Source organism: Dermacoccus sp. Ellin185, from assembly GCF_000152185.1.
GTDB classification, from domain to species: domain Bacteria; phylum Actinomycetota; class Actinomycetes; order Actinomycetales; family Dermatophilaceae; genus Dermacoccus; species Dermacoccus nishinomiyaensis.
Window position 1 is genome coordinate 1 of record NZ_AEIQ01000025.1, and the last position, 54429, is coordinate 54429.

60 protein-coding genes and 2 pseudogenes (1 of these 62 only partly in view) are annotated in these 54429 nt (G+C 68.7%); 37 read left to right on the top strand and 25 right to left on the bottom strand.

All coding sequences use genetic code 11. The features are described from left to right. The first annotated feature begins 234 nt into the window (after window positions 1-234). From HMPREF0321_RS00970 to HMPREF0321_RS16270, 3 genes are all read left to right on the top strand, one after another. Window positions 235-1173, top strand: coding sequence for a hypothetical protein (locus HMPREF0321_RS00970; RefSeq protein WP_006943500.1), 939 nt, complete (start codon window positions 235-237; stop codon window positions 1171-1173). A gap of 545 nt (window positions 1174-1718) precedes the next feature. Beyond that, window positions 1719-1973 carry an NINE protein gene (locus HMPREF0321_RS16265; protein WP_006943521.1) on the top strand — a complete coding sequence of 85 codons (255 nt, stop codon included), beginning with the start codon at window positions 1719-1721 and terminating at the stop codon, window positions 1971-1973. Window positions 1974-2067: 94 nt separating this feature from the next. Next, complete coding sequence (locus HMPREF0321_RS16270) at window positions 2068-2532, top strand: hypothetical protein (protein ID WP_160126161.1); 465 nt, start codon at window positions 2068-2070, stop codon at window positions 2530-2532. 412 nt (window positions 2533-2944) lie between these two features. On the opposite strand, the gene HMPREF0321_RS00985 is transcribed toward HMPREF0321_RS16270, so the two are convergent. Beyond that, the gene (locus tag HMPREF0321_RS00985) at window positions 2945-3310 is read right to left on the bottom strand and encodes a hypothetical protein (protein WP_040014229.1); all 366 of its coding nucleotides are present in this window, start codon (window positions 3308-3310) and stop codon (window positions 2945-2947) included. Between the two features lie 10 nt (window positions 3311-3320). Between HMPREF0321_RS00985 and HMPREF0321_RS00990 the strand changes: the two genes are divergently transcribed. Next, entirely contained in the window at window positions 3321-3686 is a 366-nt protein-coding gene (locus HMPREF0321_RS00990; protein WP_139023510.1) for a hypothetical protein, read from the top strand. A gap of 123 nt (window positions 3687-3809) precedes the next feature. Here HMPREF0321_RS00990 and HMPREF0321_RS00995 read toward each other — a convergent pair whose 3' ends face one another. From HMPREF0321_RS00995 to HMPREF0321_RS16895, 8 genes and pseudogenes are all read right to left on the bottom strand, one after another. Beyond that, a complete protein-coding gene (locus HMPREF0321_RS00995) occupies window positions 3810-4730 on the bottom strand; it encodes an NADP-dependent oxidoreductase (protein ID WP_006943522.1) in 921 nt (306 codons plus the stop codon). A gap of 100 nt (window positions 4731-4830) precedes the next feature. Further along, entirely contained in the window at window positions 4831-6024 is a 1194-nt protein-coding gene (locus HMPREF0321_RS01000; protein WP_254653951.1) for a hypothetical protein, read from the bottom strand. A 363-nt stretch (window positions 6025-6387) separates the two neighbouring features. Further along, window positions 6388-6456, bottom strand: a pseudogene (locus HMPREF0321_RS17305) (zinc-ribbon domain-containing protein); the annotation flags it as partial. A gap of 11 nt (window positions 6457-6467) precedes the next feature. Then, the gene (locus HMPREF0321_RS01005; protein ID WP_139023511.1) at window positions 6468-7832 is read right to left on the bottom strand and encodes an NPCBM/NEW2 domain-containing protein; all 1365 of its coding nucleotides are present in this window, start codon (window positions 7830-7832) and stop codon (window positions 6468-6470) included. A 2-nt stretch (window positions 7833-7834) separates the two neighbouring features. Next, window positions 7835-9097, bottom strand: a complete 1263-nt coding sequence (locus tag HMPREF0321_RS01010) for a hypothetical protein (RefSeq protein ID WP_254653952.1) — start codon at window positions 9095-9097, stop codon at window positions 7835-7837. A gap of 297 nt (window positions 9098-9394) precedes the next feature. Next, window positions 9395-9463, bottom strand: a pseudogene (locus HMPREF0321_RS17310) (zinc-ribbon domain-containing protein); the annotation flags it as partial. 33 nt (window positions 9464-9496) lie between these two features. Further along, window positions 9497-10225: a hypothetical protein gene (locus tag HMPREF0321_RS16275; protein ID WP_217490507.1), complete on the bottom strand. Its 729-nt coding sequence runs from the start codon at window positions 10223-10225 to the stop codon at window positions 9497-9499. A 374-nt stretch (window positions 10226-10599) separates the two neighbouring features. Next, window positions 10600-11139, bottom strand: coding sequence for a hypothetical protein (locus tag HMPREF0321_RS16895; protein WP_254653953.1), 540 nt, complete (start codon window positions 11137-11139; stop codon window positions 10600-10602). A gap of 103 nt (window positions 11140-11242) precedes the next feature. Between HMPREF0321_RS16895 and HMPREF0321_RS16900 the strand changes: the two genes are divergently transcribed. Next, window positions 11243-11608: a hypothetical protein gene (locus HMPREF0321_RS16900; protein ID WP_254653954.1), complete on the top strand. Its 366-nt coding sequence runs from the start codon at window positions 11243-11245 to the stop codon at window positions 11606-11608. Window positions 11609-11616: 8 nt separating this feature from the next. Here HMPREF0321_RS16900 and HMPREF0321_RS17225 read toward each other — a convergent pair whose 3' ends face one another. Then, window positions 11617-12339, bottom strand: a complete 723-nt coding sequence (locus HMPREF0321_RS17225; RefSeq protein WP_006943562.1) for a GTP pyrophosphokinase family protein — start codon at window positions 12337-12339, stop codon at window positions 11617-11619. Window positions 12340-12454: 115 nt separating this feature from the next. Further along, the gene (locus HMPREF0321_RS16280; protein ID WP_156444974.1) at window positions 12455-12616 is read right to left on the bottom strand and encodes a hypothetical protein; all 162 of its coding nucleotides are present in this window, start codon (window positions 12614-12616) and stop codon (window positions 12455-12457) included. Between the two features lie 337 nt (window positions 12617-12953). Between HMPREF0321_RS16280 and HMPREF0321_RS14540 the strand changes: the two genes are divergently transcribed. Together HMPREF0321_RS14540 and HMPREF0321_RS15265 are read left to right on the top strand one after the other, a co-directional pair. Then, window positions 12954-13706 (top strand): DUF2332 family protein, encoded by a 753-nt coding sequence (locus HMPREF0321_RS14540; RefSeq protein ID WP_006943519.1) that lies wholly within the window; start codon window positions 12954-12956, stop codon window positions 13704-13706. After that, entirely contained in the window at window positions 13624-14184 is a 561-nt protein-coding gene (locus HMPREF0321_RS15265; RefSeq protein WP_175282448.1) for a DUF2332 family protein, read from the top strand. The genes HMPREF0321_RS14540 and HMPREF0321_RS15265 overlap by 83 nt, the downstream gene beginning before the upstream one ends. 451 nt (window positions 14185-14635) lie before the next feature. Here the strand turns inward: HMPREF0321_RS15265 and HMPREF0321_RS01040 are convergent, their stop codons facing one another. After that, window positions 14636-15898, bottom strand: coding sequence for an alpha/beta hydrolase (locus tag HMPREF0321_RS01040; RefSeq protein ID WP_254653955.1), 1263 nt, complete (start codon window positions 15896-15898; stop codon window positions 14636-14638). A gap of 167 nt (window positions 15899-16065) precedes the next feature. Between HMPREF0321_RS01040 and HMPREF0321_RS01045 the strand changes: the two genes are divergently transcribed. Continuing rightward, window positions 16066-16485, top strand: coding sequence for an NUDIX domain-containing protein (locus HMPREF0321_RS01045; protein ID WP_040014232.1), 420 nt, complete (start codon window positions 16066-16068; stop codon window positions 16483-16485). A 283-nt stretch (window positions 16486-16768) separates the two neighbouring features. Here the strand turns inward: HMPREF0321_RS01045 and HMPREF0321_RS01050 are convergent, their stop codons facing one another. Then, window positions 16769-17302 (bottom strand): type 1 glutamine amidotransferase domain-containing protein, encoded by a 534-nt coding sequence (locus HMPREF0321_RS01050; protein WP_040014233.1) that lies wholly within the window; start codon window positions 17300-17302, stop codon window positions 16769-16771. A gap of 538 nt (window positions 17303-17840) precedes the next feature. Between HMPREF0321_RS01050 and HMPREF0321_RS01055 the strand changes: the two genes are divergently transcribed. The 4 genes from HMPREF0321_RS01055 (at window position 17841) to HMPREF0321_RS14545 (ending at window position 22199) form a co-directional block, all read left to right on the top strand. Beyond that, window positions 17841-18332, top strand: coding sequence for a hypothetical protein (locus HMPREF0321_RS01055; protein ID WP_006943544.1), 492 nt, complete (start codon window positions 17841-17843; stop codon window positions 18330-18332). Between the two features lie 126 nt (window positions 18333-18458). Next, entirely contained in the window at window positions 18459-19433 is a 975-nt protein-coding gene (locus tag HMPREF0321_RS01060; protein ID WP_006943556.1) for an NAD(P)-dependent oxidoreductase, read from the top strand. Window positions 19434-19612: 179 nt separating this feature from the next. After that, window positions 19613-21103 carry a CoA-acylating methylmalonate-semialdehyde dehydrogenase gene (locus HMPREF0321_RS01065; RefSeq protein ID WP_006943506.1) on the top strand — a complete coding sequence of 497 codons (1491 nt, stop codon included), beginning with the start codon at window positions 19613-19615 and terminating at the stop codon, window positions 21101-21103. Between the two features lie 277 nt (window positions 21104-21380). Next, entirely contained in the window at window positions 21381-22199 is an 819-nt protein-coding gene (locus tag HMPREF0321_RS14545) for a trypsin-like peptidase domain-containing protein (RefSeq protein WP_006943549.1), read from the top strand. Between the two features lie 79 nt (window positions 22200-22278). Here HMPREF0321_RS14545 and HMPREF0321_RS01075 read toward each other — a convergent pair whose 3' ends face one another. Further along, on the bottom strand, window positions 22279-22872 hold the full coding sequence (locus HMPREF0321_RS01075) for a pentapeptide repeat-containing protein (RefSeq protein ID WP_006943564.1): 594 nt from the start codon (window positions 22870-22872) through the stop codon (window positions 22279-22281). A gap of 142 nt (window positions 22873-23014) precedes the next feature. Here HMPREF0321_RS01075 and HMPREF0321_RS01080 point away from each other — a divergent pair, with 142 nt between their 5' ends. The 3 genes from HMPREF0321_RS01080 (at window position 23015) to HMPREF0321_RS01090 (ending at window position 26059) form a co-directional block, all read left to right on the top strand. Further along, entirely contained in the window at window positions 23015-23908 is an 894-nt protein-coding gene (locus tag HMPREF0321_RS01080) for an ABC transporter ATP-binding protein (protein ID WP_006943550.1), read from the top strand. Beyond that, a complete protein-coding gene (locus HMPREF0321_RS01085) occupies window positions 23905-24831 on the top strand; it encodes an ABC transporter permease (protein WP_139023514.1) in 927 nt (308 codons plus the stop codon). Before HMPREF0321_RS01080 ends, HMPREF0321_RS01085 begins: the two co-directional genes overlap by 4 nt. A gap of 205 nt (window positions 24832-25036) precedes the next feature. After that, window positions 25037-26059, top strand: a complete 1023-nt coding sequence (locus tag HMPREF0321_RS01090) for a metallophosphoesterase (protein ID WP_006943531.1) — start codon at window positions 25037-25039, stop codon at window positions 26057-26059. Between the two features lie 113 nt (window positions 26060-26172). On the opposite strand, the gene HMPREF0321_RS01095 is transcribed toward HMPREF0321_RS01090, so the two are convergent. After that, window positions 26173-27051 (bottom strand): threonine/serine dehydratase, encoded by an 879-nt coding sequence (locus HMPREF0321_RS01095; RefSeq protein WP_175282449.1) that lies wholly within the window; start codon window positions 27049-27051, stop codon window positions 26173-26175. On the opposite strand from HMPREF0321_RS01095, the gene HMPREF0321_RS01100 reads away from it, so the two are divergent. The 13 genes from HMPREF0321_RS01100 to HMPREF0321_RS01155 all read left to right on the top strand — a co-directional run bounded on the left by HMPREF0321_RS01100 (window position 27038) and on the right by HMPREF0321_RS01155 (window position 38016). Next, complete coding sequence (locus tag HMPREF0321_RS01100) at window positions 27038-27631, top strand: LysR substrate-binding domain-containing protein (protein ID WP_175282450.1); 594 nt, start codon at window positions 27038-27040, stop codon at window positions 27629-27631. The genes HMPREF0321_RS01095 and HMPREF0321_RS01100 overlap by 14 nt on opposite strands. An 88-nt stretch (window positions 27632-27719) precedes the next feature. Next, on the top strand, window positions 27720-27977 hold the full coding sequence (locus HMPREF0321_RS16285; protein ID WP_160126162.1) for a hypothetical protein: 258 nt from the start codon (window positions 27720-27722) through the stop codon (window positions 27975-27977). Window positions 27978-28139: 162 nt separating this feature from the next. Continuing rightward, complete coding sequence (ahpC, locus tag HMPREF0321_RS01110; RefSeq protein WP_006943499.1) at window positions 28140-28703, top strand: alkyl hydroperoxide reductase subunit C; 564 nt, start codon at window positions 28140-28142, stop codon at window positions 28701-28703. A 575-nt stretch (window positions 28704-29278) separates the two neighbouring features. Beyond that, a complete protein-coding gene (ahpF, locus tag HMPREF0321_RS01115) occupies window positions 29279-30829 on the top strand; it encodes an alkyl hydroperoxide reductase subunit F (RefSeq protein ID WP_006943552.1) in 1551 nt (516 codons plus the stop codon). Window positions 30830-31162: 333 nt separating this feature from the next. Beyond that, complete coding sequence (locus tag HMPREF0321_RS01120; protein ID WP_006943537.1) at window positions 31163-32191, top strand: hypothetical protein; 1029 nt, start codon at window positions 31163-31165, stop codon at window positions 32189-32191. A gap of 62 nt (window positions 32192-32253) precedes the next feature. Further along, on the top strand, window positions 32254-32667 hold the full coding sequence (locus HMPREF0321_RS01125) for a rhodanese-like domain-containing protein (protein ID WP_040014248.1): 414 nt from the start codon (window positions 32254-32256) through the stop codon (window positions 32665-32667). A gap of 77 nt (window positions 32668-32744) precedes the next feature. After that, window positions 32745-34202: an NAD(P)/FAD-dependent oxidoreductase gene (locus tag HMPREF0321_RS01130; RefSeq protein ID WP_006943526.1), complete on the top strand. Its 1458-nt coding sequence runs from the start codon at window positions 32745-32747 to the stop codon at window positions 34200-34202. A gap of 199 nt (window positions 34203-34401) precedes the next feature. Further along, window positions 34402-35931, top strand: coding sequence for an amidase (locus HMPREF0321_RS01135; protein ID WP_254653956.1), 1530 nt, complete (start codon window positions 34402-34404; stop codon window positions 35929-35931). A gap of 14 nt (window positions 35932-35945) precedes the next feature. Continuing rightward, the gene (locus HMPREF0321_RS01140; protein ID WP_217490508.1) at window positions 35946-36308 is read left to right on the top strand and encodes a hypothetical protein; all 363 of its coding nucleotides are present in this window, start codon (window positions 35946-35948) and stop codon (window positions 36306-36308) included. Continuing rightward, the gene (locus HMPREF0321_RS15840) at window positions 36305-36460 is read left to right on the top strand and encodes a lipopolysaccharide assembly protein LapA domain-containing protein (RefSeq protein WP_006943511.1); all 156 of its coding nucleotides are present in this window, start codon (window positions 36305-36307) and stop codon (window positions 36458-36460) included. The genes HMPREF0321_RS01140 and HMPREF0321_RS15840 overlap by 4 nt, the downstream gene beginning before the upstream one ends. Next, entirely contained in the window at window positions 36457-36861 is a 405-nt protein-coding gene (locus tag HMPREF0321_RS01145) for a hypothetical protein (protein ID WP_006943566.1), read from the top strand. Before HMPREF0321_RS15840 ends, HMPREF0321_RS01145 begins: the two co-directional genes overlap by 4 nt. Window positions 36862-36923: 62 nt before the next feature. Continuing rightward, entirely contained in the window at window positions 36924-37118 is a 195-nt protein-coding gene (locus HMPREF0321_RS16290) for a hypothetical protein (protein WP_040014235.1), read from the top strand. A 127-nt stretch (window positions 37119-37245) separates the two neighbouring features. After that, window positions 37246-38016 (top strand): CPBP family intramembrane glutamic endopeptidase, encoded by a 771-nt coding sequence (locus HMPREF0321_RS01155; protein ID WP_006943541.1) that lies wholly within the window; start codon window positions 37246-37248, stop codon window positions 38014-38016. On the opposite strand, the gene HMPREF0321_RS01160 is transcribed toward HMPREF0321_RS01155, so the two are convergent. Together HMPREF0321_RS01160 and HMPREF0321_RS01165 are read right to left on the bottom strand one after the other, a co-directional pair. Next, window positions 38003-39547, bottom strand: a complete 1545-nt coding sequence (locus HMPREF0321_RS01160; RefSeq protein WP_006943557.1) for a bifunctional phosphatase PAP2/diacylglycerol kinase family protein — start codon at window positions 39545-39547, stop codon at window positions 38003-38005. The two genes, HMPREF0321_RS01155 and HMPREF0321_RS01160, sit on opposite strands and share 14 nt — an antisense overlap. A 98-nt stretch (window positions 39548-39645) precedes the next feature. Next, window positions 39646-40182: a hypothetical protein gene (locus tag HMPREF0321_RS01165; protein ID WP_006943515.1), complete on the bottom strand. Its 537-nt coding sequence runs from the start codon at window positions 40180-40182 to the stop codon at window positions 39646-39648. Between the two features lie 63 nt (window positions 40183-40245). Here HMPREF0321_RS01165 and HMPREF0321_RS01170 point away from each other — a divergent pair, with 63 nt between their 5' ends. The 3 genes from HMPREF0321_RS01170 (at window position 40246) to HMPREF0321_RS01180 (ending at window position 42919) form a co-directional block, all read left to right on the top strand. Further along, complete coding sequence (locus tag HMPREF0321_RS01170; protein ID WP_006943532.1) at window positions 40246-40875, top strand: TetR/AcrR family transcriptional regulator; 630 nt, start codon at window positions 40246-40248, stop codon at window positions 40873-40875. Between the two features lie 30 nt (window positions 40876-40905). Then, the gene (locus HMPREF0321_RS01175; RefSeq protein ID WP_006943539.1) at window positions 40906-42396 is read left to right on the top strand and encodes a long-chain fatty acid--CoA ligase; all 1491 of its coding nucleotides are present in this window, start codon (window positions 40906-40908) and stop codon (window positions 42394-42396) included. 88 nt (window positions 42397-42484) lie between these two features. Then, window positions 42485-42919, top strand: a complete 435-nt coding sequence (locus HMPREF0321_RS01180) for a MarR family winged helix-turn-helix transcriptional regulator (RefSeq protein WP_040014252.1) — start codon at window positions 42485-42487, stop codon at window positions 42917-42919. A gap of 151 nt (window positions 42920-43070) precedes the next feature. Here HMPREF0321_RS01180 and ppk2 read toward each other — a convergent pair whose 3' ends face one another. Next, entirely contained in the window at window positions 43071-44102 is a 1032-nt protein-coding gene (gene ppk2 / locus HMPREF0321_RS01185; RefSeq protein WP_006943530.1) for a polyphosphate kinase 2, read from the bottom strand. 252 nt (window positions 44103-44354) lie between these two features. Here ppk2 and HMPREF0321_RS01190 point away from each other — a divergent pair, with 252 nt between their 5' ends. The 4 genes from HMPREF0321_RS01190 to HMPREF0321_RS01205 all read left to right on the top strand — a co-directional run bounded on the left by HMPREF0321_RS01190 (window position 44355) and on the right by HMPREF0321_RS01205 (window position 47974). Continuing rightward, window positions 44355-44612 carry a hypothetical protein gene (locus tag HMPREF0321_RS01190; protein ID WP_006943508.1) on the top strand — a complete coding sequence of 86 codons (258 nt, stop codon included), beginning with the start codon at window positions 44355-44357 and terminating at the stop codon, window positions 44610-44612. A 93-nt stretch (window positions 44613-44705) separates the two neighbouring features. Then, a complete protein-coding gene (locus HMPREF0321_RS01195; protein WP_006943514.1) occupies window positions 44706-45905 on the top strand; it encodes an App1 family protein in 1200 nt (399 codons plus the stop codon). Beyond that, the gene (locus HMPREF0321_RS01200; protein ID WP_006943568.1) at window positions 45898-46761 is read left to right on the top strand and encodes an Fpg/Nei family DNA glycosylase; all 864 of its coding nucleotides are present in this window, start codon (window positions 45898-45900) and stop codon (window positions 46759-46761) included. Before HMPREF0321_RS01195 ends, HMPREF0321_RS01200 begins: the two co-directional genes overlap by 8 nt. 274 nt (window positions 46762-47035) lie before the next feature. Next, complete coding sequence (locus HMPREF0321_RS01205; protein ID WP_082740444.1) at window positions 47036-47974, top strand: M15 family metallopeptidase; 939 nt, start codon at window positions 47036-47038, stop codon at window positions 47972-47974. A 164-nt stretch (window positions 47975-48138) separates the two neighbouring features. On the opposite strand, the gene lepB (HMPREF0321_RS01210) is transcribed toward HMPREF0321_RS01205, so the two are convergent. The 3 genes from lepB (HMPREF0321_RS01210) to HMPREF0321_RS01220 all read right to left on the bottom strand — a co-directional run bounded on the left by lepB (HMPREF0321_RS01210) (window position 48139) and on the right by HMPREF0321_RS01220 (window position 50200). Next, on the bottom strand, window positions 48139-48816 hold the full coding sequence (gene lepB / locus HMPREF0321_RS01210; RefSeq protein WP_160126163.1) for a signal peptidase I: 678 nt from the start codon (window positions 48814-48816) through the stop codon (window positions 48139-48141). 120 nt (window positions 48817-48936) lie between these two features. Continuing rightward, window positions 48937-49878 (bottom strand): signal peptidase I, encoded by a 942-nt coding sequence (lepB, locus tag HMPREF0321_RS01215; RefSeq protein WP_006943518.1) that lies wholly within the window; start codon window positions 49876-49878, stop codon window positions 48937-48939. Between the two features lies 1 nt (window position 49879). Beyond that, window positions 49880-50200 carry a rhodanese-like domain-containing protein gene (locus HMPREF0321_RS01220; RefSeq protein WP_006943527.1) on the bottom strand — a complete coding sequence of 107 codons (321 nt, stop codon included), beginning with the start codon at window positions 50198-50200 and terminating at the stop codon, window positions 49880-49882. 179 nt (window positions 50201-50379) lie between these two features. Here HMPREF0321_RS01220 and HMPREF0321_RS01225 point away from each other — a divergent pair, with 179 nt between their 5' ends. After that, window positions 50380-50835, top strand: a complete 456-nt coding sequence (locus tag HMPREF0321_RS01225; protein WP_131940286.1) for a hypothetical protein — start codon at window positions 50380-50382, stop codon at window positions 50833-50835. A gap of 948 nt (window positions 50836-51783) precedes the next feature. Further along, window positions 51784-52335 carry a hypothetical protein gene (locus HMPREF0321_RS15850; RefSeq protein WP_139023516.1) on the top strand — a complete coding sequence of 184 codons (552 nt, stop codon included), beginning with the start codon at window positions 51784-51786 and terminating at the stop codon, window positions 52333-52335. A gap of 285 nt (window positions 52336-52620) precedes the next feature. Here HMPREF0321_RS15850 and HMPREF0321_RS01230 read toward each other — a convergent pair whose 3' ends face one another. The 4 genes from HMPREF0321_RS01230 to HMPREF0321_RS01245 form a co-directional block, all read right to left on the bottom strand. Beyond that, on the bottom strand, window positions 52621-52839 hold the full coding sequence (locus tag HMPREF0321_RS01230) for a hypothetical protein (RefSeq protein ID WP_006943529.1): 219 nt from the start codon (window positions 52837-52839) through the stop codon (window positions 52621-52623). Between the two features lie 43 nt (window positions 52840-52882). Beyond that, window positions 52883-53446 (bottom strand): rhodanese-like domain-containing protein, encoded by a 564-nt coding sequence (locus tag HMPREF0321_RS01235; protein WP_006943561.1) that lies wholly within the window; start codon window positions 53444-53446, stop codon window positions 52883-52885. 74 nt (window positions 53447-53520) lie between these two features. Beyond that, window positions 53521-54309, bottom strand: a complete 789-nt coding sequence (locus tag HMPREF0321_RS01240; RefSeq protein ID WP_006943505.1) for a sulfite exporter TauE/SafE family protein — start codon at window positions 54307-54309, stop codon at window positions 53521-53523. Between the two features lie 5 nt (window positions 54310-54314). Beyond that, window positions 54315-54429 carry the final stretch of an MBL fold metallo-hydrolase gene (locus HMPREF0321_RS01245; RefSeq protein WP_006943542.1) on the bottom strand. The gene runs 1253 nt beyond the window's last position, so 115 of the gene's 1368 nt are visible here — the last part of the coding sequence; its start codon lies beyond the right edge, outside the window — the gene reads right to left on this strand; its stop codon occupies window positions 54315-54317.

Genomic DNA, 54429 nt, shown 5'->3' on the forward strand with positions numbered 1-54429 from the left:
ACCCTCATTCGTGAAGAGCCATCAAACGTCCGTGGCACGGGAGGAAAACCGCGATGTCCAACTCGAACGACGACCTGAACGAGCAGCCGACGCAGATGGCGTCGGCCGGTTCGCACGAGCAGGCCGGCGAGGGCCAGTCGACCTGGCAGAGCCAGGGTCCAGGGTCAGCAGGGTCAGCACCAGGCAGGCGGGCTCGGCGGGCAGTTCGCTGCCAACGAGGGCGAGACCCGCGCGATGCCGCACAACGCCTCGAACGCGCAGGGCTCGAACGGGTACGGCCAGGCCGCCGGCGGCCCCGGCCAGTACCCGCCGGTTCCCGGCTCCGATCCGCAGGGCGGCACCTACCAGACGTCGGGCGGGCAGCAGGGCTCGAACCCCTCGGGCCAGTACGGCTCGGGTTACGGCTCGGCGCCGCAGAACTCCACGCCCAACGGCCAGGGCGGCCAGTGGAACTCGGCTCCGCAGGGCGCGCCCTACGGCCAGAACGGCCAGGGTCAGCCCGCCCAGCAGAACGGCGGCTACAACTCCTCGCCGCAGGGCTACGCTTCCGGCGCGCAGGCTGGATACGCCAACACCAACCAGCAGGGCGCCGCCTACAACCCCGGCCAGCAGTACAACCAGGGCCAGACGGTGACGCAGAACCAGTACGCGCCCCAGAACGGCGCGACGGCCGACAAGCCCCGCCCCGGCATCGGCAAGACGCTCGGCTGGGGCCTCGTTGCCGCCTCGCTCCTCGCCATCATCGGTGTCTTCGGCACCTGGATGTGGCTGAAGATCGACGCCGGCACGCTCGGCAACTTCAACGCCTCGACGAACGGCATCGGCATGGAGTCGAGCAACATCCCCAACTCCGACTCCGCAGGTGATGACAACAAGGTGACGGACGGCTGGTTCGTCCTCATCCCCGCCATCATCGCCCTGGCTCTCGGCGTGCTGCGGGCGCTCGGCAAGATCCGCAAGCCCGTCATGTGGGCCGGCGCAGCGTTGGGCGGTATCGCCACGGCCGTCGCCGTCTACGACTACTTCGACGTCCGTGACAAGCTGGACGAGGCGAAGCAGGGCGCGAACGGCCTCGCCGGGTTCAGCGCCGGCAGCGGCTGGGGGCTGACGCTGTGCATCATCGCGGGCCTGCTCATGCTCATTACGAGCGTCATCAGCGCCCTGCGCGACTGACGAACACGCGCACCGCAGAGAGGCGCCTCACCCGAACAGGGTGGGGCGCCTCGGGCGTTGTCGGCGAAGATGACGGGCGCTGTGCAACTGTTCCAGCCGCAGCGTCGCCTGTGGACGGTGTCGGCTGTGGATGACGAACGCGCGGCCGGTCGTGGCGTCGCAAGACTGACGTCATGTTTCCCGCACCCGAACCGCAGCCCACGTCGTTGCCGTACCCGCTCCCACCGGCTCACCCGCGCGTAGGCAGCTACGGCCCGCCCATCGACGCACCCCACATGCCCCCGACTCAGAGCTTCGCGCCTGACGCTCGGGGCCACCACGACAGCGGGTGGAACCACGATCAGCCAATGCCCGGCGCCTGGTCTTCGGGCGCATGGTCGTCGGACGCATGGGCCTCAGGGCCGTGGACGCCCGGAACCGTCCCCCCGCAAGCCTGGTCGGCTGGGCCGTGGGCTCCTGGGGAGTGGACCGCGGCGGGGTGGCATCAGGGAAGTTGGCAACCCGGCCCATGGCAACCCCGCGCATGGCCGACGCAGCCCGCATCCGTGCCGCAGCATTCACCGCGCAAGAAGACGACAGCGGGGCTCCTGCAGATCGTCGGTGGCTGGGCGGGCCTTGGCCGGTTCTACGCCGGTGACTCACGCCGCGGCGGCATCCACCTCGCGGTGTTCAGCAGTGGCATCTTCGTGCCCGGCTGCACGATGCTCAGCGTGTTCATGGTCGCCTACGGCGTCATCGACGGCATCCAGATCCTCATCCTCAACGCCCGCGACGACACCGGCCGGTTGTTGAGCGAATGAGGAGGTTGCTGACGACAGCTCAGCGTGCTTCCAGATTTGAGATCAGGGTGCTGACCCGCTCGCGGCGGCCGTCTTCGGAGCCTCGGGGCCTCCGGTGCCGAGCGTATTGGTCGGCTCGGGAGCAGGCGGCGTCGTCGCCGGGGGCTGCGTGGGCGTAGGCGTCGTCGGGGCCTGCGTCGTCGGCGGCGGTGCGGACGTCGTGGTGGGTTTCATCGTCGTGGTGGTCGACGGCGCCGTGGTCGTCGACTTCGTCGTCGGCTTCGTCGACGTCGGCTTCGGTTTGGACGAGGTCGTCTTCGGCTTCGTCGTCGTGCGAGGCGCGCGCGTCGTCGTCGTGCGGGGCGCGCGCGTCGTCGGCGCGGTGCGAGTGGGCGCCGTGGTCGGTGCCACCGTCGTGGCCTCCGCGGTCGGCCGGTTCGACGAGGTCGTCGACGTGCTCGAGGAGGACGACGAACTCGAGCTCGATGAACTCGACGAAACAGACGATGAATTCGACGGCGTGGCCGATGCGCTCGACGCCACCGAGGCCGGGAGCTCGGAGTCGCTGTTGCTGCCGTAGTTCTTCGCGAACATGGTGGCACCGACCAACGCGCCGGCACCGATGATCGACGCCGTCACCACCCCGATGAACGCGCGACGACGAGACCGGTTGGCTTCTTCCTCAGCCAGCAGGTCATCGTGCTCGTCGTCATGCCAGAACGGCTCGTCCTCCACCATCGTCACGAGTCTACGAAGGTGCGACGCCGACGACAAACACGCAGCCGCGAACCTCGTCGGAGGGTGAGTCTGCGGTCCTCGACGTCCGGGACCCGCGCGCGTGCAGGGCACGCGGCCGTGGCGACATCAACGGTGTGTTCGAGCTCTCCGCACCCCTGCGGGGCGAGGATCTCGACACCGAGTCCGACATTCCACCGGGGCGAGCAGTCAGCTCGGTCGTCCAAGCCGCGCGGTCTTCCATGCGGCGCCGGCACTCAGTTCGACGCGAGGTCGCAGATGTTGTACCACCCCTGCAGGTTCGTCTCGTTCTTCTCGAACGACGTGAAGTTCCACGCCACCTTCGTGTACGCGGGCCGCCCGCGGCACGTGCCGAGCTTGGCCGTGATGTACGCCTTCTGCCGCGGCAGGTCGACCATCGAATCGGAGTTCTCGCCGTTCTCGGCGATGCCCGTGGCACGTGCCACCTGGCCGCCCCAGCTGCTCCACACGACGTCCGTCACGAACATCGTGTGGTGCGACGTGATGGCGAACGTCGACGGCTTGACCTTGCCGATGCCATCGGCGATGACCGGGCTGCCCGGCGTGAGAACTTGCTCGCGCCCGAACGTCACACCACTCACGGTGCTCGGCGTGGGATCACCCGGCGCAGGCGGGCGCTCGGAGGTCGCGCTGTACGTCGGCGAACTGCGCGTCGCCGACGCTGACGTCGGCTGCGGCGCCACCGTCGACGACGCAGGCGTCGTGGGGGCAGCGGTGCTCGACGTCGGGGCCGGCGTGGAAGTCGGCGCGCTCGAGGACACCGCCGTCGACGTGGTGGGTTGCGACGAGGTCCATGACGGCGTGGTCGACGCCGAGGTGGACGCCGTCGCCGTGAACGACGACGTGCCCGACGCCGGGTTCGACCCGTCGTCCGACGACGAACAACCCGTCAGGGCTGCGAGGCCGGCGATGAACGTGATGCTGACGATCCCCCGAGTTCTCATGCTTCAACGCTAGGCCGATACCAGGCGGTAGGGGTGCGAAGTGGCCGGGAATTCGGGGTGCGAGATCAGCAGGTTCACCATCGAGCCGACGAGCCCGCCACACGGTCGGCGGAACTCGCCGGCTGGACGAGATGCGTCAGGGGGTGACGACGATCTTGCCGCGCGTGTGGCCCTCGCGGCTCTGGGCGAAGGCGTCAGCGAGTCGCTCGAGCGGGTAGGTGGCGGCGATGTCGACGCGCAGCGCGCCGTCGTCGACGAGTTGCGCGAGCTTCGCGAGGTCGTCGGCGCTCGGGCGCACCCACGCATAGAGCCCGCCATTGAGCGCGACGCTCGGGTCGGCGACCGATACGTGCCGCCCGGCCGGGGTGAGCAGCTGCATCGTCTGCTCCTCGACGTCACCGACGTAGTCGGCGCTCACCGTCACGCCGTCGGGTGCGATGGCGCGCACACGCTCGACCAGGCCGTCACCGTATTCGACGACGTCGTCCGCCCCGAGGCCGCGCACGTACTCGTGGTTGCGCTCGGACGCGGTGCCGATGACACGCGCCCCGATGTGCTTCGCGATCTGCACCGCGTACGACCCGACGCCGCCGGCCGCACCGTGCACGAGCAGCGTGTCGTTGGCGTTGAGGTTGAGACGCGTCAGCGTCTGGTAGGCCGTGAGCCCGGCGAGGGGCAGGGAGGCCGCTTCCTCGAACGTCATCGACGCGGGCTTGCGAGTCGCGGTACGCACCGGGACGGTGACGAGTTCGGCGAACGTGCCGCCGGCCACGACGTCCTTGCGGGCGTACGCCATGATCTCGTCGCCGACGCGGAACTCGGGCGCGTCGAGCCCGACGGCCTCGACGACGCCCGCGACGTCCCAGCCCGGAACGGCGGGGAAGACCGTCATCATGAGCGGGTCGAGCCCGCCCGACATGACCTTCCAGTCGACGGGGTTGACGCTCGCCGCCTTGACGCGCACGAGCACCTCACCGGGGCCGACGCGCGGGGTGTCGAGATCGCGCAGTTCGAGAACACTGTCATCGCCGTAGCGGGAGTACGTCATTGCCTTCATGTTCGGTTCAATGACATGCCGGGCTCGCGTATTCCACGCAGGGAGAGGGCGGCCCGTCACCGGAACCGCCCCCTCATGCGCTCTTGTCAGACCCACGCACTCATGGGCCGAAGTAGGTCAAGGCGTTGCCGCCGCTCGTGACGAACCCGTCGCTGGTGGGGGAGTAGACCAAGGCCGTGGGCGGGGTGGAGCCGCCGTATTCGTCCTTGGGCAGGTCGAGCTTCCACGCCTCGGAGCCGTCGGCGACCTTGTTGCTCACGATCGCACCGTTCGTGGAGTCGAGGCTGACGAGCTGCTGACCTCCCCAGCAGAACTGGGGCTGGCCGTCGAGGGTGCGCGAAGACTTCTCCTTGCCGTCCTTGTCGAGGAACCAAGCCTTGTTGTCCAACGTCGTGAGCACCGTGCTGGACCCGCAGAACGCGGCAGGGTAGGCCTCGCCGGCCCCTGCGGACCAGTCCTCGTCGGTGCCCTCGTCGTTCAACTTGTGCACCTTGCCGCCGGAGACCTCGTACAGCGGCAGCAGCCCTGTGTCAGCCAGCATGGGTGAGGCAAGTGCGCTCGTCTCCTTCTTCATCTTGCCCTCGCCGTCGCGGAAGCGACCGTCTTTCATCGTGATGGGACGCCCCCGATCGTTGCCCAGGACAGCGGACTCCGCCTTGTCGGTCTGCTTGCCCGAGCTGTCGAGCGCGATGCCCTTGCCGTTGGAATCCTGGGCGCCGCGAACGTAGGTGATGCCGTCCAGCGTGAACAGCGGCGCCGCCGCCTGTCCCGACACCACACCGGAATTCGCGGCCATGCTGACGTTGTGCTCGTAGGTCCAGGCCGGCTTGCCGTCGTCGCCGAGGCGCGTCAGAGCGAGACTGGCCGTGTCGGAGCCACTGCTGGAGGCGCCGTCGTCGTCACCCTTCACCAGACCAGAGGCCAGCCACAGCGTGCCCGTCTTCTCCTGGTAGAGACCCTCACCATCCTTGATGGCTCGCTGCTTGGCGATACGGCCGTTCGAATCCATGGTCACGAGCTGCTGCTCAGGTTCTGAGGTGTCCTCCGACGAATCGCGAGGCGGTGAATACAAGCAGGCCCAGCCTCCCTTGTTCACCAGGGGCTGGCACGCGTTGAAGGACCCCTTGACCTGCCACGCCACCTGGCCCGTCGCCTCCTTGACCGCGACGACGGCTTCGTTCGGCACGGTCATGAGGATGAGCCCATTGGTGCCGTAGCTCAACACGGAGACGCCGGACGTGGCGTAGCTGCTGGTGTCGATGCCCGCAGCCCGAACGACGTCCTCACTCTTCAACGACCACTTCTGCTGCGGTGCTTGGTCAGGAGCCTTTCCCTGCAAGCTGAGCAGACTCGCATCGAGAGACGCCGAAGGTGCCGGGCGCATCGAATACGCGATGCCGGCGCCCCCGCCGACCGCGAGCAGGGCGGCCAGAGCGATGAGCGGAGCTTTGGGAATGGGTTTCCTGGGCTGGCGGGCTTCGGTGCCACCCAGTGGTGACGCCCCATGGGACGCCCACGGGGCGGTAAGCGCACTCGGGGCCTGAGGCCGCGGTGCCGCAGCAGCCTCAGCCGGGCCGGCAGATGTGGCCGTCGGCGCCTCGCGCTGATCGCCCGCCGAGGAACCTGTCCCGGCGGAGGCCGCGGCAGCCTCGACGGGGGCGCCGCACTGCATGCAGAAGCGAGTCTCGGGGGCCAGCTGGGCCCCACATCGTGCGCAGAACTTCACGGTTCGCCCTCTCAGCTCGACGAGGCGGGGCTCGAGTAGTTGCCCTTGCCGGGCTCGGCCAGAACGCGCAGATCGCCGAAGTCGAGCTGCGAGCTGTCACCCTTCGTATCCTCGGTACCGCCGCTGACGGATACTTCGATCTCGAGACGCAGAACGTTCGTCACGTCGAGGTCGAGGCTCTTCGGATCGTCACCGAACTTGACGACCTCCTGCCACAGTTGATGGTTGTCACCGCGAATCGTGACCTTGAACTGCTTGGCCTTGTCAGCCGCATCGCTGTCGACGGCGATGTCGCCGCGAAGGCGGCTGTAGGCACGGTTCAGGTTCAGCGCCATCGTCTCGGGCTCATCGTCGTACCCCGACATCGTGCCGCTGAGCATGTGTTCGTAGGTCTTGTTGGGAACCTTCCCCGACGTCTCGTAGAAGGGGTTGGACCCGACGAACAGCTCGCTCGAACTGCTCAGATACGTGACGTTCGCAGGCTGATCGAGCGTCACCTTGACGGTGTCGGGCGTGGACTGGCCGGCTGCCGTCTCCTGGGCGGAGATGACGGCACCACCGTTCATGCCCTCGACCAGATTCGTCTTGGAGGTCTCGAGCTTCACCTTCGAACTGAGCAGCGCCTGCGCCTCGTCGATCGACTTGCCCTTGAGGTCAGGCATCTTGGCGGGCTTGTCCTGCGCGTCGGACGGGGCCGCTGCACCGCTGCCGCCACCCGACGAACCCGCAGCGCTCGGGGACGCGGACGAGGCGGACGACTTCGAGTCGTCACCCTTCATCGAGTTGTAGGCAAAGGCGGCTCCGCCGCCCAGAACGACGACGGCGACGACGGCAGCTGCCATCTTCGCGACGTTGGAGCCGCCTCCCGAGCGGCGCTCGGTCGCGTCGCCCTCCGACAGGTTGACGGGCGTCTCGTCGCGCCGGGGGGCCGAGCGATCATCCGCGCCGTGCGGGTCGGACGAGGTCCACTCCGACGAATCCGCCGAGTTCGGGAAGCTGCGGTCAGCCTCAGACGTCGAGTCATGACCCGAGTCGTGGGTACCCCCGGCGGGCGAGGACGTCGTGAGGGTACGCGTCTCGTCGTCGTGCGACGCGAACGACGGGTACTGCGGCGTCCACGACGAGGAGGGGGACGAGCCGGTCGGAACGGCCTGGGTCTCCTGCTCGCTCTCGTGCTCCCGTGCCTGCGGCGCCGCCGTTTCCTTCTCGGGCTCCGGGGCTGGTGTCGCGGCCGCAGAGTTGGGCGCGAGCTGGGTGTCGTCGGCGTCAGCGGCGGGCTGCGGTTCCGGAGCTGCCGGGGTGACCGGCTTGCCGCACGACGAGCAGAACTTGTTCGACGCGTCGATGCGCGCGCCGCAGAAGGGGCAGAACCGCATGATCACACCTGGCCGTTCTGGTAGTTCTGGGCATCAGCCCACTGCTGTCCGCCGGCAGGCGCAGCCTGGGGGGCGGCATAGCGCGTCTGGGGGGCGATCGGCCCGGCCACACGACGCACGGCCGGCGGGATCGTCAGGGCTGCAGCCGCGACGAGAGGCAGCCAGAGATAAGCCCCCTCGGTGAAGGCTTCACACAGACCCCCGGAGGTCTTGGACGCTGCGAGCGTGATGAGGATCGTGAGGGAGAGCGTCACCGCGCTGAGAACGGCGATGAGGCGACCCATCGGGTTCGACTTGAGCAAGAAGGCGCACGCCGCGTAGACGAGGGCGGTGATGAACATGAGCACGAGGAACCACGTCTCGCCACCTGGGGTGTAGTCCGTACGCCCCCCGATGAAGGCGAGGGCGTTGAACAGGGCAGCGACGGCGGCCACCGCGAAACCGGGGACGACCCACTGCGTCAGACGGCGCGCGACCGAGGCGTCATCGGTCGCGGAGTCGCGGCCGTACGAGGCAACCTCGTGGGCCGTGGCAAGGGCCAGCGCGAGGGCGACGAGAGCCGCGCCGTGTCCCTGGCGAATAAGAGCAGCCCCGGACAGGTTGGTGTCTTCGGAAATCCACCCTCGCGTCATTAAGGCGAATGCGAGGCTGCCCGCGAGAGCGATGAGCAACCCATGGCCGAAGGCAGGGCGTGCCACGCCGATCCAGGCGACGAGCGCGCCGGCCAGAGCAACGAACAAGATGCTGCAGATGGCGGTGAGCCACTTTCCCTTGCCGGTTACTTGATCGTAACCAACGAAAGAGTCTGCTCCCATCCACTGGATGATCGAGACGACGCTGAGCACGACGCCCAGCGCAGCGATGGCGACGGTCGCCCAGCGCAGAACGTCAGCCGGCAGGGCGTCGCGCGCATCGTCGAGGCCCGTCAACGCGAAGCCCATGGCCATCGCGAGCATCGTGACCCCAATGACGGAGAACTTGTCAGAGTCCGGGCCGCCGAGCGTCGTCACGAGCGCCATGACGATGGCGATGAGCGCCGGCAGGCAGAGCACCGCGCGCACCGCGAAACGGACGATCGGCCGCATGGCTGCCCCGAGGAACTGAGGCAGCAGCGCGATCTGGGCGACGGCGGCGAGAGCGACGCCGATGCAGCCGATGAGCGGCAGCACCGAGTGGTGCGTCGCGTACTGCACCGGGGCTACGTAATCCCCCATGCCTTCAGAGCTGCTGCCATCGACGACCCACCAGTTGCCGAGGGCCGTCATCGCCAGGGTGACGGCGGCGAGGAGGCGCAGCAGGCCGGGCGTCAGGCCCTTCCAGTCGATCGCTGCACGCGGCGCCCCGCTCGTCTGAGCCCAGGCCGGCTGAGGGGCAGTCGACGAGTGACCCCCGAGCGGCGCCGAGGTTTGGCCCTGAAGGGGCGCCGAGGAAAACGACTGAGTGGGGTGAACCTGCGTTGAATCCACCGAGTCAGCCGGGGGCTGAGGGGTGCTCGTGCGCGAGGCGGCGGGAGCGGGGGCGGCGGGTGCCTGCCCGGCATCCTGGGCGGCGTGGGCGACCGGGTTGCCGCACGAGGTGCAGAATGCCGCTCCCTCCGTCAGCTGGTTGCCGCAATGGACGCAGAAGCGCATCGTCGTGCCTTTCGTGGAACGTGGATCTGTTGATCAGTTGTCGTGGGGTGCGTTGAGATGCTGCTCGCCGCAGCGGGTGAGGTCGCCGTCGAAGTGCTCTGAGCACCAGGCTGTGGCTTTCTCCTGCGTCGCCGTGTCGGCGTTGACGACGACGGCCATCCAGCCGTCGCGGCCCTTGATGGCGGAGTTCTGCAAACCGGCGTCGCTGAGCTTGAGAATGTGCAGGTCGGCGCCGTACTTCTCGCGCAGGGCTTTCATCTCGGCCTCGATCTCGACGGCCGTGTAGGGCTCAGGGTGGCCGGCATCCTTGTCGGTGGCGCCCACCCATTTCGACGACAGCCGTGCGCCCCACGAGTCCTCCGCGATGTTCGTCGCGGAAAGACCCTGCGAGGCCCACTCGTTCAGCTGGGAGATGGCCGCGCCTTCGCTGGAACCGGATGACGACTCGGCTGAGCCACTCTGGCCGGAGGACGTCTGGCTCGCCGGGGCCGAGCCTTGGCTCGCGGTCGAGGAACCGCCGCCGGACGTCGGGGGCGCGGCGAGCGTCGAGGTCGGGGCGACGGAAGCGGAGACGGTCTGGGGGACGGCAGTGTGCGGAGAGTCGTCGTGCTTGCTCATGGCGTTCACCGCGAAGAACGAGCCGAGGCCCAGGGCGACCAGGCCGACGGTGATCCCGGCGGTCTTCGCCATCACATTCTGGTTCGACTTCTTCGCGGGGGTAGGAGCGGCGGACGCGGGAGCCGCGGCGGGGTTGGGGTCCACGCGGGCGCCGCATCGGGAGCAGAAGGAGCCCGGGTCGGGCGCGCCACACTTAGGGCAATTCATACGATCTCTTTCATCGGCGTGAGGTGAGAAAACCGCACCTGCGCCGATTGATGACGATCGGCCGAATGGTTTCCCCCGCTCGTCAGGATAAACACAGCCGCTGATCGGTTCGCGTTCAGCAACGCTGATCGTGTGCGAATCGTGATGCGCGGACGACGTGACGCCGGTTTGCATGTCTTTGGGACCATGTAGTGGTGATGGAAGAACGCTTGGACGGTGAGGGCGCGATCGGGCGCCGACGTGATGATCCGACGGCCCGCGCGGATCCTGCCCCGTCGGATCGCCCCGTCCTCGACGTCGGGCTCGTCGTCTCACCCGTAGCGCTGCTGACAACCGAGACGCTCGCGTCCGACGTGACGGCGGCGCTCGCGGCGCAGTACCCGCAGGTCGAGTGGAACCTCGTCGTCGTCGAAGATCGTCTCGCCGAACCGCCCGTCACGCCCCTCGACCTCATCGAGACGGCACGTGATCGGATGCTCGACGAGAACTGGGATCTCGTGCTCGTCCTCACCGATCTGCCGCTCAAAGACGGGCGCCGTGTCGTGCAGACGCAGCTGTCGCCCGTCCATGGCGTCGGGCTCGTCGTCGTGCCGGCCCTCGGTGTCGTGCAGGTGGCGACGAAAGTGCGCGCCGCGTGCGTGCGTCTCGTCGAGGAGCTGCTCGACTTCGACGAGGACGACACGAGCGGCGACATCGACCGCCGTGCCCGCCAGCGGGCCGAGGACGTCGAGGGGCGCGACGACGAGAACCCGGTGCAGTTCGCGGCGCGCGTGCTCGGCGGCAACGTTGGCGTGCTGCTCGGGCTCGTGCGAGCCAACCGTCCGCTGACGCTCGCGCTGCGCCTCAGCCAACTCATCGCGGTGACGGCGGCAGCCGGCGCGCTCACGCTCATCACGCCCGACATCTGGGTGCTCGCCACGAACTACGGGCCGTGGAGGCTCGGCCCTGCTGTCGGTGGTCGCCGTTGTGGCCGTAGAGGTTTCGCTGATCGTCGGGGCGAAGTTGTGGGAACGCCCGCGCCGCAAGGCCGAGCGCGAACAAGTGATGCTCTTCAACGTCGCCACAGCCCTGACGATGACGATCGGCGTCAGCGTCTTCTACCTCGCCGTGTTCCTGCTGGCGCTCGCTGCCGCTTTCCTGCTGCTCGACGGGCATTCGTTCCAGCAGTTGTCGGATCAGTCGTGGTCGATCGGCAAGATCGTCGAGAGCGCCTGGATGACGGCGTCACTCGCGACGCTGGGCGGCGCTGTCGGAGCAGGCCTCGAGGAGGACGACATCACCCGCGCCGCGGCCTACACGCGCGAGTCGGACGAGGGCTGAGCCTCGCCTCAGTGGCGCTCCGACGAACTGTCGAAGTAGCTGATGAGCTGCAGCATCTCGGGCAGCACGTGATCGTCATCAGCGGAGTTCGCCGCGCGCAGCGCACTGATCTCGTGGTGCAGCCTCTCCATGTCGGCGTCGAGACGGCTGGCCGTGTGCGCCGCCGTCGTCAGCTCCGAGAGCAGGTGCGCGGGCACGTCGCCGTCGTACTTGTAGTAGATCTTGTGCTCGAGGCTCGCCCAGAAATCCATGGCGATGGTGCGCAACTGCACCTCGACGGGCACGGGCTGCGGGCCCGTCGACAAGAAGACCGGCACCTCGACGATGAGATGCAGGCTGCGATACCCGTTCGGCTTCGGGTGCGCGACGTAGTCCTTCTGCTCGAGCAGCGTGACGTCGTCCTGCGCGAGCAACAGGTCGCGGACACGGTAGACGTCATGCGTGAACGAACAGATGACGCGGATGCCGGCGATGTCCGTGACGCGCGCCCGGACGTCGTCGAAGTGGTGGCAGTCGCGTTTGCGGGCCTTGCGCAGCAGTGACTGCATCGACTTCAGGCGCGTGCTGACGCTCTCGATGGGGCTGTAGCTGTCGGTGTGCGTGAACTCGCGTTGCAGCACGCGCAGCTTCGTCTCGATCTCGTCGATGGCCGGACGGTACGGGACCATGAACTGCTCGACGGCCGCGATCCGCTCACGCGCCTCCTGAGCCGACAGGACGGGACGAGGCATGGTGCGAATCGGTCATCGGTGAGCTCCAGCACATGGTCGGGACGCCCCCAGCGTAGGCCTGCACCCCTGCGCGTGCGCTGAGCAGCCGCTCAACCCTTTGTCAGACCGCGTTCGATCATGCTGCGGGTTCGACGAACGTCATCGCGAACGCGGCTGGGCGGCTCGTATCCGCACACAGCGTCGCGTAGGGGGTGACGGGGGTTTCGGCGACGTCGGCGGGTGACGCGTCGGGCGTCGTCGTCAGCGTGGCGAGGGTGAACGGGTTGGTGATGGTCATGCGTGATCCTTCGAGTCAGGTGGCCGGTCGGCGGCGCGATGGTTCGCGGCTTCGCGTCGTGGCGAGGTGGGGATCCGGGCCGGGCGTCACGGACGCGGGGCGGGGATCATCGAGCGGGGCCGGAGAGATCTCGTCGGCTGCGTGCTCGTGTTCCACTCAACCACACGACGCGCGATTTCATGCCATCGGGGTGCGGCGTGGCGCTGTGCCCAACCGAGCGGTACGGACGGCGCGGGCTCCCGCCGCGCGTGGATTTCGGGGTTTTTTCTTCGGCTCGACGTCTTGTGAGCCGCCGTCGACGGGCGGAGGCTGACGTCGAGGCACCAAGGAGGCCACCATGACCGTGACCGGGCTCGAAGCCGACACCGCCACGGCCTACCGCAGGTTCGCCACGAACGAAGCTCGCGGAAACTCGCCGATCTATGAGGCAATCTGCCAGCGCATCGCGGATGACGACGCCGTCCTCTCGCTCATCGCGACGCTGCCTGCGCCCAAGCGTCAGCCCAACCTCGTCCTGGGCGCTGCGCGCTACCTCGACGCGCCGTCCGACGATGCGTCGTCGTTCGTCAACTGGCTGCGCGAGCACTGGGACGAGGTGCGCGCAGTGGCGCTCTCGCGGGCCACCCAGACGAACGAGGTCGGGCGATGCGCGACGCTGCTGCCGTTCATCGCTGATGCGGCGCGTGCAGCGGGCGACGGCCGGATCGCGCTCGTCGAGGTCGGGTGCTCGGCCGGGTTGGCGCTCTACCCCGACCTCTATGCCTATCAGTACGTCGCCGAGTCCGAGGCTGGCGAAGACCCCGCCGCCGGTGGCGCTGACGACGAGGGTGTCGACCCAGGCGGCGAGTGCAAAGACGCACCCGCTGGTGGGGCGATGGCTTCCCGGGGGCGCGAATCCTCATGCGATGACGAGGTGTTCGAGCCGCGAGAGGCGTCGGGTCCGTTCGGGGTTGACGGGGTCGACCGGCCGCTGCTTGACGTGCGTGGTCGCCGGCGCACTCGACGAGATGACGAACGCAACGCCGTGTGCGCCGACGATCGCATGGCGTGGCGGCCTCGATCTCAATCCACTCGATGTGTTGTCCGATGACCCCGAGGCTCTCGACAACGCCCGTTGGTTGCGAGCGCTCGTGTGGCCCGGCCAGGTCGAACGCGCATCGCGGCTCGCTGCGGCGATCGACACCGTCAGGCGGCACGTGACGTCGCACCCCGAGGACGCCGCGCACATCGTCCGTGGCGATGTCGTCGACGACCTCGAGCGCCTCGTCGCGCAGGTGCCCGACGAGCTGCACCTCGTGCTGTTCCACTCGGCCGTGCTTGCCTACGTCGACGATGACACCCGCGCACGATTCGAACGTCGCCTGCGCGAGTTGACGCATCGGCCCGGTGGTTTCACGTGGATCAGCAACGAGGCGCCCAGCGTCATGCCAGGCATGCGCGACGCGGTAGCTGCTGCCTGGGAACCACGTGATCTGCGGGGACGTTTCGTGCTCGCCGTCGACGGGCAACCCCGCGCTCTGACGGGGCCCCACGGGCAGTCGCTGACAGCGTGGGATGCCACGAACTGAGCTTCCCCCCGTGATGTGGCCGGAGGGGGCGAGAGCCTGACGCCAGCTGGTTAGCCGCCTGTGGCTGGCGACCCTGCCTCAACTGCGATTCTTGTCCACATTCGCTCGACCTCACTCAGGCGGGCGCACGGCCCCCGCCCACCTCTGCCTACGGTGCATCCCAGTCAGCCGGCTCCAGGGGCACGGACGGTGGTGACGCCGTCGTCTCCGCGTCGGTGATGTGACGAGCGACGGCTGAGGCCGAGACCTCGCCCATCCGTCGTCGGTCCGGAGGCAGCGGCGCCATGAATGTGACCGTGGATCGCCGATGGGGACGGGATCCGCGAATGTGGACGAGAATCGCCGATGGGGACAGGAATCGCGGATGGGTAAGGAGCGGGGGTGGGGCTCCGGCCACGGCCACGACCAGATCGCCGAGGTGCGAGCGGGCCAACGGGCGAGCGGCGGGGCGTCAGCGCACGTGGAGGGCCATGCGGAGAGCGCCGATGGCTTCGGCCATGCAGCGTCGCCCGAGGTCCGTCGCGAGGATGTTGATGAACGGGTGCACGGCGTCGGTGTGCACGCGCAACGTCGTCGCCACACCTGCGTCGGAGAGCTTGCGCGCGTAGGCGTTTCCCTCGTCACGCAACGGATCGAATCCCGCGACGGCGACGTACGCCGGTGCCAGCCCGCGCTCCACGAGCTGCCCCAGATCATCGGCCAACAGCGGTGAGACGCGCGGGTCGCGGCGCATCGCATCGACGTCGTCCGGCAGCGTTCCGCCTCCGAGGTAGTTCGCCTCGTACCAATCCATGTTGGCGCGCGTGAGGAAGTAGCCCTCGCTGAACAGTTCGTAGCTGCGCGAGCGCGGCAGCGTCAGGTCGGTGACGGGTACGAACAGCATCTGCCACGCAGGTTGCGGTCCGCCGACACGGGCGCATTCCTGCGCGACGACGGCTGCGAGGTTGCCGCCGGCCGAATCGCCTCCCACCGCAATGCGATTCGGGTCGATGCCGAGTGCGTCAGCATGTGCATGCGCCCAGCGAAACGCCGCGACGGCGTCGTCGACGGCAGCGGGGAACACATGTTCAGGAGCGAGGCGGTAGTCGACGTTGAGCACCGCCACCTCGCCGCCCGCGCACAACGCCCGAGCGACGGCGTCGTGCGTGTGATGCGATCCCAACACCCACCCGCCGCCGTGGAAGTACACCAGCAGCGGCAGCGGGTCTGCGCGAGGCTCGCGGTTGTCGACGTTCGGGGCGTCCGTGCGAGCAGCGACCGCCGCGCCGGCCTCCTCCGCGCCGGCTTCCGAGGTGCCGACTTCTCCCGCATCGGGGTCGACGACGCGCGCATGCTTGCCCACCACCGTCACGGGCGAGGGGTGCGGGCGGTACAGGCGGGCGGGGATGTCTCCGGCGCCGTACGACGAGCCGTCGAGGACGACATCTTCGACGTTCGCAACATCAGCGAGTTCACCTGCGAAGAGCCACGATTCGGCTGCGAGAGCGTGACGGGCGTCAGCGACCGAGCGCTCGTCGAGCTCTTTGCCTCCGATGCGTCCGAGCACCTTCAACCCGACGGTGATGTCGGGGTCGAGCGCCCCACCGTCGACGATGTGCGGTTGGCCTGCGGCACGATGACGAACGGCTCGCGGCAGCGCGAGCAACGCTTCGAACGCGCGTCGCTGCGCACGATCAGCGACCGACGGGAGGAAAGGGGCATTGCCGGGAGTCACGTCTTCACTATGCCGCCTCGCGTCGACGCTGCGGGTCATAGGAATCTGTGTTCATGCGAATCGAAGCGCCGGTGGATCGCGCCGCCCCCGTGCCGCTGTCCGTGGGCTGGCGGTGAATTCGGTCGAGCCCCGGAACGTCACGGGGCTCAACATCTAGGGTTGGAAGAATGGTGGAGGAGAAGCTCATTCGGGTCGCTGCGGTCGTCTTTCGGAACGCCGAAGGTCACGTGCTGACGGTCCGCAAGCGCGGCACGCAGCGGTTCATGCTGCCCGGCGGCAAGCTCGAGGACGGAGAAACGTTCGCTCAGACGGCGTCGCGTGAGGTCGAGGAGGAGCTGGGGCTCGTGGTCTCGGCGGCCGAGCTCGAGCCGCTCGGCGAGTTCCGCTCCGACGCGGCGAACGAACCAGGTTTCGCCCTCGAGTCCCACGTGTTCACCTACCCCGGAGAGCTGACGCAGACGCCGCGCGTCGCCGCCGAGATCGAGGAACTGCGGTGGTTCACGGAGGCACAGTTGCGCGAGCCGGAGGGCGACGTCCTGCTCGCTCCGATGCTCGAGTTCAACGCCGTCCCTGCGATCTTCGGCTGACGCCTCCTGCGCGTGCCTGCGTCTCAGACGCCCGCTGACGTGCGGGGGCGGCGAGGCCGGCGTCCAACGCGGGGAGGCTGATGGGCGCCGAGCCGAGGACGAATGTGACCGAAGATCGCCGATGTGGACGAAACTCGCCGTTGGGGCAGCGCTGGACATGCAAACGCCCCGGCAGTCGGCAGCGTGAGCAGATCCGACGAACCGGGGCGTCGCATGAGGGGTGAACCTCAGCCAGGAACCCACTGGCGACAAGCCTCACGAGGAGATGTTGTCGAGGCCAACCTCAGACGGAGGCCTTCTCGACCGCGTCGAGGAGCGCCTTGTCGAAGGCGGGCAGGTCGTCGGGGTTACGGCTCGTGATGAGGTTCGCGTCGATGACGACCTCTTCGTCGACCCATTCGCCGCCGGCGTTGCGGATGTCCGTCTGGAGGCTCGGGAACGACGCGACGCGCTTGCCGCGCACGACGTCGGCCTCGATGAGCATCCACGGAGCGTGGCAGATGGCCGCGAGGGGCTTGCCGCCCGTGACGAACTGGCGGACGAAGTCGACGGCTTCCGGCACGGCGCGCAGGTTGTCGGGGTTGGCGACGCCACCGGGCAGCACGAGCGCGGCGTAGTCGTTGATGTCGGCGTCCGACAGCTCGACGTCGACCTTCTGCGTGCCCGACTTCTCGAGGTGGTCGAACAGGTCCACCTCGCCCGACTCGGGCGAGATGAGGACGGGCGTGTAGCCCGCGTCGGCGACGGCCTTCCAGGGGTCGGTCAGCTCGACGCTTTCGATGCCTTCAGAACTGGTGAGGAATGCAATTTTTGCCATGTTTTCCACGATAATTCGCACGGCAGCGGCATGCAACGCCCGACGGGGTGGATGCGGCGGAACCTCCAGGCCGGCCAGGCCTGGGAGGGCTCTTCGACCCGTCGAGTCCTCGCCGCACCACGTCGCCGCCGTCGCTGCTCACCCCTACGAATCCCGTCCCCTTCGGCGATTCTCGTCCCCCTGTGCGATTTTCGGTCACATTCGTCCGGGGATCTGCCACCGCCATCACCACGCGGACAGCGACGACCCGGCGCCTGATCATTGCCCGAAAGCGCGTCATGCAGGACGCGTTTTCGGGCAGACATGGCGACGGCCGCGCGGTCGCGTAGTCGCCGCACCGTCTCGACGATGACGACGACGTCGCCGGTATACGTTGCCGGACGCCGTACTTGACGTCGGACGACGGGAGCCCGATGCCGCATTCATCCATCGGCGGCCTCGTATTCTCTCTGGTGTCGACGCAGACGCCTCGTGGGCCGTCGTCCGGCGTATCGACACGACGGCCGGCATGGCGGGGCGGGTGCGCCACAATGACCCCATGGACGACGAGAGCCCCGAAGCCGCGTATCGCCTCCTCCACGAGCGGGTGACGGGCGGGTCACCCGCGGCCGGTGGTTCGTCGATCAGCGCCGCGCAGTACGACGCGGCGCGCAGCGCGTATCTCGAGGAGCGGGGCATCGTCGCCCGCGTCGGTGTGGCGGTGTGGCCGCCGACGTCGCAGACGATCCGTCAGCGCCTCGGCGGCGGGTCGTGGGCGCGCGCCGCCGAGGCGCTCGGGCTGACGGCGAACGTCGGACGCTCGCGCGGCGCTGGCTCCTTCTCCGACGACGACTACCGCGCGGCCGTCGCCGCGTTCCTCTCCGCCGCAGCCGACGACGGCCGCCCCGACGTTGCGTCGACCTCCTTCACCGCCTACGGCGCGTGGGTGAAGAGCGAATCCGACGCCGGCCGCACGGCGCCCAGTGGCGCTGCGGTGCGTCAGCACTTCGGGTCGTGGGCCGCGGCGAAGGGCGCCGTCGCGCGCGGGTGACGAGAGTGCGCCGGGTGGGCCCCGATCCACTGGCCATGTGATGCAGGTCATAGAGTGGCGGACATCGAGCATCGTCGCCCACGCCCTCCCATTGCGTGTGCGCACCCACGACCCCAGGGGAGCATCATGACCACCGTCGCGTTCATCGGCCTCGGAAACATGGGCCTGCCCATGGCGAAGAACCTCATCGCGGCAGGTTTCACCGTCCGCGGCCACGACGTCGTCGATGCCTGCCGCGCGGCTGCCGCCGACGCGGGCGTCGAGCTGGCCGGCAGCGCGCCGGAGGCCATGGAAGGCGCCGACGCCGTCATCACGATGCTGCCCAAGGGCGAGCACGTGCGCGCCGTCTACTTCGGAGCTGCTCAGGCGGCCGACGGCTCCCAACCCTCGAACGACGACGGCATCCTCGCCCATGCGACGCCCGAGCAGATGCTCATCGACTCCTCGACCGTCGACATCGCGACCTGCCAGGCCGTGCACGACGCGGTCGCCGCGAAGGGCCTGCACTTCGTCGACGCGCCCGTCAGCGGCGGAATCTCCGGCGCCGAGGCCGGCTCGCTGACGTTCATGGTCGGCGGTGCGGACGCCGACGTCGAACGTGCGCGCCGGTTCATCGAGCCCATGTGCGGCAACTTCTTCGCCACGGGCGGCCCGACGACGGGTGAGGCCGCGAAGATCGTCAACAACATGATGCTGTTCGTCGCCGTGCAGGGCCTCTCGGAAGCGGCCACGCTCGCGAAGAAGCTCGGCCTCGATGCGAAGACGTTCCACCAGATCGCGAGCGTCTCCTCGGGCAACTCGTGGGCGCTGCAGACGTGGTATCCCGTGCCCGGCGTCGTCGAGACGGCCGCGGTCAACAACGAGTTCGCCGCGTCGTTCCGCGCGGATCTGGCGCTCAAGGACATCGGTCTCGCCCTCGCTGCCGCGGCCGATCACGGCCTGCACCTGCCCGCGACGGGCCTGTCCGCGCAACGCCTCGCCGAAGCCGTCGACGGTGGGGGCGGCGAGCTCGACTGCACCGTCGTCATCGCCGCCGTCGACCCTGACGCCGAAGGCCTGCCCGAGGGCTACGTCCACGGCGGCGCACGCCGCGACGCCTGACCGAGCGCCCGCGCGAGTCGCGTGGCCACGGACGACCAGTCCCGGCCCGACGCGGCACCATCGCTGGCCCCACGCGCCACCACCACCGAGCCCGACGCGGCGCTCGCACCACTGACCACCCAGAACCCCGCAGACAGCCACGAGCGCATCGCGGGACCCACGAGACGAAGGTGTGAACCATGAGTGACATCAAGCAGATCGGCCACTGGATCAACGGCGGCGAGGTCGCCGGAACCGGCCGAGAACAGGACGTGTTCAACCCCGCGACGGGTGAGGTGAGCGGTCGCGTCGCGCTCGCGAGCGTCAGTGACCTCGAGCAGGCCGTCGACGCCGCACGTGCCGCCCTGCCGGCCTGGCGCGCGACCGGCCTGACGAAGCGCGCCGCCGTCATGTTCAAGCTGCGCGAGATCGTCACGGCGAAGAGCGACGAACTCGCGCGCATCATCACGGCTGAGCACGGCAAGGTCGTCTCGGACGCCGCGGGCGAGGTCGTGCGCGGCCTCGAGAACGTCGAGTACTGCGCGGGCCTCATGCACCACCTCAAGGGCGAGTTCTCCGAGCAGGTCTCCTCGGGCGTCGACGTCCACTCGGTGCGCCAGCCCGTCGGCGTCGTCGCGTGCATCACGCCGTTCAACTTCCCGGCCATGGTGCCGCTGTGGATGGTGACGACGGCGATCGCGTGCGGCAACACTGTCATCCTCAAGCCGAGCGAGCGCGACCCCTCCGCCGCGCTGTGGATCGCGCAGGCGTTCAAGGACGCAGGCCTGCCCGACGGCGTGCTCAACGTCGTCAACGGCGACAAGGAGGCCGTCGACGGCATCCTCGACCATGACGACATCAAGGCCGTCTCCTTCGTCGGGTCCACGCCGATCGCGCAGTACATCTACGAGCGCGCCTCCAAGAACGGCAAGCGCGTGCAGGCCCTCGGCGGCGCGAAGAACCACATGGTCGTCATGCCGGACGCCGACCTCGATGCCGCCGCCGACGCGGCCGTCAGCGCCGCGTACGGCTCGGCGGGCGAGCGCTGCATGGCCGTGTCGGTGCTCGTCGCCGTCGGGGAGGTCGCCGACCCGCTCGTCGACAAGATCGCCGAGCGCATGGGCAAGCTCGTCATCGGCGACGGCTTCGACGAGCGCTCCGAGATGGGTCCGCTCATCACGCGCGAGGCGCGCGACCGCGTCGCCTCGTACGTCGCCGGCGCCACCGACGAGGGTGCGCGCGTCGTCGTGGACGGCCGCGAGAAGCACTTCGACGAGAGCGGCTTCTTCATCGGCACGAGCCTCGTCGACCACGTCAAGCCCGGCATGAAGGTCTACGACGAGGAGATCTTCGGCCCGGTGCTGTCGGTCGTGCGCGTCGAGACGTTCGAGGACGCCGTCGAACTCATCAACGCGAACCAGTTCGCCAACGGCGTCGCGATCTTCACGCGTGACGGCAAGAGCGCCCGCGAGTTCGAGTTCGCCATCGAGGTCGGCATGGTCGGCGTCAACGTGCCGATCCCGGTGCCCGTCGGCTCGTTCAGCTTCGGCGGCTGGAAGAAGTCGCTGTTCGGCGACACCCACATGTACGGCGCGGAGGCGTTCAACTTCTACACGCGCCGCAAGGTCGTCACGACGCGCTGGCCCGACCCGACGCAGAGCCAGGTCGACCTCGGGTTCCCGACGAACTGACCATCGATGCCACGAGGCCGGGTGCAGCTCGCGTGTTTCACGTGAAACATGCGAGACGCACCCGGCTTTCTCGTGCGCCACACCGACGCGCCACTCTCCTGTGTGCAAGCCCCGTCTTGCGTGCGGGTCGTGACCAGAGCGTCATGACTGGCCACCCCTGAACACGTTGCAGATGTACTGCGCGGATCGTCCATGGGGGAGAGCTGCGTAACGCTGCCTGCCGCCACGCCGATGTAGCACATGGTACGAAACATTCCCGCGCGGTCGAGGAGGTGTCATGGGTCAGCTGCTCCACCTCACCCGTGCGCGCCGGGCGCTCGTCGCCGCCGGATGCATGGGCGCCCTCGCCTTCACCGCCGCACCGACGGCCGAAGGAGGCCGCACCCTTCAGGCGGCCGGTGCCAACCCGACGTCACGCACCGGGGTGCTCATCGAACCCTCCGACGGTGGGGACGAAGCGCATTTCTGCACCGCCTCGGTCGTCCACAGTGAGAGCAAGGACGTCATCATGACGGCCGCGCACTGCCTCGGCGGCAAGTCCGACGACCTCGTCTTCGTCCCGCAGTACTCGGGTGGGGCGCGCCCGCTGGGCACGTGGAAGGTGAAGGCCGCGTTCCTCGACTCCGCATGGATGAAGGATCAGGATCCCGACGCCGACGTCGCGTTCTTGAGCATCGAGACGCACGGCAGCGGCAAGAACGTCCAGCACATCGAGGACGCCACGGGCGCCTACGAGCTGGAGGTCGGGCGCTCCCGCGCGGCAGGCACGCCAGTCTCCGTCCAGTCGTACAACAACGACTCCGACATGCCGATCGTCTGCCAGACCACCGTTCTCGACGATGACAACGACCCCGTCTTCCACTGCGACGGGTACTCGACGGGCAGCAGCGGCTCGCCGTGGGTCACGACCGTGACGAGCAAGGGGCACAGCGAGCAGCAGGTCATCGGCCTCATCGGCGGTCATCATCAGGGCGGCTGCTACACGCACACGTCCTACAGCCCGGCGTTCGACTCGCGCGATCTCGTGCTGCTCGCCCGCGCCGACGCCGGTGGCGCCGGCGACACGGCCCCCACGCCCGGCGACGACGGCTGCTGACACGCCGCGTCTCACCACGGCCTGCTCGCCTGGCAACCCGCTGATCGCGCATCTTCCGAGACGCGCGAACTGACGACCGTCACCCGATGACGATGCCCTGCGCCGCTGCGACGGCGAGCGCCGCGTCGACGTCCATGCGGGTCTGCGCGAAGCGTGCCTGGGCGAGATCGATGCCGTCGACGCGGGCGCCGCGCAGGTCGGCGTCCCGTAGGTCGGCCCCGCGCAGGGTGGCGCCGCTGAGGTCGGCGTCGGCGAAGACCGTTCTGCGCAGGGACGATTCGCTGAGGTCGGCGTCGCTGAGGCGGGCGCCGGTGAAGTCGAGGCCGTCGAGTGTCTGCTGACGCATCGTCACCATCGCCCACTGCCCGCCGACGATCGTCGTGTCGCGCCACCCGCAGTCGGCGAACGTCGAACCGGTCATCTTGCAGCCGTCGAGCGTCGTCATCGCGAACGAGCAACCGCTCAGTGTGGCGCCGGTGAACGCGACCCGCTCGAGTGTGGTGTCGTTGAAGCGGCAGTCGAACAGGGCGCATCCTTCGAACGTCACGTCGACGAGGTTCTTCTCCGTGAAGTCGCACGCCGTGAACCGACAGTCGACGAAGCGGGCCCCGTCGAGGTCGCGCTCGTAGAAGTCGATCTCGACGAACCGTTCGCCGCGCGTCGTGTCACTCATGCGTCCATGCTCGCATCGCGCGCCGCGCGTCCGTCGCAAGGATGACGCAGACTCCGTCGCGCGGATGAATCCTCGGTGCCGGGAGGATGAGATGACACGCCGATGCGGCCTGACGCGGCGTGAGCCTCCTAGGGTTGAGACCATGATCACAGTAGAGGGGTTGACCAAGGTCTACGGGAACACCGTGTCGGTCGACAACGTCAGCTTTCAGGCCAAGCCGGGTCGTGTGACCGGCTTCCTCGGCCCGAACGGCGCTGGCAAGTCGACGTGCATGCGGATGATGACGGGGCTGACACCGCCGACGCGGGGTCACGCCACCATCCTGGGCAAGGACTACAGCAAGCTCGATAACCCGGGCCGCCACGTCGGCGTCCTGCTCGACGCGAGCGCCCAGCACGCGGGCCGCACCGGCCGAGAGGTGCTCACGCTCGGCGCCAAGACGATGGGGCTCGGCACCGACCGTGTCGACGAGATCCTCGACGTTGTCGGCCTCACGCCGCCCGAGGCGAAGCGTCGTGTCGGCGACTACTCGCTCGGCATGCGTCAGCGCCTCGGCATCGGGCACGCCCTGCTCGGTGACCCCGAGGTGCTCATCCTCGATGAGCCGGCCAACGGCCTCGACCCGGCGGGTATCCGCTGGATGCGTGGCCTCCTGCGCTCCTATGCCGAGCGTGGCGGCACCGTGCTGCTGTCGAGCCACCTGCTGCACGAGGTGGAGCAGATCGCCGACGACCTCGTCATGATCGGCCGCGGCCGCATCGTGCGTCAGGGCACGAAGCAGGAGCTGCTGCGCGGTGCGGGCACGAACGCCGCGAGCACCGACGACGCCGCCCTCGCCTCCGCGCTGGAGGCCGCTGGCATCCAGGTCCAGCGCACGCAGACCGGCATCCACACGACGGTCGAGCCCATCGAGGTCGGGCGCGTCGCAGCCCAGCACGGCATCGTCCTCGTTCAGCTCGGCGCCGCCGGTGGCTCCGGCCTCGAAGAGATGTTCCTCAACCTGACCGCCGCCGACTCTCGAGAGGTTGCGCGATGAGTACCCCCATGAACCCCAACCAGCCGCAGGGCGGAGCGCACTACCCGCCGCAGCAGCAGCCCGCTATGGCGGGCGCTCCGCACATGCAGGCGCAGGGCGGGCAGCCCGCGCCGCAGCAGGGCAGTGCAGCTCCGGCGCACTCACGTCTTCCGAGGCGCCTCGGTGACGAAGGCCGCACCTCCCCGGTCTCCTTCGGGCGCCTCTTCGGCGTCGAGATGCGCAAGATGGTCGACACCCGCGCGGGCAAGTGGCTGCTCATCGCCATGGGCGTCCTCATCATCATCGCGTCCATCGCGGTGATGTTCGGTGGACGCGAGTCGGCGCCGCGGTTCGGCAACTTCGTCGCCGCTGCCGGTATCCCGATGGGTTTCCTCCTGCCCATCCTCGGCATCCTCACCGTCACGAGTGAGTGGTCGCAGCGGACGGCGCTCGTCACGTTCACGCTGGAACCGCGCCGCTCACGCGTCGTCCTCGCCAAGTGGGCCGTGGGCCTGCTGTTCGGCGCCCTCTCCATCATCTTTGCGTTCGCGATCGGTGCAGCGACGACGCTCATCGCCCAGGCGGCGTTCGGTCACGACGCCAACTGGACGATGTCGTGGGGCGCCGTGGGCGGCAACGTGCTGGCGCAGCTCATCGCGGTCTCGATCGGTATCGCATTCGGCCTGGCTTTCCAGAACACCCCGGCCGCGATCTGTTCGTACCTGTTCATCCCGATCCTCGTGAGCATCGTGACGTCGTTCGGCGAGACGATGCGCAAGGTCGGTGAGTGGATCGACCTCAACCTCACGACGCAGCCGCTCTACGACGGCACGATGTCGAACGATGGGTGGGCGAAGTTCGCCGTCGCGCACGTGCTGTGGCTCGTGGTTCCGATGGTCATCGGATTCATCCGCCTCAACAAGCGAGAGGTGAAGTCGTCCTGACCCAGGTCGACTGACCGTCCGGCGGGCCTCGGTCGCCGACGGGAGCAAAACACCCTCGGTGGGAGCGTCACGGCGCTCCCACCGAGGGTTTTTCGCGCTCCCATCGCCCGAGCCGTTCATGTCCCGTTCGCGCCGGCGACTCGCCGTCGTCAGCTCGGAGGCGTGGGATGGAGGGACTGCCCGCACCTTGACTTGGAGGATTCACGTGAAACATCGCACCCTGGCCGCCCTTGCTGCTCTCGCCTGCCTCGCAGGCATGGCTCCCACTCAGGCGGTTGCGGCCTCTGACGGCGCGAAGCATCATGCGGGCTACACCTTCGCCGTCATCGGGGACGTCCCCTACGGCCAGGCGCAGATCGAGGCGTTCCCGAAGTGGGTCGACGAGATCAACGCCGACCCCGACGTGCGACTCGTTCAGCACGTCGGCGACATCAAGAACGGCTCGACGCGCTGCGACGACAGCTACTTCGCCTCGATCAAGAAGCAGTTCGACCGTTTCCGCGACCCGCTCGTCTACACCCCCGGCGACAACGAGTGGACCGACTGCCACCGCCCGAACAACGGCGCGTACAACCCGTTGGAGCGCCTCTCTGCCGTCCGTTCCACGTTTTTCGCGAAGAACAACACGACGAACGGGCGCCCTCAGCACATCGACGGCGTCAACCGCGCCTTCCCGGAGATCGTGACGTGGCGCAAGGCGAAGGTGAGCTTCGCCGCGCTGCACGTCGTCGGGTCGAACGACGACCTCGCGCCGTGGACCGGTATCGGCGAGAAGGCGGCGACGCCCGCGCAGGCTGCGGAGCAGAAGGCGCGGATGAACACCAACCTGGCGGCGCTGCGCTCGACGTTCGCCGACGCGAAGAAGCACAAGTCCCGCGCCGTCGCGGTCTCTCTCCAGGCGGACATGTTCGACCCGACGTACGACGTGCCGCACGAGAACAACACGGCGTTCACGCCGCTCGTCGCCGAACTCGTCAAGCAGTCGAACGCGTTCCATGGCCCCGTCTACCTCATCAACGGCGACTCGCACGTCTACACCAACGACCGGCCATTGGCGAGCGGCTCGCGGTGGCTCTCGTTCTACGGCGTCAAGGTCAGCGCGAACAACCTCACCCGCATCACGGTGGACGGTTCGGACAACAACAAGGACTGGCTCAAGGTGAGTGTGACCGATTCACCCGCAGTCCTCGAGTGGAGCCGCGTCCCCTACCGGACGCAGGCCGGCTGACCGACGGGAGCGTTTCCGCCGACGGGAGCAGGACACCCTCGGTGGGAGCTTCGTGACCCTCCCACCGAGGGTGTTTCGCTCCCATGGCCTGGGGCGCTCCGTCGAGGGACGCGTCACCGGCTCGCGAGCCGCTTCCACTCGTCAGTGCTGACATTGCCACCCGTGACGACGACGGCGACCGAACCGCCCTGCGCTTCCCCGTCCCGCTCCTGACGAGCACGCAGCCCTGCGAGTGACGCAGCTGCGGCGCCCTCGGCGAGCAGGTGGGCGTGGGTGGCGAGCAGGTGCGCGGCGTCGTCGATGGCGTCGTCCGGCACGAGTTCGAACGCGGCGAGTCCGATGTTGCCTGCCGTGCCGCGCGAGCCGCGCAGGACGCTCTGCGGCGTGGCGAAGCCGCATCCCGTGGCCAGCCCGCTGACGCGGGTGTTGGCCTCTCGGGAGACTTCCGCCTCGCCGACCCACGACTCGTAGGCGGCAGAGGCGCCGACCGCCTGAACCCCGATGATGCGCACGTGCGGGGCGATGGCGTCGCGCACGAGGCAGGCGCCGGCGGCGCCGGAGCCGCTGCCGATCGGCACGTAGATCTCGTCGATGCCCGGGTTCGACTGCAGCAGTTCGAGATACGCCGTCGCGTGGCCGTGGATGATCGCCGGGTCGTTGCCCGGATTGACGAACCTCATGCCGCGCTCGGCCGCGAGGGTTCGGGCATGGGCCGCGGCCTCGGGCAGTCGCTCACCTTCGAGGACGACTCCAGCCCCGAGCGCGCGCACGGCGTCGACCTTCACACGTGGCGCCGAGTGCGGGATGACGATGAGTGCCCACGTCCCGGCCACGCGTGCCGCGAACGCGATCGACTGGGCGTGATTGCCGGTGGAACAGGTGAGGAGCCCGGCGCGGCGTTCGTCGGCACCGAGCGAGGCGGCGAGTGTCAGGCCCCCGCGCACCTTGAACGAGCCCGTCGGGTTCATGTTCTCGTGCTTGAGGGCCGACACGGCACCTGGTCTGACGTTCGACATCGTCGAGGTCGAACCGCCGGAAGCCGCCGCGTTGCTGCGCTCGGGGCAGGTCGACGTCGCCGTCACGTTCGCCTATTCCGGGCAGCACTTCGACGACGACGTCACCGTCGAGCACCTCGGGTGGGACGCGTTGCACCTCGTCGAGCCGCTTCGTTCGGTTGGCGGCATGATCGCGGAGGGGCGCGCCTCCGGCGAGAGGGGAGCGACGGGCCTGCGGCCGGAAGAATTGCGAAGGTTCTCCGACGACCGCTGGATCGCGGGGTGCGAGCGCTGCCGCACAGGGCTGCTCGACCTGTGCGCCTCCGTCGGAGTCGAGCCCGACATCGGCTTCGCCAGTGACGACGTCGTCGCCGTACAAGCTCTCGTGGCAGCGGGTTTCGGGGTGACGTTGCTATCTGCACTCGCGCTCGCGGGCCACCACAACCCAGGCGTCGTCACGCACCCCGTTGTCGGCGCGGGCCGAGAACTGCACGTCGCGACGTACGGCGCACCGCCGCGCCCGGCCGCCGTCGAGGAGGTCGTGCAGACGCTGCTCGGCCTGTCGTGGAGCGCGTGACGAAAGGTTGAGCCGTGTCTCGACGGCGCGTCGATCGTGAGGGTCTGCAGTGATCGGTTGCGCGGCGCTCATTGCCCGAGAACGCGTCGTGCCTGACGCGTTTCTGGATGATGTTCGGACGCGCTGGGCGTCAGGGCGGGCCATCCAGGCCGAAGACTCCGCCGAACGGATCGACGAGCTGGCAGATGCTGCGCCCGCCGCCGATCGTGAGCGGCCCCCGATGATGCTCGGCTCCCGCACCGAGAAGCGCCTCGCGATGGGTGCGCAGATCGCCCGTCGCGACCATGCCGCCGTCGCCGACGAATGTGACCGTGAATCGCAGATGTACACACAGCCGTCGGCCTGAGAACTCGGGGCGCGCCGCGAGGGGGCGGGTCGTTCACGCGATGTTCATGCGGCCCGCTGTTGGACATGGCGACCAGAGGCGCTAATATGGAGTCATTCCAGTTAAGGAATGCTTGCGGCGGCGCTACGCTCGCCGCCGATCCCCAACGCGAAGGAGCATGACGTGTCGCTCATCAACACGACCATCAAGCCGTTCAAGGCCACCGCTTTCAAGCAGGGCGAATTCGTCGAGGTCTCCGAGGCCGACGTCGCCGACAAGTGGAGCATCTTCTTCTTCTACCCGGCCGACTTCACGTTCGTCTGCCCGACCGAGCTCGGCGACCTCGCCGACTACTACGACGAGCTGCAGAAGCTCGGCGTCGAGGTCTTCTCCGTCTCCACCGACACCCACTTCACGCACAAGGCGTGGCACGGCTCGTCCGAGACGATCGCCAAGATCGACTACGCGATGATCGGCGACCCGACGCTGCAGATCTCCCGCAACTTCGAGATCCTGCGTGAGGACGAAGGCCTCGCCAACCGCGGCACCTTCCTCGTCGACCCCGACGGCGTCATCCAGTTCACCGAGGTCACCTCCGAAGGCATCGGCCGCAACGCCGCCGAGCTCGTCCGCAAGGTCAAGGCCGCCCAGTACATCCGCAACCACCCGGGCGAGGTCTGCCCCGCCAAGTGGGAAGAGGGCGCCGAGTCGCTCACGCCGTCGCTGGACCTCGTCGGCAAGATCTGAGTTCAGCCCTTTGCAGGCTCAGACTGACCTCAGTTGGGCCCTCTCGACCTGGCTCGCCAATGCTCACACTGGAGGCTTCGCAAACTCAGCCTCCAGGCTCGCGTGATCGTCGCCAGGTCGTAGCCGGTCGCCGCCTCGCCGTGATCACCGAACGAGTTCGCACGCTCACTCGTTCGCCTCCGATGGCGGGGCGGCGCCCGGCCTGGCGTGATCGCCTGAGAGCTGGCCCCACGTGGAGACTTTTTCTGCTCTCAACTGTGGGGGATCATGCTGCTGGCAGCGCCCGCCCGCTTGAGGAGTGAAACTCGGCATGGCGGAGTTTCAGTCCGCAACGCTCCGGTCGAGCACCGAAACCCTGCAATGCAGAGTTTTGGCCTCAGGCCGCGGGTGGAGGGTGACGAGAACGCCCCCAAGGCTCTCGTCCCTCTCCACTCGTGACCTGCCCCGCCCCGGTCTCCCGCGTGGGCTCACAAGACCTTCTCGCCAGACCTTCTCTCCACAGATTCTTGACACACCGCCCCGTTCGGGCTAACCCGTACCTTTTTCGTCCCCTCGCCGACACCAGGAGGCACCCCATGGCCGTTCTCGACGCCAACATGACAGCCCAGCTGCAGCAGCTGCTCGGCAACCTTCGTGAACCGATCGTGCTGCGCGCCAGCCTCGACGGCTCCGACAAGTCGAAGCAGACCGAAGAGCTCCTCAAGGAGATCGAGGCGCTGCACGACAAGGTGAGCTACGAGCGCAGCGACGATAACGAGCGTCGCCCGAGCTTCGAGATCGCTCGCGCCGGCACGGACGTCGGCGTCCACTTCGCGGGCCTGCCGATGGGGCACGAGTTCACGTCGCTCGTCCTCGCGTTGTTGCAGGTCGGCGGCCACCCCGTCAAGATCAGTGACGAGCAGGCGCAGCAGATCCGTGACATCGAGGGCACGTTCCACTTCGAGACGTACATGTCGCTGACGTGCCAGAACTGCCCCGACGTCGTGCAGGCGCTCAACGCGATGAGCGTGCTCAACCCGAACATCCACCACATCGCGATCGAGGGCGGCGCGTTCCAGGACGAGATCGAGGCGCGCGACATCAAGGCCGTCCCGACGGTCTACCTCAACGGTGAGGTCTTCGGCCAGGGCCGCATGACCGTCGAAGACTTCATCAGCAAGCTCGACACCGGCGCCGACGCGAAGGCTGCGGCGAAGCTCAGCGAGAAGGAGCCGTTCGGCGTCCTCGTCATCGGTGGTGGCCCCGCGGGCGTCGCGGCCGCGATCTACACCGCACGCAAGGGCATCCGCACCGGCCTCGTCGCCGAGCGCATCGGCGGCCAGGTGCTCGACACGAACGCCATCGAGAACTTCATCTCGATGCCGTACACGGAGGGCCCCAAGCTCGCCGCCGCGCTCGAGGCGCACCTGCACGAGTACGAGATCGACGTGATGAAGGCGCAGAAGGTCGCGTCCATCACCGACGAGGACGGCCTCAAGAAGGTCGTCACCGAGACGGGCGCCGAACTGCGCGCCAAGCAGGTCATCATCGCGACGGGTGCCCGCTGGCGTCGCATGGGCGTTCCGGGCGAGGAGGAGTACCGCAACAAGGGCGTCACCTTCTGCCCGCACTGCGACGGTCCGCTGTTCAAGGGCAAGAGCGTCGCCGTCATCGGTGGCGGCAACTCCGGCGTCGAGGCTGCGATCGACCTGGCGGGCGTCGTCGGGCACGTCACCGTCGTCGAGTTCCTCGACACGATGCGCGCCGACGACGTGCTGCAGCGCAAGCTCAAGTCGCTGCCCAACGTCGACATCATCCTGTCGGCCGCGACGAGTGAGGTCGTCGGCGACGGCAAGGGCGTCACCGGCCTGACGTACACCGACCGCGAGACCAACGAGAGCAAGAGCATCGACGTCGAGGGCGTGTTCGTCCAGATCGGCCTGCTGCCGAACACCGAGTTCCTCGACGGTGTCGTCGACCTCAACGAGCGCAAGGAGATCGTCATCTCCGACCGCGGTGCGACGTCCGACCCGGCCATCTTCGCCGCCGGCGACGTCACGACCGAGCCGTACAAGCAGATCGTCGTTGCCGAAGGCTCCGGCGCGACGGCCGCACTCGGCGCGTTCGACGCGAGCATCCGCGGCTGATCCGTCAGCGTGTTTCACGTGAAACGTCCCGGTCACCCTGAGGTGGCCGGGACGTTCTGCGTCGATACGCCCTGACGCAGTTGCGCGGTCAGATGCCCCATCTCGATTGCGTCGACGACGGGCACGAACCTGCGCGTCCAGGAAGTGAGGCAGCCAAGCCGGGGGCTTTCACAGGGTTCATCTGAGTCTGGACATCCCAAACGCTGGCCGACATCGCCAGGACACTGACGGCGAACGGTCGACCCGCCGCCCGCGCGTCGATAACGAACAGGTCACGCCTGGTTGCTACCGTGTTGCGTCATCCAATCCACGCCGGGAAGCCCTGGAGGCGCCATGCTCGAGCAGCTGCAGCTCATTCTCAAGGCCCTTCCCTGGACAGGCCCGGCCGTGCTCGGCGGGTTCGTCCTCGCGCTGCTGACGACGTTGCTCTTCCCGACGCGCCGCTCACGCGCCGATCGGCTCGGGTTCGCACTGCTGACGTGGTGTCTCGTCGTCGCGGCCGTCGTGACGTTGAGCCCGGTCAAGAACGACTACTTCGGCGTGCCGACGGCGGGCTGCGACTGGTCGGTGTGGCGGCCTCTGGCCCGTGAGTACTGGTTCAGCGCCGGCTCGCGGCCCCCGAACGTGTGGCTGTTCCTGCCTGCAGGCGTCGGCGTCATGCTGCTCGACGGCGTGTGGCGCAAGATCCTCGGCGTCATGGTGTTGTTCGCGCTGCCGCCGGGCATCGAGACGCTGCAGGATCTCTACCCCGAACTCAAGCGCAGTTGCTCGAGCCAGGACGTCGTCGACAACTGGACGGGTCTCGTGCTCGGCCTGACGCTCGGGCTCGTGCTGGCGATCCTCCTCGCGATCGTGCGTGCCATCTCGCGCGCCTCACGGCGTCGGCGTGAGCGCCGCGCGGGAGTGCTCGAGGGTGGCTCTGCGCAAGGTGCGCACCCGGCGGACGCTCGCACCGACGAGCGTCTCGACGACGCATCGCGCGCCGCCGAGCGTCCCCTCCCGCTCGGTGGCCGCGCCGACAGTCGCCCGTACGACGACTTCGGTGACTTCGACGACACGCCCAGCTCGACGCGGTGGTACGAGCGCTCGGGTGAAGCCGCCGTCGACCACACCCCGCCCTACGGCACGTCACGCGACGAGGCCCGGACGCAGGCGCTTCGGCCCGCGCGAGCCAATGACGGCGACGATGACGCGCGGACGCAGGCCTTCCGTCCCGTGCGCGCCGACAACGGCGATGACGACGCCCGGACGCAGGCCATGCGCCCCGGACGTCCCGGTCGTGACGTCGGCACTGACGGCGCGAGCGCGCCGCGCCACGGGCGCGGCGGAGACGACGACACCGAGATCATTCGGCGCACATGACCCCGAACAAGGGGACGAACGAAGCCAGGCGACCGTCGCAGGTCCGCCCCACCGGCCCGGCCATGTCAGCTGACAGCGACCGCGGTTCGACCGCCTATCTCGCGCGCGTGCGTCAAGGATGGCGTCGGCTGACACCGCGCCAGGCGTTCGACGAGCAGCAGCGTGGGGCCGTCATCGTCGACACGCGAACGGCGGAGCATCGCGCCGAGAGCGCGAACATCCCGGGTGCGCTCGTCATCGACCGCACGGTGCTCGAGTGGCGTCTCGATCCGAGCAACGCGTGGCGCATCCCGGAGGCGAGCAGCTGGGAGACGCGATACATCGTCATCTGCCGCCACGGTTTCTCCTCGAGCGTCGCGGCGCGGGCGCTTCAGGACGTCGGGCTCATCAACGCGACCGACGTCATCGGCGGGTACGCAGCCTGGGTCGAGGCGCGTCTGCCGACGACGCACGCCCCCGCCGACGTCCGCTTCTGAGCCGTGCACACCTGCGATTCTGGGTCACATTCGTCCCCGGCGCCCCGCGTCCGTAGCCGCCTCCTTACGCTTCACGCATGAACTTGACGCGCGTGGCAGTGGTCGGCGCCGGACCCAACGGTCTCGCCGCGGCCGTGACGCTGGCGCGCGCCGGGCTCGCCGTCGACGTCTTCGAACGCAACGAATGGACGGGCGGTGGCGCGGCCACCCGCGAACTCAGCCTGCCGGGCTTTCGCCACGACGTCGCGAGCGCCGTCCACCCGATGGCGCTCGCGAGCCCGTTCTTCCAGGAGTTCGACCTTGCGCGGCGCATCGACCTCGTCGTGCCCGAGGCCTCGTTCGCACATCCTTTGCCGGGGGGCCGCAGCGGCATCGGGTATCGCGACCTCGACCGTGCGGCCGACGCACTCGGCGCGGACGGCGACGCCTACCGCTCCTTCCTCAGCCCCGTCGTCGAGCGCCTGCGCGGCGTCACCGACATGACGATGAACACGCTGCTGCGGGTGCCACGCGACCCGATCGCGGCGGCCGTCTACGGCGCGCGCGTCCTGGAGGCGGGCACGCCCGCGTGGTCACGCCGGTTCGTCGAGGACGTCGCCCCGGCGATGCTGACGGGGTGCGCCGCGCACACGATCGGCCGCCACCCCACTCTCGCCATGGCCGGTGGCGGGCTCATGCTGAGCGCAACCGCGCACGCGCAGGGTTGGCCGGTGCCGGTCGGCGGTTCACAAGCGATCGTCGACGCGCTCGTCGCGGATCTCGAGGCGCACGGTGGGCGCGTCCACCTCGGGCAGGAGGTCACTGACCTCGCGCAGCTCGACGAGTACGACGCCGCCGTGCTCGACGTCGGCGTCCCCGCGTTCCTGACGATGGGCGCCGCGCGCCTGCCTGATCGCTACCGGCGCGCTCTCGAGCGGTTCAAGCCGGGCAGCGGCGTGAGCAAGGTCGACATGGCGCTCGCCGGGCCGGTCCCGTGGAGCGATCCGCGCATCGGCGAGGCCCCCACGGTGCACCTCGGCGGCACACGCGAGCAGATCGCGGCGGCGGAGAACGACGTCGCGCGCGGGCGGGTGCCCGAGCGTCCCTACGTTCTGGCCGTGCAGCCGAGTGTCGTCGATTCCACGCGCGCGCCGGCCGGGCAGGCGACGTTCTGGGCGTACGTCCACGTGCCGTTCGACAGTGACGTCGACGCCACCGAGGCCGTCCTCGCCGCCGTCGAGGAGCACGCCCCGGGTTTCCGTGACCTCGTGCTCGCCTCAACAGCGACGCGCGCCGACGAGTTCGCGGCGGCCGTCAGTCCCAACTTCGCGGGCGGCGACTTCGCGAGCGGCGCCGTCACGATGACGCAGATGCTCAAGCGTCCCGTCGTGTCACCGACGCCGTGGCGCACACCCGCCGACGGTGTCTACCTCGCGTCGGGAGCGACGACGCCGGGCCCCAGCGTCCACGGCATGTGCGGCTGGCACGCGGCGCGAACCCTGCTGCACGACAACGGAATCCCCGCCCCGAACCTCGCGCCCACCTCGGCCCGCTGAATCGTCACGATACCCAGGGAGGCGTGCCCTCTCACGCACCGCCACCACCATCGTCGAGGCCATGCCGACATCGGCGACACGGGCGACATCGGCGACACGGGCGGCATCGGCCACCCGAGTTGCGCGCTTCGGCCCACAGGCGGCGTCGCAGGCGGCACACTGGCAGATCGAAGCTGCCACGACGAAAAGGGGTCAGATGATGTCCGAGACGAGGCCGAAGCAGATCCACGCGTTCACCGACGATGCGCTCGGTGACATGGACGCGACAGCGCTCGCCGACGCCATCGACTCGGGCCGCGTCAGCGCGACGGAGGCCGTCGAGGCTGCGCTCGCGCGCGCCGAGAAGGTCGACGGGGTGCTCAACGCCATCGAGTTCATCGACGCCAAGCGCGCCCGTCAGCGTGCTGGTCGTATCGACGCGGGCCTCGGAGGTGGGCGCCACGATCATCCGGACGCCGCGCTGCGCGGCGTGCCGAGCGCGTTCAAGGACAACGTCGTCGTCGCCGGCGTGCCGATGACGCAGGGGTCGGAGGCGATGCCGCGCGTCAGCAACCGCCGCAGCGGCAAGGTCGTGACGCAGATCCTCGGCACGGGCATCGTCCCCATCGGCACGACGACGATGCCGCCGTTCGGCTGGACGGCGACGACGGAACGCCCTGGCGGCAACGTCACGCGCAACCCGTGGGACACGTCGCGCAGTTCGGGCGGTTCCTCCGGCGGTTCGGCGGCGCTCGTCGCGTCGGGCGTCGTCCCCATCGCGCACGGCAACGACGGTGGTGGCTCGATCCGCATTCCTGCCGCGACGTGCGGCCTCGTCGGCCTCAAACCGACGCGCGGGCGCCTCATCATCGGTGAGAGTTCCGCGCAGATGCCGGTGAAGATCGTCACCGACTCGGTGCTGACGCGCACGGTGCGCGACACCGTCACGTTCTTCGAGGACGCCCAGCGCGTGCACCCGGCGCGTCGCCTACCGCCGATCGACGTCACGTCGCACCCCGGGCTGACGCGCCCGCTGCGCATCGGGTTCATGCACGACAGTCCGTTCGCGCCTCCGTCGGATGCACCGACGCGAGCCGCCGTCGACACGGCTCTCACGATGCTGGGCGGGCTCGGGCACGACATCGTCGACTGGCAACCGACGATTCCCGAGTCGTTCCAACAGGATTTCCTCGACTACTGGGGTTTCCTCGCGTTCAACACGGTGGCGGGCGGCAAGCGCCTGTTCCACAAGGATTTCGACGCGAGCAAGCTCGACCCGTTGACGCTCGGGCTCGCGCAGATGGGACGCCGCCGGCTCGCGCACGCGCCGAAGTTCCTCGCGCGTCTGCAGGCGTCGGGTCGTGTGTACCGTTCGCAGATGGCGAGCGGCCCCGATGTCTTCGTCTCACCCGTCCTCGCCCACGTCGCACCCGAGATCGGTTATCTCGCAGGCGATCTCGACTACGAGACGCACCTCGAGCGCGTGCTCGCCTACTGTGCCTTCACGCCGCTGCACAACGCGACGGGCGCACCCGCCATCAGCCTGCCGCTCGGACGGACCGATGACGGGCTACCGGTCGGCGTCATGATCTCCGGGCAGATCGGCGACGAGAACACGCTGCTGCGGCTGGCCCTGCAGATCGAGGCGGCCCACCCGTTCCGTCGCCTCGACCAGGTGGGCGAGGCGGCCCAGGGCGGCGTTCCGAACCGCGAGGAACCGGGTGTCGTCGCCGCATCGAACGGCGCGTGACGACGGCGTTGTCGGTGACGCCAGGCACAATGGCGACGTTCGACGAGCACCTGAAGAACGAAGGAGACGCAGTGGAGCGTTCAGGCACGCGCGTGCGCGCCCGACTCAGTCGGGCGTGGTGGGCGGCGTTCGTCGTCGTCCCACTCGTTCTCGGCGCTGCGGCCGCGTTCCTCGGCAAGTCCTCGATCGAATCCAACCTGCAGCAGCGAGTCGAGCGCAGCGTCGCCGGCACGGGCGTCGCTCAGGTCTCCGTCTCGGTCGACGGCCGCGACGTCACCGCCGTCGTCCCGGCGCGTTCGGGCAACGACGCCATCGACTCGGTGCGCGACGCCGCGTCGCACGTCGACGGCGTCCGCACGGTGAAGGTGCACCGATGAACCTCGTGATCGACAGCGTCTTCGTCATGCTCGTCTGTTTCGTGCTCGGCGCCCTCATCGCCTGGCTGCTCGCCGCCGCGCTCTACCCGACGCGCCGCGACCTGCGCCAACTCGACGAGCAACACGAGGGCGACGCGGGGAGCGTCCGATGATCTGGCTCGTCGCTCAGCTGTGGCCCGCAGCGCTGCTGGCGCTCGTCGCCGGTTTCGCCATCACCTGGTTCACCGTCGTGCGTCGCCTCGACGATGCGCCCGTGAGCGCTGAGCGTGAGCGACGCGACGGTGGCTCGCGGCGTGCAGGACGTTCTAGCGGCGGCCATTCGGACGCAGGACGCGCCGGCGCAGGACTCGCAGGTGCAGGACGTTCGGATGCAGCAGGCTCGCGCCGTGACAACCCGTCCGACGGGCTCGACGACGGCGAGCCCGTCAACGGCGAGCGACACGTCGCGTCCCGGGTCGACGGCGAAGAACGCGACGAGGCCCGCCCCGACGTACCCGCGCATCGCCCGAGTGGCAGTGTCGGCAGCGCGTTCACCTCGCGCCGCGACGAGTGACGCGCGGCCGCTGGCACACCGACGACGGGCCAGGACGAACATTCGACGAGCGAGGAGCTGACATGAGCGACGACACGATCAACGACCCCTACGACGAGGCCCCGGTTCACGTCCTCGATGACGAGGCAGAACCCGACGCCGAGGCCGACGGTGGATCCGACGCCGACGCCGACGCCGACGCCGACGCTGACTCTGACGACGTCGTCACCGGCACGGGCACCGATGACGACGACGCCGGCTCGCTCGGCGTCTCGTGAACCGCGCTGTGCTGCTGAACCCCTCGCTGCTTCGGTGAGTACCGGAGTCGACGCGCCGAGTGAGCGCGCACGATCAGCGCTCGGTCGTCTGCGAGGCCAGATGGCCTGGCCTGGTACGAGACTCGACGTGGCGCGCACGCGCCTGCCGCGGCGTCAACTGCTCGCCGAGACGGTCATCGTCCTGCTGCTCAGCCTCGGCGCGAGCGCGATCTGGTCGGCGCTTTCGCTGCTGCGCACGGCCCTGACGGCGCGCGCGACGCACACGTCGATCAGTCAGCAGACGTCGACGCTCAACTCGTCGCGTTCGAGCACGCAGTGGCTCGACGTCGTCTATCAGCTCGTGCAGATCGCGCTGGCGCTCGTGCCGGTCGCGCTCGTCGTTCTCCTGCTGTCGCGCGAACTGCGAAAGCCGCTGGCCTACCTCGGGATCGACCGCACACGCCAGGCACCCGACGCCGTCCTCGGTGCGCTGCTCGCCGCCGTCATCGGCATCCCGGGCCTCGCGCTGTACCTCGTCTCGCGGGCCATGGGCATCAACACGACGGTCGTCGCGTCCGGCTTGGGCGAGCACTGGTGGGTCTTTCCGATCCTCGTCCTCGCCGCCGCGCAGAACGCGATCCTCGAAGAGGTCGTCATGATCGGCTACCTCTTCACGCGCTGGTCGCAGGCCGGGTGGGGGCGCACGAAGGTGATCGTCGTGAGCGCGCTGATCCGCGGCAGCTACCACCTGTACCAGGGCCTCGGCGGGTTCGTCGGCAACGTCGTCATGGGCCTGATCTTCGGCTGGCTCTACACGCGCACGCGACGCGTCCTGCCGCTCATCGTCGCGCACACGATCCTCGACGTCGTCAGCTTCGTCGGTTACGAGCTGCTCGCCGGCCGCGTCAGCTGGCTGTGACGCCCTGGCGGCGCCATCCGAAGCGTCGCAGCACGCGACTCCAACTGCCTGTGCGCGGCCGATAGACGGTGAGAGCGCGGTAGGCGACGTCGAGGTCGAGCACCGTCCCCGAGCCGGTCACCTCGCCGTCGCGGGCGAACGGGATGGGAGCGCCGACGACCTCGAGGTGAGCCTTCGGCGCGTCGAACTCGTGGTAGAGCGGCAACCGTCCGAGCCCGCCGGTGAAGACGGCGAACAGCGTGCGGACGGCGGCCCACCGCGAGCCTCGCTCCAAGAACCGCAGGTCGAGCTGCCCGTCGTCCATGCGCAGCCGCGTCTGCGGTGCGTCGCCGGGCGGGTCGTAGCGGCCGTTGCCGATGAAGATGCCGGCGAGGGTGTACTCGCGGTTGTCGTAGCGCAACGTGAACGGCTCCGCGGTGCGCAGCATCCGCCATCCGGCGACGACGGCGGCGAGCGGTTTGCCGATGCGCCCCTCGAGCTTCTCGCGGCGGATGACGAACTCGGGGTACGAGCCGGCGCTCGCGGTGTTGAGGAATATCTCGCCGTTGAGGCGCGCGACGTCGACGGTCGTGCACCATCCTTGCTCGATCGCCCGCGCGGTCGCGTCGACGCTCACCCCGAGCGCCTTCGCGAAGTGGTTGAACGTGCCGGCGGGGAACACCGCGAGCGGCACGTCGTGCTCGATCGCGTGCCGCGCACCGGCTTGCAGCGTCCCGTCACCGCCGCCGACGCCGAGCACGTCGCAGCGCGCGGCCGCGTCGGCGAGCAGGTCGTCGAGATCCTGCCCCTGCCCGAGGCGGACGATCTCCGCCTCGGGCAGCAGCTTCTCGATGCGTCGGATGACGCGCGCGCCGTTACCTCCTCCTGCTCGCGGGTTGATGACGCAGACGACGCCCGCGCCGCGCGGGTGGGGCGGCACGTCGATCGTCAGCGGCGGCGCCGGCGTCACCTTTGCCGGCGGGGCGGACGGTTGCACGCGCGCCCCGAGCGTCGAGACGGCCGAGCCGATCGCCCAGCCGACGGCGACGTCGCTCGGGTAGTGGGCGCCCGTCGCGATGCGGGAGAACGCGACGAGTCCCGCGAGCGCCTGCACGACGATGCCGGCCGCGGGCGCTTGAGTCGACACACCCATGGCGAAGGCGGCGGCGCTCGCGCTGTGGCCGGAGGGGAAGGAGTTCGACGTCGGCAGCCGGAAGACGCGCCGAGCCAGCGGAACGCTCTCGATCGCGGGGCGCAGGCGTGGCGCGAGCCGCTTGCCGACCTGGTTCGTCAGGAGGCTCGCGAGGGCGATGTTGCCGAGCCCGCGCTCGGCGGCCCACTTGAGCCGACGGTCGCCGGTCGCGGCGAGCCCGGCGCCCACCGCCATCCACAGCACCGAGTAGTCGGCGGCGCGGCTCAGCTTCGGCATGACGCGGTCGAGCATGGGGCTGCGGTGCTCGGCGATCGCCGTGAACAGCGAACGGTCGAGACGGTCGACGTCACGCACGACGCGCATGATCTGCGGGGTGAAGCGGGGTCGGGGCAGACGCATGACGGTTCCTCGTCGCTCGAGTCGTCGGTTGGCATGTCCACCTTGCCACCATGAGCATCCGGGCGCTCCCGGATCTGCGCCCCACCTTCGGCGTGGTGTCAGCCGTTCTTCGAGGCGCGTCGTGGCCACAGCGTGTAGCTGACGGCCCACAACACGTCCAGGCCGAGAATGACGCCCATCCACGTGTAGTTGCCCGAAAGTGCGCCTGCGGACGAGGTGTCGGCTGCGATCGCGATGAGTACCGCCGTCAGCGTGCAGGTGATGGCCGCGGCCACGCTTGTCCGCGCGACGTCGGCCCAGCATTGGCGGGTGTAGGTCGCCCCGGTCGCCTTGACGGGCGCCGGCCCGGCCGCGAATCGATGGGCGAAGCGTGTGTCACACCAGTCGATCATGCGATGGCCGTAGGCCACGCTGAATCCGATGTAGACGGCGGCCACCGCATGCCCGAGATGTGCCACGTCACCGCGGTGCAGGCTGATGGCCGTGGCGGCGAGGAGAACGAGGTCGGTCACGGGGGCCATGACGAGCAGGGCAGCTCCGAGGCGCCGGCGCTCGAGGAGGTAGCGCGCGGCCAGGCCCGCGATGACGAAGACCCAGAAGAGGATCTCGCAGGCAGCGATGATGGCGACGATCATGACCCTCCCAATGAGTACGGTTGTACCAAAAACAAGTTAGCACGACCGTACTAAGATGGCGGGATGCCGAAGGTCATCGATCATGCCGCGAGAGAGATTGCGATCGCAGAGGCGGCATGGGAGGTGCTCCGTAGCAGGGGAATCCGGGGTCTGTCCGTTCGCAACGTCGCCGCGCAGGCGGATCTCGCGGTCGGCTCACTGCGTCGCTCCTTCCCGACGCAGCGCAGCCTCGTCCGATTCTGTCTGGAGCTGGTGCTCCAGCGCGGGGTCGAACGATTTCGCGCGTTGCCAGTGGACCTCGACGCCCGCGAATTCGCGTGGCAGGCGTGCACCCACGTCCTGCCCCTCGACGAAGACCGCCGCGTCGAGATGGAGGTCTGGCTGGCCCTGTCCATCAGCGCGTTGGCGGACCCGCAGATGCGCGAGGAGTGCACCAAGTCCGACGAAGCGTTGCGCCAGATGTGCGTCATCGTCATCGGCCGCCTCGACGCGGTCGGCCTGCTGGCCGGATCGCGAAGCGCCGACTCCGAGCCCAGGCGTCTGCACGCCCTGCTCGACGGGCTGGCGCTGCAACTCATCCGTCAAGGGTCGGATGATCCGTGCGACTGGGCGCTCGACGTGCTGCAGGATCACCTCGAGCAGCTGACGGGTGCGGCGGCGGGGTTTCGAGACATGCGTGACCCGGGTCACTGAACACCCGGGCTGAGTGATTAGTATCACGTCATGACGAACGAGCTCAACATCGCCGCCAACCTCACGCGCACCGCCGAGCGTCAGCCGGACGACGTCGCGATCAAGCTCGACGACTTCACGCTGACGTGGTCGCAGCTGGACGACGCGACGCAACGACTCGCGACCTTCCTCGCCGACCAGGGAGTCGGCGTCGGGGATCGCGTCGCGCTCAGCCTGCCCAACGTGCCGGCGTTCCCCGTCGTCGCGTACGGCGTGTGGCGCGCGGGCGCCGTTCTCGTGCCGATGAACCCGCTGTTCATGGGGCGCGAGATCGACTACTACTTCGAGGACGCCGGCGTGAAGCTCGCGTTCGGCATGGCCGGTGAGATGGCCAAGGCGGCCGTGCAGAAGAGCGTCACGTTCGTCGAGGTCGGTGACGATCAGCTGCAGAGCCTGCTCGCGAAGTTCGAGCCGACGTCCGACATCGTCGAGCGCGATGGCAGCGACACCGCCGTCATCCTCTACACCTCGGGGACGACGGGTCGCCCGAAGGGGGCCGAGCTCACCCACGACAACCTCGAGAAGAACCAGGACGTCACGGCGCGCACGCTCGTCGAGGTGACGTCCGACGACGTCGTCATGGGTTGCCTGCCGCTGTTCCACGTCTTCGGCCTGACGTGCGCGATGGCCGTGTCCGTCTCCAGGGGCGCGACGCTGACCCTTCTGCCGCGCTTCGAACCGACGAAGGCGCTCGAGATCATCGAGCGTGACTCGGTCACCGTCTTCGAGGGCGTGCCGACGATGTACCAGGCGATGCTCGCGGCCGCCGCGAAGGCGCCCGAGGTGAAGCTCGCGTCGCTGCGCACCTGCATCTCGGGTGGTTCGGCGATGCCCGTCGAGGTGCTGCGCAAGTTCGAGGAGCGCTTCGACGCGACGATCCTCGAGGGCTACGGCCTCAGCGAGACCTCCCCCGTCGCGTCGTTCAACCACCCGAACGCGCAGCGCAAGCCCGGTTCGATCGGCACGCCGATCGAGGGCGTCGAGATGAAGGTCGCCGACCTCGACGGCAACCCGCTGCCCGTCGGTGAGGTGGGCGAGGTCGCCGTGCGCGGGCACAACATCATGAAGGGCTACTGGAACAAGCCGGAGGAGACGGCAAAGGCCATCCGCGACGGCTGGTTCTACACCGGCGACCTCGCCCGCCAGGACGAGGACGGCTTCTACTTCATCGTCGACCGTTCGAAGGACATGATCATCCGCGGCGGGTACAACGTCTACCCCCGCGAGGTCGAGGAGGCGCTGTACGAGCACCCGGAGATCGCGGAGGTCGCCGTCGTCGGTGTGCCGGACGAGCACTACGGCGAGGAGGTCGCCGCCTTCGTCGTGCGCACCGAGGGCTCGAACCTCGACGCCGACGCCGTCAAGGCCTTCGCGAAGGAGCGCGTCGCCGCGTACAAGTACCCGCGCCACGTGACGTTCATCGAAACGCTGCCCAAGGGCGCGACCGGAAAGATTCTCAAGCGCGAACTGCGGCCGCAGTGAACGATGTTCGCCTCACCCCGCCCGTCGGGGTGAGGCGGTGACGCTGACCTCGCCCCTCGAGACGCCCGCGGGTCCTACGATGGCGAGCATGACGACTTCACGAGGCGACCGTCTGCTGCTCGTCGTGGCCCGGCTCAACCGATGGGCGTCACGCCACGCGCAGCTGCCCGCCCCCGCGGCTCAGCTGCGGCTGCTCTCCCTCATCAACGACCTCGGCCCGTCACGCATCGGCGATCTCGCGACGGCCGACAACTCGTCTCAACCGACGATGACGACGCAGGTCAAACGCCTCGAGGGCCTCGGCCTCGTCAATCGTTCACAGGACGCGCGCGACGGGCGCGCGACGCTCGTCACGATGACGCCCGCAGGCCGGGAGACGCTGACGAAGGCCCGCGAGGCGCGCGCCGAGGTCGTCGTCCCGCTGCTCGACGGCATGAGCGAGGACGAACTTGCGACGCTCGACGCCGCTCTCGAGATCCTCGAGGGACGCCTCGCGAAGCAGCGCGCCGACACTCAACCCTGACGTCTCGTCGCCCCCTGACCCGGACGTCACGAAACCCCGGGCCACCCACCCCGAACGTCATGATGGCGGGTGACTCACGAGTAGGCGCGAAGTTGCCCTCCTACCTGTGAGTTACCCGCCATCGTGCTCGCCTGCGCGAGCGTGAGCGGCGTCAGCGCCCCTCGGCCGCCTTGGCCTCGGCCGACTTCTGCTCAGCCGACTTGTCGCCGTCACCGCGCGCGATGGACTCGGCGGCCCGCTGCATCTCGAGCGCCTTGACCTCGGCTTGGGCCTTGGCGCGCGCCTTGGCAGCCGACTTCGACTTCGGGGCCGTGTGCGTCGGCGTCTTGCCGCCGTCGTGACGGTCGGGGTAGCCCTCCTGGAAGCCGCCCTCACCCTCGTCGAGGATGTGCTTGGCGGGGCCGACGATGAGCGGGTCGGGCGCGTGGATGAAGTCGGTGTTCTTGCCCGGGTAGTCGAGCGAGTCGAGCACGTAGCGCATGACCTCGACGCGGGCGCGCTTCTTGTCGTTGCTCTTGATGACCGTCCACGGGGCCCACTCGGTGTCGGTGTGCTCGAACATGGCCTCCTTCGCCTTCGTGTAGTCGTCCCACTTGTCGAGGGAGGCGAGGTCGGTGGGCGACAGCTTCCACTGACGCACCGGGTCGGTGCGGCGCTTCTCGAAGCGCGTCAGCTGCTCGGCCTTGCCGACGGAGAACCACAGCTTGCGCAGGTGAATGCCGGAGCCCGTCAGCATCTGCTCGAACTGCGGCGCGGTGCGCATGAACTCGTCGTACTGCTCGTCGGTGCAGTAACCCATGACGCGCTCGACGCCGGCGCGGTTGTACCAGGAGCGGTCGAAGAAGACGATCTCACCGGCGGTGGGCAGGTGCGAGACGTAGCGCTGGAAGTACCACTGGCCCATCTCGCGCTCGGTCGGCTTGTCGAGGGCGACGGTGCGCGCACCACGCGGATTGAGGTGTTCGTTGAAGCGCTTGATCGAACCACCCTTGCCGGCGGCGTCACGACCCTCGAAGATGAGGACGACCTTCTCGCCACTCTCCTTGACCCACGCCTGCATCTTGAGCAGTTCGATCTGCATCTGGCGCTTGAGGTACTCGTACTCCGTACGTGTCATCTTCACGTCGTACGGGTAGTTGTGCTGCCAGGTCTCGTCCTGCGTCTTGAACTTCTTCTTTCCCATGCCCCCATTTTGGTCGACATGACATCCCCAGGGCTAGGGTTTGGCGCCAGGATGGGTCAAACGTCCCCTCGCGTTCACGCGGCGGCTTCGTCAGGCTGGCGAGCACACGTGTGCCATTCGGGCGGATGCTGCCCGCGGATCATGCGGGAGGCGGCCACCCGTAAGGGCGGTGCGGCGGACGTCGGGCTCGTGGTGCACTGGCCTGCAGGCGTCCGAGGTGCTCGGACGCGACCCACCGCGAAGGAGCAGAGCATGAACTCGTACACCGACGAAGAGCTGCAGGCCGCACGCCAGGCCGCGCAGGCCGCCGTCGACACCGCGACGTCGTGGGACTACAGCGCGAGCGACGCGAAGATCGCCGACAAGCTGCAGGAGGGCCTCGACGCGGCCGGCGTCACCGTCGACACGCCCGAGTTCGAGCGCCTCGTCCGCGAGATCACGGCGCTGAAGGACGACGAGGACGCGGGTACCCCCACCGTCGAAGCCGCGCTGCCGAAGACGCAGGCCTGACCCACGCCTGAGCATCGACCGCTCACCGCCGCCCCGGCCCCGTATCCTCGCCGCTGCCCAGCGGTTGTCGGTGCGGGGTCATAGGGTGGTGGCATGTCTCGCGCGCACATCGCCTCCCGCCTCGAGGATCGGCTGAACAGCTCGACGTCGACGCTGCTCGAGCGGCGTCACTGGCGCAAGCGCGTGTTCCCGTACGTCGGGTTCGGCTCGGTCGACCCCGAACTCGAGGGGCGTAACCCCTACGTCAGCGCCCCACGCCCGAAGACCCAGACGTGGCGTGCATCGGGGCAGCCGAGCGGCCGTCAGCGCCGCATCCCCGAGGGCGGGCGCGCCGTCGTGCTGGGCCGCGTCGTCATGGGCAAGAGCGGCCAGCCCGCCGTGCCCGCCGCGCACGACGACTCGCTCGTACGCCGCGGATTCCGGGCCTTCTTCTCCGTCCCGCAGACCGGTGAAGAGGTGACGGTGAGCCTCGGCGCCGCGCGCGCCGTCGGCCACACCGACCGGGGCGGGTACTTCGACATCGAGGTCGTCGGCCACGGCCTGCGCGACGGCTGGCACGAGGCGACGATCGAGTGCGACGGCATCGTCACGCACGCCGCGATGCAGATCATCAGCGGTGAGGCGCGCTTCGGCATCATCAGCGACATCGACGACACGGCCCTCATCACGGCGCTGCCGCGCCCGCTCATCGCGGCGTGGAACACGTTCGTCGTGCGCGAGACGGTGCGTCGCGAGGTGCCGGGCATGGCGGCGTTCTATCGCTCGATGCTCTCGGGGCACCCGGGTGCGCCGATGTTCTACCTGTCGACGGGTGCCTGGAACACCCAACCCGTTCTCACGCGTTTCCTGCGCCGCAGCGGTTTTCCGCGCGGCACGCTGCTGCTGACGGACTGGGGGCCGACGGAGACGGCGTGGTTCCGCTCCGGCCCGGAGCACAAGCGTCGCTGGCTGCGGCGTCTCGCGTCCGAGTTCCCGGACGTCCGCTGGCTCCTCGTCGGTGACGATGGCCAGCACGACCCGGCGTTGTACGAGAAGTTCGCGCTCAGTTATCCCGAGCACGTCGCGGGTATCGCCATCCGTCAGCTCACGCCCGCGCAGCAGCTGCTCAGCCACGGCCATCCCTTGCAGATGGACGACGTGGCCGGTCGGGTGCCGGGCGTGCCGTGGCTCGAGGGGCCCAACGGTTTCGTGCTCCACGAACGTGTGAGCGCGGTCGTCGATCCGGGGCGTGGTTCGGTCGCCGCCATTGCGGCCCCGCAGGCGCGACGGGCGAGGAGACATGTTCATGCCTGAGCTGCCAGAGGTGAGCGGGCTCGTCGGGTTTCTCGACGAGCGCATCGTCGGGCGCGCGATCGTCGGGGTCGAACTCGCCTCCATCGCCGTGCTCAAGACGTTCGACCCGTCACCGCAGGCGCTCGCGGGGCTCGTCGTCGACGCCGTCAGCCGCCACGGCAAGTGGATCGCCCTCGAGACGAGCGGCGGGCTGTCGCTCGTGTTCCACCTCTCGCGTGCCGGCTGGCTGCGCTGGTCCGACGCGCTGCCGACGACGGTGTTGCGGCCCGGCAAGTCGCCGATCGCGCTGCGCGTGCGCTTCGACGACGGCTCCGGTTTCGACCTCACCGAGGCCGGCACGCAGAAGCGCCTCGCCGTGCACATCGTGCGTGACGTCGTCGACGTGCCGGGCATCGCGAAGCTCGGCATCGACCCGCTGTCGCCCGAGTTCACCCGCGAGGCGTTCGGGCAGCTCGTGGCGAGCAGGCGCATGCAGATCAAGGGGTTGCTGCGTGATCAGAACGAGATCGCGGGCGTCGGCAACGCTTACTCGGACGAGGTGCTCCACGTCGCGAAGCTCTCGCCGTTCGCGTTGACGTCATCGCTCGAGCCCGGGCAGATCGACACGCTGTACGACGCGCTGATCACGACCCTGACGAATGCCGTCGACGCTGCGGCCGGCAAGCCCGCGAAGGATCTCAAGGACGCCAAACGCGCCGGGATGCGCGTGCACGGGCGCACGGGCGAGGCGTGCCCGGTGTGCGGCGACGTCATCCGCGAGGTGTCGTTCGCCGACCGTTCGTTGCAGTACTGCGCGACGTGTCAGACGGGCGGCAAGCCGCTCGCCGATCGACGGATGAGCAAGCTGCTCAAGTGAGCCTGCTCGCGAGATGCCTGGCGGGTGATGTCAGTTCGCAGGCCACAACATGGCGGGTAATTCAAAGGTATGCAGCCAACTGCGCGCCCCCCTGCGAGTTACTCGCCATCGTGCCAGGAGGCCGGGTCCGGGGCGGCGCCCGGTGTGACGCGGATGCCGTCGTGACGATATCGTGACCTCGACGAGATCGTCTTCCCGTTTTCGTTCGTCCCCCACTCAGGTGTGCAGCCAGAGCGTGGGCGTTGTCGACGGGGCTTGAAGAAGGGTGAGGGCCATGGCTGACGTGACGCGCCGCGCGGCCCTCGCCGCACCCGTGGCCGCGCTGGCGGCAGCCGCCGGAATCGCGGGTTCGGCCGGGGCGCTGGCGGCATCGACGACATCGCCCTCGCTCGTCACCGGCACTGACGCGGACGCGCTGCGCGCCCTGCACCTGCAAGCCCTCGCCGTGACGCCGAACGTCGCCGCCGTCGTCGCGCGGCTCCATGACGGCGAGTTGTGGGCGCACCAGGACGACGCGGTCGCCATCGAACGCGCCGCAGGTGGCGTCGTCGTCGTGGCGTTGCCCGTCAAGCACTCCGCCGTGAGCCGCATCGACATCAGCACCCCGAGCGCGCCCGACACGTCGGTGAGCGTCGACACGCGGCCCGACGCGCTGCGCTCGTCGTTGCTGCGCGTCGTCAACAAGCGCCTCGCGCTGGCCCGTTCGGACGAGCCGAAGAAGCTCCTCGCGGCGCACGGCGTCATGATCGACGAACGGCTGAGCAAGCCTCTCGACGCGATGTTCGCGCGCGCCGAGCGCGAGCACGTCGCGCTCGAAGCCGTCAGCGCACACCGCGACTTCGACGACCAGGCCCGCGTCTACGACGCCTACGCCGCGCGCGACGGCAAGCAGGCCGCCGACACGTACTCCGCGCGCCCCGGCCACTCCGAGCACCAGCTTGGCCTGGCCCTCGACGTGCGGGGCGTCGACCGTCAGCACGAGCTCGAGCCCGCATTCAAGGACACGCCCGTGGGTCGCTGGGTGGGCGCTCATGCGCACGAGTTCGGTTTCGTCGTGCGCTACCCCGAGGGCCAGCACGCTGTGACGGGCTACGAACCCGAACCGTGGCACCTGCGTTACGTCGGCCCCGAGGTCGCAGCGTTCATGCATGCGCGACGCGACATCGCGACGCTCGAAAAACTCTTCGGCCTGCCCGCCGCGCCGGGATACTGACGGCTTGGCGCCGCCTGCCTGAAGCCGCGCCGGATGTCGAGTTCTCCGCCCCGGAGAGCACCCCGATGCTTGCCTTCGATGCACCGCATGATTGATGGCTCGTGGTGTTGTCCCTCGGAGCCGCCAGCGAGCCCATCGCATCGTGGCAGCAATGCGTGCCGAGGTCACTTCTTCGGCGCGGGCACCTTCGCGAACGCGTCTGCGTCGCCGTGGCCGCCTGCGAGGTGGTTGAGGGGCCAGACGACGGCGATGGCGCGCCCGGTGACGGCGCTCAGCGGCACGCTTCCGAGGCGTCCGGTGCCGTCGTCGTGCGAGCGACTGTCGGCGGAGTCGTCGCGGTGATCGCCCATGACCCAGATGTGCCCGGCCGGCACGGTGATACTCCACTTGCTCGCCTGCCCGGGGCTCGGCGCGCAGCCGTCGAGCCCGGCCTGCAGGTACGGCTCGTCGACGGCGACGCCGTTGACCGTCAGCTTCGCGTTCGGCTCGGAGCAGCTGACGACGTCGCCGGGCAGGCCGACGACGCGCTTGACGAGGTGGTTGCCCTCCGCAGCGATGTGCGTGGCCGTCGCGACATCGCGCACCGCCTTGCGCCAGCCCGTGGGTGCGGCCTGCGCGGGTTCCCAGTGCAGGTCGTCGGCGAAGACGACGACGTCACCGCGCCTCACGTCCTGGCTCCACTTCTCGACGACGATGCGGTCGCCGACCCCGAGCGTGTTCTCCATCGACCCGCTGGGGATCTTGAACGGCTGGGCGACAAACGTCGAGATGAGCGCCCATGCCACCCAGATGATGACGATCGTGAGGAGACGATCGCGCCACACCGCGAGCTTCGGATTCATGCCCGACATCCCACCATCCCAGCCTGAGAGAGCCGTGGCACCGACGGCCAGACGAGGTGAGGCGCCGGGCCATCACTGGCCGCGGCGCCCCGTCGCGAATGATCGTTCAGCGTGAACCGATCACTTGGCGGCGGGCACCTTCGAGAAGGCGTCCTCGTCGTTGTGGCCGCCGGCGATGTTGCCGATCGGCCAGACGACGGCGAGACCCCGGCCGGTGATGTCGCTGACGGGCACGCTGCCGAGGCGTCCGGTGCCGTCGTCGTGGTAGCGGCTATCGGCCGAGTTCGAGCGGTTGTCACCCATGACCCACACCTTGTCCTTGGGCACGGTGATGGAGAACTTGTCCTGGCACGGCTGCACACCCGATTTCAGGTACGGCTCGGTGATCGCGACACCGTTGACGGTGAGCTTCTGCCCGGGCCCCTCGCACGAGACCTTGTCGCCGCCGACGCCGACGACGCGCTTGACGAGGTGGCTGCCGCTCGCGGACAGGTGCGTCACCTCGGCGATCTTGCGGATCCCTCCGGTGATGACGTTGCCGCTCGGAACGGGGTCGGTCCAGTCGCCCGGATCCTTGAACACGATGACGTCGCCGCGCTTGACGTCCGTGAATCGCGGCGCCCACTTGGCGACGACGATGCGGTCGCCGACCCGCAGCGTGTTCTCCATCGAACCGGACGGGATGCGGAACGGCTGCACGACGAACGTCGTGATGAACGCCCAGATCGCCCAGACGGCGACGACGAGGATGAGGCGGTCGAGCCACGTGCGAGCCGCCGAGCGTGGCTCGCGCTCACGCTTGTCGTCACCGGATGCCGTTGCAGCAGTAGCGCCGTCGTCGCGCGAAGGGCGCAACGAGGTGGCGTCGCCGGAGACGGCGGACGTGGCGTCCTCACGCGAGGAACGCGCCGACGTGGCTTTGCGGGAGCTGACGAACGTGGCGCCATCGCGGGTGTCGCTCGTCGAGGAGGTCGTGTCGGACCCGGTGGCGGCAGCGTCTTCGGCCGCAGGGTGCGGGTCGGCGTTGCGCCGCGCGCGGCGCGAGAGGGGGGAGTCGCTCACGTCAGATGACGTTGGCGTCGCCGCCGCCGACAGCCTGGATCGGCTTGCCGTCGGCGTGCCACTGCTTCATGCCGCCCTCGACGTTCGCCACGTCGAGACCCTGCCCCTCGAGCCATTGCACGGCGCGACTCGAGCGGCCGCCGCTGCGGCAGACGACGGGGAGGTCGCCATCGACCTCGGGAAGCTCGCCGACGCGGGCCGGGAGCTCCGCGAGGGGGATGTGGATGGCGCGCGGCGCGTGACCGGCGTCGTACTCGTCCTGCTCACGAACGTCGAGCACGACGGCGTCGTCAGCAATGTCCTTCGGAGTCACGGTGTTCATGCGTGCAAGCCTCTCACGTCTTGGGGTGGGCTTCATAGGCGTGACGCGCCCCGACGCAGGCCTTCCACGCCGCCCACAGGCACCAAAAAGCGTCCAGCAGTGTGCTGCTTGCGGCCGGTCAAGACGCGGTGGTCGCATTTGTTCCAGGGCGCTACCGACCAGATCAACAAACTGTCGGGGTGAACGTGAGCCCCGAGACCGCAACGAAGGGGCCTCCAGAAACAATGCCACCTTGGTCGTACGTCATCGAAAGCTGCGTCAGCGGCCCGGCCCACGTCACCGTGACGTTGCCGGCGGATGACGTGTTAGGCACACCGCCTGAAACAGAACTGACTGCCTGGTATGGGGAAGCCGCCGTGCCGCTGCCGGTGATCTGCGACCCCCGGACCCCGGAGAACCCGGGGGTGTTGATGACGATCCGGTCCTGGAAGGCCGAGTTGTCCCAATCGATGTCGGCGATGGTCAAGGACACGTTCGTGACGGGGGAGCTGAATGAGAAGGCGATGGTCTGCGCAGTGGTGGACGTGGCATTGGGGCAGGTCAGTGCCAGCCCCTGTCCTGCCGGGATTCCTCCGACGTTGCCGGTCGTGAGCGTCGAGTTTCTCGGCGCTCCGGTCGCGCCGGTGTTCGTGTAGGTCACCGTTGTGCCGCCGACAGTTGCCTTTTGTCCACTGGAGACGCTTGAGCTGCCCATCGCGGACCACGCCATCATCACGGGTGCGCACGGGCGGCTCGCTGCAACAGCGGGCGCGGGCGCGGTGACGGCGACGGCTGGGACGCTCCAGGCGACAGCCTTGGCGACCGCCCGTCTGGTCGGCGCCGCAGCGGATGACGTTACTTGCGGGTATGAATTCATGGATCAAGCATGACATGGGCGATCGTAGGGGGACTACAGTCGCTGGGGGCGCTCTGGCACACGTCATCGAAGCGAGCAGGCATGGCCATCGCGTGGGCGGAAGGAGCGGCGCTGGCGACCTCGTCGCTCCCAGCGGCTCAGGGGCGGAGCAGGGCACCTGGAGTTGGGCACACCATTGAAGTGTCTTCGTGGCCCTAAAGTGGGGGTGTGGGTGCCTGTGAAGAATGCCGTGGCTCAGGTTGGGCGTCCCAGTCGATGTGGTCTGAACGCCTAGCCGAGTGGCTGACGGTTCCTGCGGCCTGCCCCGCGTGTGAGGGAGCGGGATGAAACTGTGCCGTCGCTGCAGGCACGTCGCGGCGCAATGTGGGCGCCTTCGGTGTCTTTCTGTGGCGTGCTTTCCGGTTGTCGACGCCGTTTTCCGGTCCAACCACCCCCCGGGGCGATCAGGAATGGGCCGTCGAACGGTGCCAGCAAGCCCAGCCGGGTAGCAAACCTCCTCACGACGAGGCGCGTTGAGGCCCTGATCTATCGATGCGGCATCTGTCCATACTGCGCCATGGAGCGGATACATGCGCGGCCACCTCGAATCGCTTCTCAGCCGGTCCCGTTCCGTCGGCGCCTCCAACGGTTGACGTACCGTCTTCACAGGCACACATAGATTGCCCGGCTATGGCGTGGCGAGCTAGCATCAGAACCAGCACCCCCTCGACGAGCCACAGGAGCCACCATGAACCAGCCCTCTCGCCGCAAAGTGGCCGCAGGTATCGCCTGGAGCATCCCAGCCATCACTGTTGGCGCGGCCGCGCCCGCCGTTGCCGCATCCCAAGTCAGCCCCAGCATCAATCGCTCGTTCTACATCACGCGTTCCAGCTCAGGCTGCTCATCAGGCAGTCGCCGCCTCACCGTAGACAGCAAGAATGACGGCACGAGCTATTACCAGATCGTGAACGTCTCGCCGACATCATCTGTCACGGCCGTCTACGCCTCAGTTGACGTCAACCTTTCAGGTTTGAGTTTCACCACAACGACAGGAAACTGGTCCGCGGTGCAGCAAGACTCGCAAACCTACTCCTACAACGGCGTCACGTACTATCGCTACTTCGCCAAGCTTCAGGTCGCGATTCCCGCACCGGTGAATGGAACCATCACCGTGCCCTCGCTGAGCTGGGTAAGTAACTGCACCGCATCCCTTTCCAACCCGGTGAGCGTGAATGGCCGTGGTATGGTCACCATTAACGGCCAGGATATCGAACAGGTCGGTCCTTTCCGCACACTGTGATGGTTGCTCGAAGTTCACGTCGCACCCATTCCTCCTTCGGAATTTCTTCTTCAATGCGACAGACCCTGACGTCGTTTCATGACGCCCCGCCCATTTCGGCGGGGATCTCGAGTGCGGCTGCTACCTACTCGAGGGCCTGATCATCAACCTCGACGCTGTCGAGGTGGCGTTGTAGGCCGGGGACGACGGCTTGGGTGTCATACCCCACCTGAGCGCCGCTTTCCAGGATCACTACTCGCTTCGGGGGGGGGGGGGCGACGTCGGCCGCGGGCGACTTGATCCAGGTCACGCCTGGGGCATCACATCAGCTTCAGGGCGGCGTGATTCCATCAACGGTGCCGCGCCGCCCCTGACGGGGGCCCACAGCAGTTGATGGGCGTGAGTGCCACTCGGCTCGGTGATGGTGACGTCCGCCTCGCCGGCCCGGCGTAGTCGCGAGGCGACGGAGATACCACCATCACCGCCGCCGATGATGACGATGGCGTGGAACAGGGTTTCCTTCATGGATGCCCTTTCGGCGTAGGTGCGACGCGGTGCGTGGCGCGTCTCATGAGAGTTGTTTGCGAACACCGGAGACGCTCGGAGTGCCCGTGCTGCGGTTGTAAGGCAGTTTCGAGAGCATGGTGCCCATGGCGCAGGTGTTCGACAGCGCGGCGAACATCAGGCCGCCGCCCACAGCACCGGACAGCCACTTCGCCTTCGGTACGACGGTGCTGGCGAGTACGCCCGTGGCCACGAGCGAACCGGCGACTAGGCGCACCTGACGCTCCAGATCCCAGCGGGCCTGGCCGAACTCGACGTCATGACCGGCGTCGCGCCAGGCCTCGAAACCGCCGACGAGGACGCTCGTGTGCGGCACCCCGACCTTGGCCAGGGCCTGTTCGGCGCGTTCGGCGCGTGGGCCCATGCGACAGATGAGGACGGCGTCGCGGTTGATGCCGGCGCCGATCGCGGTGGCGTTCTTCTCGATCAGATCGACCGGCACGTTGATCGAACCGGGGATGCGCGCAGTGCCGTACTCGGCGGGGGTGCGCACGTCGAGCAGCAGTGTCTCGCCGGCCGTGACGGCGTCAGCGAGCTCGGCGGGGGTGAGGCGGTTTGCCAGGGCCATGAGAAATCTCCTTGAGTGGTGGATCGGCGGCTGCGACCAGCGGTCGCCGGGGGATTGGGGATCGGACGCGAGGGTCACAGGAGTTGGGGCAGGGCGCGCCACGCGGTGTACGCGGCGACGCACATCAAGAAGACGGCAAACCCGAGCTGCAGCATCCTCTTCGGGATGCGCTGGGCGAGCCGGCCGCCGAGCGCGGCTCCGATGACGGCGGTGGCGGCGAACGGCACCACGACATTCCATTCTAGATCCGCGCCGTCAGCAGAGTGGAACAACAACGAGGTGGCGCTGTTGATGACGACGACGAGCAGGGACGTGCCCACCGCATACGGCATGCAGTACCCGAGGGCCAAGGTGAGGGCGGGAACGATGGCGAACCCGCCGCCGACGCCGAAGAAGCCGGTGAGCAGGCCGACGCCGGTACCAGCCAGGGCCACCTTGACCAGGGCGAAGGTGTGCCCTCCGTTCTCCTCGCGCAACGGTCTCGGCACGCAGGCGGTGTTGTCGCGTTCGCGTCGTGCCCGCATGATCATCACCGTGGCGACGACGACGAGCAGCGCCGCGAACAGAGTGAGCAGTAGATTGCCGTCGACGCCGCGCGAGGCCCGGGTGCCGAGGTAGGCGCCGCCGATGCCGACGAGTCCGAAGAGCGCGCCCTGGCCCCACTGCACGGTGCCGGCGCGGTGGTGGCTCCACAGGCCGACGAGGGAGCTGATGCCGACGATGACGAGCGAACTCGTCGTCGCCTCGTGCGGGCTCTTGTCGAGCGCGTAGACGAGGACGGGCACCGTGAGGATGGCGCCCCCGCCGCCGAGCCCGGCGACGAGCAGACCGACGACGATTCCGGCGACGACGGCGATGAGCATGACGCTCAGGCCTCGCTGCCGTCGACGATGGCCAGCGACGTCTCGCGGGCGTTGTCGAACGCGTCGTCGACGGCGACGACGTGACGCCCGGCGGCGTCGAGCACGGACGCCGCGATCGAG

Bases quoted from the DNA above. Each gene is read 5' to 3' on its own strand.
- HMPREF0321_RS01045 (WP_040014232.1), top strand. From the start codon at position 16,066: ATGGTGGAGGAGAAGCTCATTCGGGTCGCTGCGGTCGTCTTTCGGAAC.
- HMPREF0321_RS01175 (WP_006943539.1), top strand. From the start codon at position 40,906: ATGACGAACGAGCTCAACATCGCCGCCAACCTCACGCGCACCGCCGAG.
- lepB (WP_160126163.1), bottom strand. From the start codon at position 48,816: ATGAATCCGAAGCTCGCGGTGTGGCGCGATCGTCTCCTCACGATCGTC.
- HMPREF0321_RS17225 (WP_006943562.1), bottom strand. From the start codon at position 12,339: ATGCCTCGTCCCGTCCTGTCGGCTCAGGAGGCGCGTGAGCGGATCGCG.
- HMPREF0321_RS15850 (WP_139023516.1), top strand. From the start codon at position 51,784: ATGAACCAGCCCTCTCGCCGCAAAGTGGCCGCAGGTATCGCCTGGAGC.
- HMPREF0321_RS16280 (WP_156444974.1), bottom strand. From the start codon at position 12,616: ATGACCATCACCAACCCGTTCACCCTCGCCACGCTGACGACGACGCCC.
- HMPREF0321_RS01125 (WP_040014248.1), top strand. From the start codon at position 32,254: ATGTCAGCTGACAGCGACCGCGGTTCGACCGCCTATCTCGCGCGCGTG.
- HMPREF0321_RS01160 (WP_006943557.1), bottom strand. From the start codon at position 39,547: ATGCGTCTGCCCCGACCCCGCTTCACCCCGCAGATCATGCGCGTCGTG.
- HMPREF0321_RS15840 (WP_006943511.1), top strand. From the start codon at position 36,305: ATGAACCTCGTGATCGACAGCGTCTTCGTCATGCTCGTCTGTTTCGTG.
- HMPREF0321_RS01075 (WP_006943564.1), bottom strand. From the start codon at position 22,872: ATGAGTGACACGACGCGCGGCGAACGGTTCGTCGAGATCGACTTCTAC.
- HMPREF0321_RS01065 (WP_006943506.1), top strand. From the start codon at position 19,613: ATGAGTGACATCAAGCAGATCGGCCACTGGATCAACGGCGGCGAGGTC.
- HMPREF0321_RS14540 (WP_006943519.1), top strand. From the start codon at position 12,954: ATGACCGTGACCGGGCTCGAAGCCGACACCGCCACGGCCTACCGCAGG.
- HMPREF0321_RS15265 (WP_175282448.1), top strand. From the start codon at position 13,624: ATGACGAACGCAACGCCGTGTGCGCCGACGATCGCATGGCGTGGCGGC.
- HMPREF0321_RS01235 (WP_006943561.1), bottom strand. From the start codon at position 53,446: ATGGCCCTGGCAAACCGCCTCACCCCCGCCGAGCTCGCTGACGCCGTC.
- HMPREF0321_RS01085 (WP_139023514.1), top strand. From the start codon at position 23,905: ATGAGTACCCCCATGAACCCCAACCAGCCGCAGGGCGGAGCGCACTAC.
- HMPREF0321_RS01050 (WP_040014233.1), bottom strand. From the start codon at position 17,302: ATGGCAAAAATTGCATTCCTCACCAGTTCTGAAGGCATCGAAAGCGTC.
- HMPREF0321_RS01130 (WP_006943526.1), top strand. From the start codon at position 32,745: ATGAACTTGACGCGCGTGGCAGTGGTCGGCGCCGGACCCAACGGTCTC.
- HMPREF0321_RS01010 (WP_254653952.1), bottom strand. From the start codon at position 9,097: ATGACGGCCCTCGGCAACTGGTGGGTCGTCGATGGCAGCAGCTCTGAA.
- HMPREF0321_RS01195 (WP_006943514.1), top strand. From the start codon at position 44,706: ATGTCTCGCGCGCACATCGCCTCCCGCCTCGAGGATCGGCTGAACAGC.
- HMPREF0321_RS01120 (WP_006943537.1), top strand. From the start codon at position 31,163: ATGCTCGAGCAGCTGCAGCTCATTCTCAAGGCCCTTCCCTGGACAGGC.
- HMPREF0321_RS01180 (WP_040014252.1), top strand. From the start codon at position 42,485: ATGACGACTTCACGAGGCGACCGTCTGCTGCTCGTCGTGGCCCGGCTC.
- HMPREF0321_RS01170 (WP_006943532.1), top strand. From the start codon at position 40,246: ATGCCGAAGGTCATCGATCATGCCGCGAGAGAGATTGCGATCGCAGAG.
- HMPREF0321_RS00995 (WP_006943522.1), bottom strand. From the start codon at position 4,730: ATGAAGGCAATGACGTACTCCCGCTACGGCGATGACAGTGTTCTCGAA.
- HMPREF0321_RS01230 (WP_006943529.1), bottom strand. From the start codon at position 52,839: ATGAAGGAAACCCTGTTCCACGCCATCGTCATCATCGGCGGCGGTGAT.
- HMPREF0321_RS01190 (WP_006943508.1), top strand. From the start codon at position 44,355: ATGAACTCGTACACCGACGAAGAGCTGCAGGCCGCACGCCAGGCCGCG.
- HMPREF0321_RS01135 (WP_254653956.1), top strand. From the start codon at position 34,402: ATGTCCGAGACGAGGCCGAAGCAGATCCACGCGTTCACCGACGATGCG.
- HMPREF0321_RS01240 (WP_006943505.1), bottom strand. From the start codon at position 54,309: ATGCTCATCGCCGTCGTCGCCGGAATCGTCGTCGGTCTGCTCGTCGCC.
- ahpF (WP_006943552.1), top strand. From the start codon at position 29,279: ATGGCCGTTCTCGACGCCAACATGACAGCCCAGCTGCAGCAGCTGCTC.
- HMPREF0321_RS00970 (WP_006943500.1), top strand. From the start codon at position 235: ATGCCGCACAACGCCTCGAACGCGCAGGGCTCGAACGGGTACGGCCAG.
- HMPREF0321_RS01055 (WP_006943544.1), top strand. From the start codon at position 17,841: ATGGACGACGAGAGCCCCGAAGCCGCGTATCGCCTCCTCCACGAGCGG.
- HMPREF0321_RS01145 (WP_006943566.1), top strand. From the start codon at position 36,457: ATGATCTGGCTCGTCGCTCAGCTGTGGCCCGCAGCGCTGCTGGCGCTC.
- HMPREF0321_RS01205 (WP_082740444.1), top strand. From the start codon at position 47,036: ATGGCTGACGTGACGCGCCGCGCGGCCCTCGCCGCACCCGTGGCCGCG.
- HMPREF0321_RS01165 (WP_006943515.1), bottom strand. From the start codon at position 40,182: ATGATCGTCGCCATCATCGCTGCCTGCGAGATCCTCTTCTGGGTCTTC.
- HMPREF0321_RS14545 (WP_006943549.1), top strand. From the start codon at position 21,381: ATGGGTCAGCTGCTCCACCTCACCCGTGCGCGCCGGGCGCTCGTCGCC.
- HMPREF0321_RS01220 (WP_006943527.1), bottom strand. From the start codon at position 50,200: ATGAACACCGTGACTCCGAAGGACATTGCTGACGACGCCGTCGTGCTC.
- HMPREF0321_RS01080 (WP_006943550.1), top strand. From the start codon at position 23,015: ATGATCACAGTAGAGGGGTTGACCAAGGTCTACGGGAACACCGTGTCG.
- HMPREF0321_RS01200 (WP_006943568.1), top strand. From the start codon at position 45,898: ATGCCTGAGCTGCCAGAGGTGAGCGGGCTCGTCGGGTTTCTCGACGAG.
- ppk2 (WP_006943530.1), bottom strand. From the start codon at position 44,102: ATGGGAAAGAAGAAGTTCAAGACGCAGGACGAGACCTGGCAGCACAAC.
- HMPREF0321_RS01005 (WP_139023511.1), bottom strand. From the start codon at position 7,832: ATGCGGTTCTGCCCCTTCTGCGGCGCGCGCATCGACGCGTCGAACAAG.
- HMPREF0321_RS16290 (WP_040014235.1), top strand. From the start codon at position 36,924: ATGAGCGACGACACGATCAACGACCCCTACGACGAGGCCCCGGTTCAC.
- HMPREF0321_RS01060 (WP_006943556.1), top strand. From the start codon at position 18,459: ATGACCACCGTCGCGTTCATCGGCCTCGGAAACATGGGCCTGCCCATG.